At 68.4% G+C, this 56,599-nt stretch carries 49 protein-coding genes, 1 tRNA gene and 1 pseudogene (2 of these 51 cut by a window edge); 27 read left to right on the plus strand and 24 right to left on the minus strand.

Features of this window, described 5'->3' with window-relative positions; all coding sequences use genetic code 11:
- From OG542_RS25235 to OG542_RS25250, 4 genes and pseudogenes are all read left to right on the plus strand, one after another.
- Positions 1-320, plus strand: the end of a protein-coding gene (locus OG542_RS25235; RefSeq protein ID WP_328418099.1) for an ABC transporter permease. 481 nt of this gene lie to the left of the window's left edge; the window shows 320 of its 801 coding nt (coding positions 482-801); its start codon lies off the left edge, out of view; it ends in the stop codon at positions 318-320.
- Positions 313-1,134 carry an ABC transporter permease gene (locus OG542_RS25240; protein ID WP_328413755.1) on the plus strand — a complete coding sequence of 274 codons (822 nt, stop codon included), beginning with the start codon at positions 313-315 and terminating at the stop codon, positions 1,132-1,134. Before OG542_RS25235 ends, OG542_RS25240 begins: the two co-directional genes overlap by 8 nt.
- A 1-nt stretch (position 1,135) precedes the next feature.
- Entirely contained in the window at positions 1,136-2,143 is a 1,008-nt protein-coding gene (locus OG542_RS25245; RefSeq protein WP_328413756.1) for an ABC transporter ATP-binding protein, read from the plus strand.
- A 33-nt stretch (positions 2,144-2,176) separates the two neighbouring features.
- Positions 2,177-2,845, plus strand: a pseudogene (locus OG542_RS25250) (DUF1707 SHOCT-like domain-containing protein); the annotation flags it as partial.
- Positions 2,846-2,894: 49 nt separating this feature from the next.
- Here the strand turns inward: OG542_RS25250 and OG542_RS25255 are convergent.
- Entirely contained in the window at positions 2,895-4,229 is a 1,335-nt protein-coding gene (locus tag OG542_RS25255; RefSeq protein WP_193478320.1) for an SGNH/GDSL hydrolase family protein, read from the minus strand.
- 194 nt (positions 4,230-4,423) lie between these two features.
- Here OG542_RS25255 and OG542_RS25260 point away from each other — a divergent pair, with 194 nt between their 5' ends.
- A complete protein-coding gene (locus OG542_RS25260) occupies positions 4,424-5,764 on the plus strand; it encodes a DUF445 domain-containing protein (protein ID WP_385867382.1) in 1,341 nt (446 codons plus the stop codon).
- Between the two features lie 66 nt (positions 5,765-5,830).
- Complete coding sequence (locus tag OG542_RS25265; RefSeq protein WP_328413757.1) at positions 5,831-7,369, plus strand: MFS transporter; 1,539 nt, start codon at positions 5,831-5,833, stop codon at positions 7,367-7,369.
- Between the two features lie 86 nt (positions 7,370-7,455).
- On the opposite strand, the gene OG542_RS25270 is transcribed toward OG542_RS25265, so the two are convergent.
- The 3 genes from OG542_RS25270 to OG542_RS25280 form a co-directional block, all read right to left on the minus strand.
- Positions 7,456-9,081 carry an alpha/beta hydrolase gene (locus OG542_RS25270; RefSeq protein WP_328413758.1) on the minus strand — a complete coding sequence of 542 codons (1,626 nt, stop codon included), beginning with the start codon at positions 9,079-9,081 and terminating at the stop codon, positions 7,456-7,458.
- A 105-nt stretch (positions 9,082-9,186) separates the two neighbouring features.
- The gene (locus OG542_RS25275; protein WP_328413759.1) at positions 9,187-10,587 is read right to left on the minus strand and encodes an alginate lyase family protein; all 1,401 of its coding nucleotides are present in this window, start codon (positions 10,585-10,587) and stop codon (positions 9,187-9,189) included.
- A gap of 295 nt (positions 10,588-10,882) precedes the next feature.
- Positions 10,883-11,185 carry a hypothetical protein gene (locus OG542_RS25280; protein ID WP_311125926.1) on the minus strand — a complete coding sequence of 101 codons (303 nt, stop codon included), beginning with the start codon at positions 11,183-11,185 and terminating at the stop codon, positions 10,883-10,885.
- A gap of 189 nt (positions 11,186-11,374) precedes the next feature.
- Here OG542_RS25280 and OG542_RS25285 point away from each other — a divergent pair, with 189 nt between their 5' ends.
- The 5 genes from OG542_RS25285 to OG542_RS25305 all read left to right on the plus strand — a co-directional run bounded on the left by OG542_RS25285 (position 11,375) and on the right by OG542_RS25305 (position 14,368).
- Positions 11,375-11,797 carry an Hsp20/alpha crystallin family protein gene (locus tag OG542_RS25285; protein WP_311125925.1) on the plus strand — a complete coding sequence of 141 codons (423 nt, stop codon included), beginning with the start codon at positions 11,375-11,377 and terminating at the stop codon, positions 11,795-11,797.
- A 96-nt stretch (positions 11,798-11,893) separates the two neighbouring features.
- Entirely contained in the window at positions 11,894-12,322 is a 429-nt protein-coding gene (locus OG542_RS25290) for a DUF2267 domain-containing protein (RefSeq protein ID WP_328413760.1), read from the plus strand.
- Positions 12,323-12,551: 229 nt separating this feature from the next.
- A complete protein-coding gene (locus OG542_RS25295) occupies positions 12,552-13,385 on the plus strand; it encodes an alpha/beta fold hydrolase (RefSeq protein ID WP_328413761.1) in 834 nt (277 codons plus the stop codon).
- Between the two features lie 48 nt (positions 13,386-13,433).
- Entirely contained in the window at positions 13,434-13,922 is a 489-nt protein-coding gene (locus OG542_RS25300) for a MarR family transcriptional regulator (RefSeq protein WP_328413762.1), read from the plus strand.
- A gap of 74 nt (positions 13,923-13,996) precedes the next feature.
- Positions 13,997-14,368: a VOC family protein gene (locus OG542_RS25305; RefSeq protein WP_328413763.1), complete on the plus strand. Its 372-nt coding sequence runs from the start codon at positions 13,997-13,999 to the stop codon at positions 14,366-14,368.
- Positions 14,369-14,407: 39 nt separating this feature from the next.
- Here the strand turns inward: OG542_RS25305 and OG542_RS25310 are convergent, their stop codons facing one another.
- Positions 14,408-15,742, minus strand: a complete 1,335-nt coding sequence (locus OG542_RS25310) for an alpha/beta hydrolase (RefSeq protein ID WP_328413764.1) — start codon at positions 15,740-15,742, stop codon at positions 14,408-14,410.
- A gap of 80 nt (positions 15,743-15,822) precedes the next feature.
- On the opposite strand from OG542_RS25310, the gene OG542_RS25315 reads away from it, so the two are divergent.
- Complete coding sequence (locus tag OG542_RS25315) at positions 15,823-16,440, plus strand: TetR-like C-terminal domain-containing protein (RefSeq protein ID WP_328413765.1); 618 nt, start codon at positions 15,823-15,825, stop codon at positions 16,438-16,440.
- A gap of 200 nt (positions 16,441-16,640) precedes the next feature.
- Here OG542_RS25315 and OG542_RS25320 read toward each other — a convergent pair whose 3' ends face one another.
- Positions 16,641-17,387 carry a class I SAM-dependent methyltransferase gene (locus OG542_RS25320; RefSeq protein WP_328413766.1) on the minus strand — a complete coding sequence of 249 codons (747 nt, stop codon included), beginning with the start codon at positions 17,385-17,387 and terminating at the stop codon, positions 16,641-16,643.
- A gap of 334 nt (positions 17,388-17,721) precedes the next feature.
- Between OG542_RS25320 and OG542_RS25325 the strand changes: the two genes are divergently transcribed.
- The gene (locus OG542_RS25325) at positions 17,722-17,976 is read left to right on the plus strand and encodes a hypothetical protein (protein ID WP_328413767.1); all 255 of its coding nucleotides are present in this window, start codon (positions 17,722-17,724) and stop codon (positions 17,974-17,976) included.
- A 510-nt stretch (positions 17,977-18,486) separates the two neighbouring features.
- Here the strand turns inward: OG542_RS25325 and OG542_RS25330 are convergent.
- Positions 18,487-18,690, minus strand: a complete 204-nt coding sequence (locus OG542_RS25330) for a DUF397 domain-containing protein (RefSeq protein ID WP_328413768.1) — start codon at positions 18,688-18,690, stop codon at positions 18,487-18,489.
- A complete protein-coding gene (locus OG542_RS25335; RefSeq protein ID WP_328413769.1) occupies positions 18,691-19,536 on the minus strand; it encodes a helix-turn-helix domain-containing protein in 846 nt (281 codons plus the stop codon).
- Between the two features lie 217 nt (positions 19,537-19,753).
- Between OG542_RS25335 and OG542_RS25340 the strand changes: the two genes are divergently transcribed.
- Positions 19,754-20,386 carry an ATP-binding protein gene (locus tag OG542_RS25340; RefSeq protein WP_328413770.1) on the plus strand — a complete coding sequence of 211 codons (633 nt, stop codon included), beginning with the start codon at positions 19,754-19,756 and terminating at the stop codon, positions 20,384-20,386.
- Positions 20,387-20,446: 60 nt separating this feature from the next.
- Here OG542_RS25340 and OG542_RS25345 read toward each other — a convergent pair whose 3' ends face one another.
- Positions 20,447-20,911, minus strand: coding sequence for a very short patch repair endonuclease (locus OG542_RS25345; RefSeq protein WP_328413771.1), 465 nt, complete (start codon positions 20,909-20,911; stop codon positions 20,447-20,449).
- 82 nt (positions 20,912-20,993) lie between these two features.
- Between OG542_RS25345 and OG542_RS25350 the strand changes: the two genes are divergently transcribed.
- Positions 20,994-22,256, plus strand: a complete 1,263-nt coding sequence (locus tag OG542_RS25350) for a DNA cytosine methyltransferase (protein WP_328413772.1) — start codon at positions 20,994-20,996, stop codon at positions 22,254-22,256.
- Between the two features lie 30 nt (positions 22,257-22,286).
- Here OG542_RS25350 and OG542_RS25355 read toward each other — a convergent pair whose 3' ends face one another.
- The 7 genes from OG542_RS25355 to OG542_RS25385 all read right to left on the minus strand — a co-directional run bounded on the left by OG542_RS25355 (position 22,287) and on the right by OG542_RS25385 (position 32,296).
- Positions 22,287-23,150 (minus strand): NgoMIV family type II restriction endonuclease, encoded by an 864-nt coding sequence (locus OG542_RS25355; protein WP_328413773.1) that lies wholly within the window; start codon positions 23,148-23,150, stop codon positions 22,287-22,289.
- A gap of 13 nt (positions 23,151-23,163) precedes the next feature.
- Positions 23,164-23,961, minus strand: a complete 798-nt coding sequence (locus tag OG542_RS25360; RefSeq protein WP_328413774.1) for an HNH endonuclease — start codon at positions 23,959-23,961, stop codon at positions 23,164-23,166.
- A gap of 337 nt (positions 23,962-24,298) precedes the next feature.
- Entirely contained in the window at positions 24,299-27,289 is a 2,991-nt protein-coding gene (locus OG542_RS25365) for a Z1 domain-containing protein (RefSeq protein ID WP_328413775.1), read from the minus strand.
- Between the two features lie 55 nt (positions 27,290-27,344).
- Entirely contained in the window at positions 27,345-28,898 is a 1,554-nt protein-coding gene (locus tag OG542_RS25370; protein WP_328413776.1) for an ATP-binding protein, read from the minus strand.
- Positions 28,899-29,430: 532 nt separating this feature from the next.
- Entirely contained in the window at positions 29,431-29,646 is a 216-nt protein-coding gene (locus OG542_RS25375) for a helix-turn-helix transcriptional regulator (protein WP_328413777.1), read from the minus strand.
- A 16-nt stretch (positions 29,647-29,662) separates the two neighbouring features.
- On the minus strand, positions 29,663-30,679 hold the full coding sequence (locus OG542_RS25380) for an SEC-C domain-containing protein (protein WP_328413778.1): 1,017 nt from the start codon (positions 30,677-30,679) through the stop codon (positions 29,663-29,665).
- Positions 30,680-30,820: 141 nt separating this feature from the next.
- Positions 30,821-32,296 (minus strand): glycoside hydrolase, encoded by a 1,476-nt coding sequence (locus tag OG542_RS25385; RefSeq protein ID WP_328413779.1) that lies wholly within the window; start codon positions 32,294-32,296, stop codon positions 30,821-30,823.
- Positions 32,297-32,531: 235 nt separating this feature from the next.
- Between OG542_RS25385 and OG542_RS25390 the strand changes: the two genes are divergently transcribed.
- From OG542_RS25390 to OG542_RS25405, 4 genes are all read left to right on the plus strand, one after another.
- A complete protein-coding gene (locus OG542_RS25390) occupies positions 32,532-32,843 on the plus strand; it encodes a DUF6412 domain-containing protein (protein WP_328413780.1) in 312 nt (103 codons plus the stop codon).
- An 87-nt stretch (positions 32,844-32,930) separates the two neighbouring features.
- Positions 32,931-33,644 (plus strand): YidC/Oxa1 family membrane protein insertase, encoded by a 714-nt coding sequence (locus OG542_RS25395; RefSeq protein WP_328413781.1) that lies wholly within the window; start codon positions 32,931-32,933, stop codon positions 33,642-33,644.
- Between the two features lie 176 nt (positions 33,645-33,820).
- Positions 33,821-34,678, plus strand: coding sequence for a fumarylacetoacetate hydrolase family protein (locus OG542_RS25400; RefSeq protein WP_328413782.1), 858 nt, complete (start codon positions 33,821-33,823; stop codon positions 34,676-34,678).
- 127 nt (positions 34,679-34,805) lie between these two features.
- Complete coding sequence (locus tag OG542_RS25405) at positions 34,806-35,396, plus strand: hypothetical protein (protein ID WP_328413783.1); 591 nt, start codon at positions 34,806-34,808, stop codon at positions 35,394-35,396.
- 66 nt (positions 35,397-35,462) lie between these two features.
- Here the strand turns inward: OG542_RS25405 and OG542_RS25410 are convergent, their stop codons facing one another.
- The 4 genes from OG542_RS25410 to OG542_RS25425 form a co-directional block, all read right to left on the minus strand.
- Positions 35,463-38,513, minus strand: coding sequence for a DNRLRE domain-containing protein (locus tag OG542_RS25410; protein ID WP_328413784.1), 3,051 nt, complete (start codon positions 38,511-38,513; stop codon positions 35,463-35,465).
- Positions 38,514-39,519: 1,006 nt separating this feature from the next.
- Complete coding sequence (locus tag OG542_RS25415; protein ID WP_328413785.1) at positions 39,520-40,386, minus strand: LLM class F420-dependent oxidoreductase; 867 nt, start codon at positions 40,384-40,386, stop codon at positions 39,520-39,522.
- A 101-nt stretch (positions 40,387-40,487) separates the two neighbouring features.
- Entirely contained in the window at positions 40,488-41,021 is a 534-nt protein-coding gene (locus OG542_RS25420) for a heme-degrading domain-containing protein (RefSeq protein ID WP_328413786.1), read from the minus strand.
- A complete protein-coding gene (locus OG542_RS25425) occupies positions 41,018-42,109 on the minus strand; it encodes a Gfo/Idh/MocA family protein (RefSeq protein ID WP_328413787.1) in 1,092 nt (363 codons plus the stop codon). Before OG542_RS25425 ends, OG542_RS25420 begins: the two co-directional genes overlap by 4 nt.
- Positions 42,110-42,205: 96 nt before the next feature.
- Here OG542_RS25425 and OG542_RS25430 point away from each other — a divergent pair, with 96 nt between their 5' ends.
- The 7 genes from OG542_RS25430 (at position 42,206) to OG542_RS25460 (ending at position 49,833) form a co-directional block, all read left to right on the plus strand.
- Positions 42,206-43,351 carry an ROK family transcriptional regulator gene (locus OG542_RS25430; protein ID WP_328418101.1) on the plus strand — a complete coding sequence of 382 codons (1,146 nt, stop codon included), beginning with the start codon at positions 42,206-42,208 and terminating at the stop codon, positions 43,349-43,351.
- A 122-nt stretch (positions 43,352-43,473) separates the two neighbouring features.
- Positions 43,474-45,150: an eCIS core domain-containing protein gene (locus tag OG542_RS25435; RefSeq protein ID WP_328413788.1), complete on the plus strand. Its 1,677-nt coding sequence runs from the start codon at positions 43,474-43,476 to the stop codon at positions 45,148-45,150.
- A gap of 238 nt (positions 45,151-45,388) precedes the next feature.
- Positions 45,389-46,174, plus strand: coding sequence for a hypothetical protein (locus OG542_RS25440; protein ID WP_328413789.1), 786 nt, complete (start codon positions 45,389-45,391; stop codon positions 46,172-46,174).
- Between the two features lie 108 nt (positions 46,175-46,282).
- Positions 46,283-47,062 (plus strand): HAD-IIA family hydrolase, encoded by a 780-nt coding sequence (locus OG542_RS25445; protein WP_193478283.1) that lies wholly within the window; start codon positions 46,283-46,285, stop codon positions 47,060-47,062.
- A 115-nt stretch (positions 47,063-47,177) separates the two neighbouring features.
- Complete coding sequence (locus OG542_RS25450; RefSeq protein ID WP_328413790.1) at positions 47,178-47,999, plus strand: hypothetical protein; 822 nt, start codon at positions 47,178-47,180, stop codon at positions 47,997-47,999.
- A 6-nt stretch (positions 48,000-48,005) separates the two neighbouring features.
- Positions 48,006-48,689: a class F sortase gene (locus OG542_RS25455; protein WP_328413791.1), complete on the plus strand. Its 684-nt coding sequence runs from the start codon at positions 48,006-48,008 to the stop codon at positions 48,687-48,689.
- A gap of 106 nt (positions 48,690-48,795) precedes the next feature.
- Positions 48,796-49,833: a glycoside hydrolase family 6 protein gene (locus tag OG542_RS25460; protein WP_311125897.1), complete on the plus strand. Its 1,038-nt coding sequence runs from the start codon at positions 48,796-48,798 to the stop codon at positions 49,831-49,833.
- Between the two features lie 121 nt (positions 49,834-49,954).
- Here the strand turns inward: OG542_RS25460 and glxA are convergent, their stop codons facing one another.
- The 4 genes from glxA to OG542_RS25480 all read right to left on the minus strand — a co-directional run bounded on the left by glxA (position 49,955) and on the right by OG542_RS25480 (position 55,335).
- Complete coding sequence (gene glxA / locus OG542_RS25465) at positions 49,955-51,895, minus strand: radical copper oxidase GlxA (RefSeq protein ID WP_328413792.1); 1,941 nt, start codon at positions 51,893-51,895, stop codon at positions 49,955-49,957.
- On the minus strand, positions 51,892-53,895 hold the full coding sequence (locus tag OG542_RS25470) for a glycosyltransferase family 2 protein (protein ID WP_328413793.1): 2,004 nt from the start codon (positions 53,893-53,895) through the stop codon (positions 51,892-51,894). Before OG542_RS25470 ends, glxA begins: the two co-directional genes overlap by 4 nt.
- 324 nt (positions 53,896-54,219) lie before the next feature.
- Positions 54,220-54,933 carry a FadR/GntR family transcriptional regulator gene (locus tag OG542_RS25475; RefSeq protein WP_328413794.1) on the minus strand — a complete coding sequence of 238 codons (714 nt, stop codon included), beginning with the start codon at positions 54,931-54,933 and terminating at the stop codon, positions 54,220-54,222.
- Between the two features lie 328 nt (positions 54,934-55,261).
- Positions 55,262-55,335 (minus strand) — tRNA-Lys (locus tag OG542_RS25480).
- Positions 55,336-55,537: 202 nt separating this feature from the next.
- On the opposite strand from OG542_RS25480, the gene OG542_RS25485 reads away from it, so the two are divergent.
- Positions 55,538-56,599, plus strand: partial view of a peptidoglycan-binding protein gene (locus tag OG542_RS25485; RefSeq protein WP_328413795.1) — the 5' portion only. The gene runs 255 nt beyond the window's last position; the window shows 1,062 of its 1,317 coding nt (coding positions 1-1,062); its start codon is at positions 55,538-55,540; its stop codon lies off the right edge, out of view.

Consider the following 56,599-nt stretch of genomic DNA (forward strand, 5'->3'; position numbering starts at 1 on the left):
GCTTCGCGATCCGCTATCTGGCGGCCCTGAGCGTGTTCTGGCTGATGGACGGCATGGGCGTCAACCAGGTCCTGACGGTCACGGGGATCTTCTTCTCGGGCATGGTGCTGCCGCTGAACGCCTTCCCCGGAGCGCTCGGCGAGGTCGTGCGGGTGCTGCCGTGGGCGGCGCAGATCCAGATGCCGGCGGATGTGCTGATGGGGGAGACCGACCCGCTGCGGGCGTTCGCCTTCCAGGCGGCGTGGGCGGTGGCGCTGCTGGCGGCGGGACGGCTGCTGCAGTCGGCCGCGACGCGGCGGGTGGTGGTGCAGGGTGGCTGAGCGGAGTGCCCTGGCCGAGGGGCTGCGGGCCTATCGGCTGATCGCCGGGATGTGGATGCGGTCCAGCATGACCTACCGCACCTCCTTCGTCGTCACGGTGTTCGGCAACCTGACGGTGACCGGCCTGGACTTCGTGGGGATCCTGCTGATGTTCTCGCAGGTCGACTCGCTGGGCGGCTGGTCACTGCCCGAGGTCGCCTTTCTCTACGGGCTGTCGGTGACGGCGTTCGGGATCGCCGACCTGCTGCTCGGCTCGATGGACGTCCTGGGCGCCCGGATGCGCGACGGCTCGTTCGACACGCTGCTGGTGCGGCCCGCGCCGGTGCTCGCCCAGGTCGGCGCCGACCGCTTCGCGCTGCGCCGGCTGGGCCGGATCACCCAGGGCGCCGTGGTGCTGTGCTGGGCGCTGGTCTCGGTGGACGTCGACTGGAGTGCGGCGAAGGTGCTGCTGGTGCCGGTGATGGTGGTCAGCGGCGCGGCGATCTTCTCGGCGGTGTTCGTGGCGGGCGCGGCCTTCCAGATCTTCGCGCAGGACGCCGCCGAGGTGCAGAACGCCTTCACGTACGGCGGGACCACGCTGCTGCAGTATCCGCCGAGCGTGTTCGGGAAGGACCTGGTGCGGGGCGTGACCTTCATGGTGCCGCTCGCCTTCGTCAACTGGGTCCCGGCCGCCTATGTGCTGGGGCGGCCGTATCCCATCGGCCTGCCGTCCTGGGCGGCGTTCGCCTCGCCCCTGGTGGCGGTGGCCTGCTGCGCGCTGGCGGGGGCGGCGTGGCGGACGGGGCTTCGTTCCTACCGGAGTACAGGGAGTTGAGGTGACCGAGGTGGACAGCGCCTTCATCGAAGTCGACGGTGTCGAGAAGGTCTTCGACGTACGCAAGAAGACCGGCTTCATGAAGCGGGAACGGCGGCAGGTATGGGCCGTCGACTCGATCTCCTTCCGTGTGGAACGCGGCGAGATGGTCGGCTACATCGGCCCGAACGGTGCCGGCAAGTCGACCACGATCAAGATGCTGACCGGCATCCTCACCCCGAGCGCCGGCCGGCTGCGGGTCGCGGGCATCGACCCCTCGCGCGAACGCACGCGGCTCGCACACCGCATCGGTGTGGTGTTCGGGCAGCGTACGACGCTGTGGTGGGATCTGCCGCTGGTCGACTCGTACCGGCTGATGCACCGTATGTACCGGATCCCGGACGCCCGTTACCGCGAGAACCTCGGCCGCCTGGTCGAACTCCTCGACCTGGGCGACCTGCTGGACGTGCCGGTTCGGCAACTCTCCCTGGGGCAGCGGATGCGCGGGGACATCGTGGCGGCGCTGCTGCACGACCCGGAGGTGCTGTACCTCGACGAGCCGACCATCGGTCTTGACGTGGTCTCCAAGTCCAAGGTGCGGGAGTTCCTGCGGGAGATGAACGCCGAGCGCGGTACGACGGTGCTGCTGACCACTCACGACCTGCAGGACATCGAGCAGTTGTGCAAGCGGGTGATGGTCATCGACCACGGGCGCATGATGTACGACGGTCCGCTCGCCGGGCTGCACGAGGCGGGGGAGAGCGAGCGGACGCTGGTCGTGGACTTCGAGCGGGAACTGCCCCCGATCGACGCCCCGGCACCCGCCCGGGTCGTCCGGGTGGACGGGCCGCGGCAGTGGCTGGCGTTCCCGGCGGCGGAGTCGGCGGCGCCGCTGGTGGCGCGGATCGCAGCGGAGTACCCGCTGGTGGACCTGTCGGTGCGGGAGCCGGACATCGAGGCGGTGATCGCGAAGATGCTGCACACGTTGGGGGACACCCCCAAACCCCCGCCGGAGCGTGCGACCGCATAGTGCCAGGGACCGGTAACTCGTAGGCTGCTGTACATGACCGACGACGCAGCCCCGGACCTCCGTGCCTCCGACGCCGACCGTGAACGGGTCGCCGGCATCCTGCGGGACGCCGTCGCCGAGGGACGTCTCGACATGGCGGAGTTCGAGGAGCGGCTGGACGCGACGTACCAGGCGCGGACGTACGGGGAACTGGTGCCGATCACCCGGGACCTGCCGGTCGCGGGCGTCGTGGTGCCCGCCGTGTCGCTGAGCAAGGACCCCGCCACGGGGTCCGACTGGCCCGGGCGGGTCGTCGGCGGCGAGGGGACCTCGACGTGGGCCGTCGCCGTGATGTCCGGCTTCCAGCGCAAGGGGCACTGGACGATGCCCCGGCGGTTCACCTGCCTGGCCCTCTGGGGCGGCGGGGAGATCGACCTGCGCGAGGCGAACTTCGCGGAGCGCGAGGTCGAGATCAACGCGATCGCGATCATGGGCGGGGTGGATGTCATCGTGCCGCCCGGCGTCGAGGTCGTGGTGCGCGGCATCGGGATCATGGGCGGTTTCGACCACCGCGAGGAGGGTGTGCCGGGGGAGCCCGGGGCGCCGCGCGTGATCGTGACCGGGTTCGCCCTCTGGGGCGGCGTCGGGGTCCAGCGGAAGCTGACGCGGGCGGAGAAGCAGCGGCTCAAGGAGGAGCGGCGGCGGGAGAAGCTGGAGCGGCGGAACCACGGCGAGTACTGAGCGTCGTCGGTCAGTACTCGGCGTCGTCCTGCTACAGCTCGGCCGGCGCCGACCCCTTCAGGCTCTCCAGGTCGAACTCCTCGGCCATCCGCGCGTACCCCTTGTCGCTGGGGTGCAGATGGTCGCCCGAGTCGTAGTCGGCGCGCAGCCGGCGCGGGTCGTAGGGGTCACGCAGCGCCTTGTCGAAGTCGGCCACCGCGTCGAAGACCCGGCCCGCCCTGATCTCGGCGTTGATCTGCTGCCGGACCGACTCCCGCGGGTCCGTGTAGCCGCGGTGCCCGTAGAACGGCATCAGGGTCGCGCCGACGACCTTCAGGCCGCGTGCGTGGGCCTGGCCCACCATGGTGCGCAGGCCGTCGAGTATCGCGTTCGGGTCGGCGAGCCGCGGGTTGCGCAGGATGTCGTTGACGCCGAGGTCGATGACGACGACCTTGGCGTTCGTCCGCTCCAGCACGTCCCGTCCGAAGCGGTTGAGCCCGCTGGGGTTGTCTGCCGGGCGGCCCAGCCCGTCCGTGAGGACCCGGTTGCCGCTGATGCCCTGGTTGACGACGCTGTAGCGGGGCAGGTCCCGCCCGGCGGCGATCTCCGCGCGTAGCCGCTCGGACAGGACGTCGGTCCACCGGTTGTTGGCGCCCGCGGTGGAGGTGATGCCGTCGGTGAGGGAGTCGCCGAGGACGACGACCGTGCCGTCGGACTCGTTGCTCAGCACGTCCAGCGCCGTCAGATAGCGCCAGTACGTGCTTTGCTCGGTGTACGGCGTGCCCGTCGTGTCCTGGGCCTGGTTGCCCTGGGCGACGTAGGAGGTCTGCCGGGCGTGCGGGTGGTACGTCACCGGGCCGGAGCTGGTCGGTGTGTACGTGGTGATCAGGATGTCGGCGTCGTGCGGGATGACGACGCGGACCACGTCGCTCATCACCTGCCGGCCGGGCGGGATGACCACCGTGGGGCCGCCGTTGAAGGTCAGCTGGCGCAGGGTGTCCGAGAGCGCGGCGGGCGTACCGCTGCCCGCGGCGACCGCGATCGAGGCCTGCGTGATGCTGAGTGGCGACTGGCCGTAGAGATTGGACAGCGTCACGCGGGCACTCGTACCTCCGACGGTGGTGTGGACGACGTTGCGTACCGAACGGTCCGCCATGCCGGTCGTCTCGGTGCCCGGCTCGGCGCCGGCCGGTGAGGTGGACCAGGTGCCGACCCAGGTGCCGGTGGAGGCGGGGGCGGCGGAGTTGTTCGGAAGACGGCCGTCTGCCCGGGTGTTCCGGGTCTGCGTGCCGTCGTCGGTCGCCACTCCGACATATATGGCGGCGGAAAGGGCCACAACCGCTGCGACGATCGCCGCGAGCAGGGCGTAACCACGACCCCGGGTCATGCTGTGCAGTTCTCCTCAGGCGATGGGAGCCCAAGGCTCCGATCTGATGTGCCCATGATGCGTCATGGGCAGGGGGGAAGCTGACAGGACCCCCGGCATTACCCCCTTCCGACAGACGCCGGGAACTCCTGTTCCGTTCCAGTAGTCGGTCAGGAAGGGACAATGTGTGCGGGATCACCAAGCGGGTGGAGCGGATGGAACGGATGAAAGTGGAAGAAAAGGTCGGCGTCGAGGGGCAGCATGCCCGCCCAGGCGTCGCCGTGAACCGTGCGATGACGAGCTTCAGCCCAGCGGACGAGGAGAAACAGCGCGGCGTGCGCCGTATGAAACTCACCGCCACCGGGCTCCTGCTGTTCGTGGCCGTGGTCTACATCCTCGCCAAGTGGGCCCAGAACTCCGGCGCCGGCCCCTGGGCGGGCTATGTCGCCGCCGCCTCCGAGGCCGGCATGGTCGGCGCGCTCGCCGACTGGTTCGCCGTCACCGCCCTCTTCCGCCACCCCCTCGGCATCCCCATCCCGCACACCGCGATCATCCCCACCAAGAAGGACCAGCTCGGCGTCTCCCTCGGCGAGTTCGTCGGCGAGAACTTCCTCTCCGAGGACGTCGTACGGCAGCGGCTGCGCGCCGTCGGCATCGGCAGCCGCCTCGGCGCCTGGCTCGCCGTCCCCGAGCACGCCGACCGGGTCACGGCGGAGCTCTCAACCGCCCTGCGGGGCGCCCTGACGGTCCTGCGCGACTCCGACGTCCAGGCCGTCGTCGGCGAGGCCATCACCCGGCGCGCCAACGCCCAGGAGATCGGCCCCGGCATCGGCAAGATGCTGGAGAAGGTCGTCGCCGACGGCGGCCACAAACGGGTCGTCGACCTCGTCGTCAACCGTGCGCACGACTGGCTGGTGCTGCACCGCGACGAGGTGATGGACGCCGTGGAGGGCGGCGCCCCCGGCTGGACGCCGAAGTTCGTCGACCGGAAGGTCGGCGAGCGGGTCTACCGGGAGCTGCTGCGCTTCGCCACCGAGATGCGCGACATGCCCGCCCACCCCGCGCGCGGCGCCCTCGACCGCTTCCTCACCGACTTCGCCTCCGACCTCCAGTCCGACACCGAGACCCGCGCCCGGGTCGAGCGGCTCAAGGGCGAGGTGCTGGGCCGCGGCGAGGTCCAGGACCTCATCGCCAGCGCCTGGACGGCCGTACGGTCCATGATCGTCGCCGCGGCGGAGGACGAGCGCAGCGAACTGCGGCTGCGCGTACGGTCCTCGCTGCTGTCGCTGGGTTCCCGGATGGCGGCCGAGCGCAAGGTGCAGGACAAGGTCGACCAGTGGGTGGAGGACGCGGCCGTGTACGTCGTCACGACCTACCGCAAGGAGATCACCTCCCTGATCACGGACACGGTGGCGAGCTGGGACGCCGAGCACACCACGAGGAAGATCGAGGCGAACATCGGCCGCGACCTCCAGTTCATCCGGATCAACGGCACGGTGGTCGGCTCGCTCGCGGGCCTGCTGATCTACACCGTGTCGCACGCGCTGGGGGCATGACTCCTGGCGTAAGAGAAGCCGGTCAGGGCACTCGCCCCGGGTTTCCGCTCGATGGGGAGGGAGCCCATGACCACTGCGCAGGCCGGGACCGGCCGAACCGTGACCACCGACATTCCCGCCCGCCTCGACCGCCTCCCGTGGTCGCGCTGGCACTGGACGATCGTCCTCGGCCTCGGCACCGTGTGGATCCTCGACGGCCTCGAAGTCACCGTCGTCGGCAACATCGCCAGCCGTCTGTCGGAGCCCGGCAGCGGACTGCCCATCACCTCCGGCCAGGTCACCGGCATGGCGGCGGCCCTGTATGTGGCCGGAGCCTGCACAGGAGCCCTGTTCTGGGGCCGCCTGACCGACAAGTGGGGCCGCAAGAAGCTCTTCATGATCACCCTGGCGGTGTATCTGGCGGCGACGGCGCTGACCTCCATCGCCTTCGACACCTGGTGGTTCTTCACCTTCCGCTTCCTCACCGGCTTCGGCATCGGCGGCGAGTACGCGGCCATCAACTCCGCGATCGACGAGCTGATCCCCAAGGAGTACCGCGGCCGCACCGACCTGATGATCAACGGCAGCTTCTGGCTGGGCGCGGTCGGCGGCTCCCTGCTGGCGATCGTCGCGCTGGACACCGACGTCTTCGCGGCGAACGTCGGATGGCGCCTGACCTTCGCGCTCGGCGCGGTCCTGGCCCTGGTGATCCTGCTGGTCCGCCGGCACGTCCCGGAGAGCCCCCGCTGGCTGCTGATCCACGGCCGCGACGACGAGGCGGAACGCATCGTCTCCTCCATCGAACGCAAGATCGAGGAGGAGCGGGGCGAGCCGCTGCCGCGCCCGGAGGGCGAGATCACCATCCACCAGCGCCGCAGCGTCTCCTTCCTGGAGATCGGCCGCACGGTCTTCTCCGACTACCGCCGCCGCGCGATCCTCGGCTTCTCCCTCTTCATCGGCCAGGCCTTCCTCTACAACGCCATCACCTTCGGCTTCGGCGCGATCCTGACGACGTTCTTCGACGTCCCGAGCGGCAACACCGGCTACTACTTCGCGGTCATCGCACTGGGCAACTTCTTCGGCCCGCTGCTCCTGGGCAAGCTCTTCGACACGGTGGGCCGCCGGATCATGATCTCCGGCACCTATCTGCTCTCCGGCCTGCTCCTCTTCGGCACGGCCTGGCTCTTCGACCAGGGCTCGCTGAGCGCGGACACGATGACGGCGTGCTGGTGCGCGGTCCTCTTCTTCGCCTCGGCGGGCGCGTCCAGCGCCTACCTGACGGTCTCCGAGGTCTTCCCGATGGAGACCCGCGCCATGTCCATCGCCTTCTTCTACGCCATCGGCACCGCCGCCGGCGGCATCAGCGGCCCGCTCCTCTTCGCCAAGCTCACGGAATCCGGTGTCGTCGGCGACACGGTCCTCGCCTTCCAGATCGGCGCGACCCTGATGTGCCTTGCCGGACTGGCGGCGGCGATCCTCGCGGTGAAGGCGGAACGCCGCTCCCTGGAGGACATCGCCAAGCCGCTGACAGCGGCGGCGGAGAAGGCGACGCCCACGGGCAGCGGTGGGGAAGGCGGCGGCCCCCAGGGCCCGGGCCCGGACGGGTCGAAGCAGGCGACGGCATAGCGGGCCACCGGCAGGCATCGGGGGCGTGGCTCCGGCCCGACCGGAACCACGCCCCCACGCTCACGTCCGCGCGGGACCGGGCCGCGTCACCCGGCTCGCCCGTACGTCCCCGTGCCCAGCAGCTCGGGCAGCGGGTTGACGAGGCCGCCGGACGGCGACTGCCGCTGGACCGAGGGCCCGGCCGGCCAGACCGCCGGGCAGTGGGTGCCCTTGCGCGGAGTCTTCAGGGTCACGAGGTAGGTGTCGATGGCGTCACGCGCGCACGGGCTCAGCCAGTAGTCACCGTGACCGACACCGTCGTACGTGAGGAACACGGCCTCGCGCCCGATCTGCTTCGCCGCGTTGGCGCCCCAGGAGTGCGGTGTGGCCGGGTCATACCGGCTGTTGGTCATCAGGATCGGCGGAGTGCCGTCGACATCGAGCCGCCGCTGCGGGTTGCTTACCTTGGACGGCCAGTCCTGGCAGCCGGTCTGGACGGTCCAGCCGAGCGTACTGAACCGGGTCACGGGAGCGAGCCGGCCGAGTTCGCGCTGGAAGCGGGCGAGGGTGCGGTACGAGGACACGCCGAAGTCGTAGTCCTGGCACATCACCGAGTTGAACGGATACTCCATCGGCTCCCCGTACTTCCGCACGGACCGTGCCGCCGCGGGGGCGCCGGCGTCCAGGTCGGCGAGAGCCTGAGCGAACCCGAACCAGCCGGCCGGGTCGTACATGTTGCCCAAGGCGGCGGACTGGAGGTCTTCAGGCGTGACCCTCTGGGGCGGGTCGCCCGGCTCGACCAGTTCACCGGCCTCGGCACGCTTGTAGAGCGTGTCGAACACGGCGCGGGCGTCCCGGTCGTGCAGCGCGCACGAAGGAGTGCGGGCGCACCAGTCGGCGAACTGGCCGTACGACTCCTCCACCCCGATGGTCTCGGTCTTCTGGAAGCCCCACGGGCCCAGGCTGTGGTCCATGTTGGAGTCGAGCGTCATCGCGCGGACGCGGTGCGGGTAGCGCTCGGCGTACTGCTGGCCGATCGCGGTGCCGTAGGAGACGCCGTAGTAGGTGATCCGCCGTTCGCCGAGACCGGCGCGGATCGCGTCCATGTCGCGGACGACGCTCCCGGTGTCCATGTGGTCGGCGAGCGGGCCCGTGAGGTCGCGGCAGTTCTCGCCGAGCGCGCGGTTGGCCTTGCGCAGGGCGGCGAAGGAGGAGGCGCTGTCCGGGTAGAGCAGCGCGTTCTGGGCGTTGATCCGGTCCTCGTCGCAGACCACCGGGTTGCTGCGGCCGACGCCACGCGGGTCGAAGCCCACGATGTCGAACCGCTCCAGCAGCTCGGGGGAGAAGCTGTCCGGCGCCATGAACGTGAAGTTCACCCCGGACCCCCCGGGCCCACCGGGGTTGACGAGCAGCGAACCGATTCTGCGGGCCGGGTCGGTGGCCCGGTGACGGGCGAGGGCCAGATCGAAGCGGGCACCGTTCGGCCGCTTCCAGTCCACGGGCACCTCGACGGTGGCGCACTCGAAGGAGCCCTCGCCCGAGGGCGACTCACAGGGCGCCCAGGCTATTCGACCGGGTAAGCCGGCTAAGGGCGTCTCGGCCTTGACCTCGGCCGCGGGCGCGGCGACCGCGGTCCCGGTCATCAACTGGCCGAACAGCGCGGTGACCAGCGCTCCGACGGCCAGTCTCCCGCGCCTCTTCACGCGCGGGACGGGTGGGGTGTTGGACGGCAAGGGTGTTCCTCCATGGATCAGGCGTTCACAGACTGATCACAGCCTTGCCTCAACTCCCGTGCCACACAAGGGACATGACGGCCACCCTGCGCCCCCCCCGGGCCGCTACCCGGCCCGCCCCCGCCGTCGCAGCATCAGCAGTCCCCCCGCCACGGCCGTGATCCCCGCCCCCGCGGCCAAGCCGACGACGTCCCCGGACCCCGTGGCGGCAAGGTCGTCACCCGCGACCGGGGACGCCGAGGCCTGCGGACGAACACCCCCGGCCCCATCGGACGCGACCGGACCCGGACTCGGCGCCGCGGACACGTCGGCCGCCCGCTCGCGAGTGAACGCCAGTGTCCCGAAACCCAGTTGGTCGAACCCGCCACTGTTGGGCCCGTAATCCCCACCCCCACCCTCGGGCGCGGCCTTGGCAGCCGCCCGCGTGAGGTACGACGCCGGCAACCCCCGTCGCTTGGTGTAGTGGTTGGCGATCATCGCCCAGATGGGCCGGGTCATCCCCGGATCCACAGCCGCCGCGCCGGAAGCCGTCTCACTCCCCGACCACCCGCCGATCGCCCCCTTGCTCCGCGTGTTGGCCGTGTACGGCACATCGCCCCCCAGGCTCCACTTGGCCACGTACTGCGCGCCCTTGAGGAACCGGCTGTCGTCGTACCCGTACAGATCGATGCCCTGGCTCCACGCCATCTCGCACACCGTGCCCATCAGCCCGACCCCGAGCAGCGCATGCCCCTGATCGCGCCCGGCCTCGACCCACTCGGCGAGCCCGTCGTCATGCACGACGGGAATGGCGTGCCGGACCGAGCCCATCCCCTCCCCGTGCTTGAAGTACTCCACGGCCCGCTCGACCTTGCCCCGGTCCTCGCAGAAGATCCCGGTGGCGAGCACACAGGCGACGGCCGTCAGATCCCAGTTGGGCCAGTAGTTGGTGACGACGGCGTTGTTGTGATGGCTCAGGAAGCTGTCACTGAGCGGCAGGAAGACCTCCGACAGCAGCTCCTGCGCCCGCCCGAGATCGAAGTCACCATGGTCACGTACGAGTTCCGCGGCGTTGGCGAACTGATAGCCGTACAGCCCCGCGGCCAGGAACCGGTCGGCCGAGCCCTGGATCGAGGTCAGCTTCCCCGACCAGGCGTTCAGGATCGCCACGGCGGTGTCGGCGTGCGCGTCCTCACCGCTGACGTGATACCGCAGGGCGTTCTGGTAGGCGGCGTGGATGTCGTTGTAGAGGGCCGCGTAGTTCTGGGGCGACCCCGACCCCCGGTACAACGTCGCCTGCGGATTCGCCTGCCAGCCGCTCTGCGCGTGCCGGTTGGCGGTGAGCTCGGCGAACCCGGCCGTGTAGGGCTTTGCGCCCGTCTTCACCTTGGCCGCCATACGGTCCAGGTCGGTCCGGGTGTGCAGCAGCCCCGGGTGGGCGAAGGGGGCGTCGGCGGCGGAGGCCGGGGGAGCGAGCGTGGCCGTACCCATACCGGCGGCGCCCGCCGCGCCCGCTGCTTTCAACATGCTCCGGCGGCTGATCTGTCGTGTCACGTCGTCGTACCTCAGCGTCGTAAGTCGCGTGTCTGTGGGGGACGACGAGGAGACGGCCCGCGGTGACGGCGATAACAAAAACTGCGGTACAGTTGATCTGCATCCGGTCGCCGGAACTCCGGCTGAGGGATCGTGCGTTGGTGGTCCAAGGAAAGACGCCCCGCTTCCTGCGGGGAAATGCAGGTGCAAGGCCTGCCCGGCGCTCCACACAAGAACCCGGCCCTGGGATTCAGGGCCGGGTTCTTTGCTGTACCTGCTGGTGGGCGCGTCAGTCGCGCCGGTCGGCCACGACCCAGGACGCCACGGCCACGGCTCCCGCCACGCCGAACACGGCGGGCCAGGCGCCCACCTTCCTGGCCAGCGGATGAGACCCGGCGAAGGCGGCGACATACGCGGCCGACAACGCCCCCGCGGCCACCCCGCCTGCCTGCTCCCGCCACTGCCGCGCCGCCGCCGCACCCGCGACCGCGAGCACGACCCCGCCGAGCGGCCGCTGCCTGGTCCAACGGGCCACGCCGTACCCGCCGACGAGCCCGCTCGCGGCGACCACCGCGCTGGGAACCTTCGCCATGTTCCTGCCTCCTGCTCTCACGAGAACCCGAGGCTAACTCCCCGCACGAGCGGTGCACGCGCCGGGGCGCGAGAACGGCGCGAAACCGAACATGAGTCGAGGCTTGTCAAGTTTCCTCGTCCGAGCTATATAAGAAGAAGCAACACATGTGGCATCGCGACACAGCGCCTGATGAGAGGAGAGACAGTGATGCTCATGCGCACGGACCCCTTCCGTGACCTCGACCGACTCACGCAGCAGGTCCTCGGCTCCGCCGCCCGCCCGTCGGCGATGGCGATGGACGCCTACCGCTCCGGGGACGACTTCCTCGTCCACCTGGACCTCCCCGGCATCGACCCCGAGACGATCGAGCTGGACATCGAACGCAACGTCCTGAGCGTGCGAGCCGAGCGCAGGTCCCCCGCCCCCGAGGGTGCGGAGCTGCTGGTCGCCGAACGTCCCACCGGCGTTTTCACCCGCCGGCTCTTCCTCGGCGACACGCTGGACACGGAGCGCATCGACGCGTCGTACGAGGCCGGCGTCCTGACCCTGCGCATCCCCGTGGCGGAGCAGGCCAAGCCGCGCCGTATCCAGATCGCGGGTGGCGACAGCCGCAAGCAGCTCAGCGGCTGACCCCACCCGAGCACCCACACAACCGAGGCAGCGTCCCGCGGGCGTCCCACCCGCGGGACGGTCACCCATGCACACCCCCCAGAGGAAAAGCCGCACATGACCGCCATGACGGTGCCCACCGATACGCTCACCACGAACCGACTGCTGGACGCGGTACAGGAGTCGGGCCAGTACCCCACCAGGGCCGAGGCGGAGCGTGTGACCCGTGTCGTCCTGTCCGCGCTCGGAGCCCATGTCACCGGCGACGAACGGGTCGACCTCGCCCGCGCCCTGCCCGAAGAGGCCGCCAGGCTGATCGCCTCCCAGATCCCGGTCACACAGCGGCTGACGGCCGCGGAGTTCGTCGACTCGATCGCCGCCCGTGCCGAGGGAGCCACCCCCGCCACGGCCCGCTGGGACGTCAGCTCGGTCCTCGGCGTGCTGCCGCCCCTGATCGGCGACGACCTGGTGACCCGCATCCTGGCCCAGCTACCGCCGGGCTACGCCCTGCTGTTCGGCCGAGCGGACCTGGGTCCGATGGCGTAGGACGGCGGTCGGCGTACGGCCGTGAGCCGGTGGTCCGCGTACGGCCCCGTACGCCGGTGGTCCGCTTACCGCTGTAAGCCGCTTGCGGCCGTAACTCCGCGGTCCGCTCACAGCCGCACCCCCGCAGCCCGCGCACGGCGGCCACCGCCAGGCCACGCAAAACGGCTGGCGGTGGCCGTCGGGGACGGGGAGGCTTGCCGGCCCGAGCTGTCACCGGAGGGAAGGCCAGTTGAAGACTCCCCACCCGAAAACCGTCCGCACCACGTCCGCGACCCTCACCACCCCCGACGGCACCCGCATCGCCCACCACGACCACCGCCCCGAGCGGGAATCCGCCACCCCCTTCCTCCTCCTGCACGGCCTGGCCGGCCACCAGGGCGAGTGGGACGCGGTCGCCGCCCGGCTCCTCTCCGACGGTCACCGCGTGGTGACGTACGACGCCCGAGGCCACGGCGCCAGCACCCGCACACCAGCGACCACCACCCGCGCGGCCCACGTCCAGGACGCCGTGACCCTGATCGAGGAACTGGCCCTGGCCCCCGTCACCCTGCTGGGCCAGTCCCTCGGCGGCCACACGGCGATGCTGCTGGCCGCCTCCCACCCCCACCTGGTCACATCCCTGATCCTGGTCGAAGCGGGACCGGCGGGCCCGAACCCGGAACTCCCCGCACAGATCGCGACCTGGCTGGACGGCTGGCCGACGCCGTTCGAGTCGTTGGAGGCCGCGGAGACCTTCCTGGGCCACGAGGCCTGGACGAGAACCCTGGAGCGGCGAGAAGACGGCTGGCACCCCACCTTCGACCGCGCCACGCTCATCTCGTCGGTCGCCGAACTGGCCACCACCGCCTACTGGCCCCAGTGGACACAGATCACCTGCCCGACCCTCCTCATCCAGGGCGAACACGGCACCATGCGCCCCGACGAGCCCACCACCATGCTCACCCGCCGCCCGGCCACCCACCTCACCCGCATCCCGGACGCGGCCCACGACGTCCACCTGGACCAGCCGGACCGCCTCCACGAGGCGATCAGAACCTTCCTCCTTGACCTCAAGTTTGGTTGAGGTCCTACGTTGATCGCGTCCAGACGACCAACGGAGGGCGAAGCACGCATGAGCACACGGACCGAGGACCTCAAGGAGTACTCCCGGGAGGAACTGGCCGCCCAGCCGATCGGCGCATGGACCGGCATGGCCTACCGCAGGGTGGTGGGAGCCATTCGCGCCCAACTGGCGGTCGAGGACCTCACCCAGCCCCACTGGTGGACCCTCAACCACGCGGCCGGCGCCCCCGGCACGTGGACCCGCACGACCCTGACCGCACGCCTGCTCCCGTACGACGACCTCGACACCGACTTCGACGCGGTCTACGACGACCTGGTCACCCGCGGCTGGCTCACCGAGGACGCCACCACCAGAACCATGACCCTGACCGAGCCGGGCGAGGCGGCCCGCCTCCGAGCCAGGGACCGCAACCTGCGCGTCCACCACCAGACCCACGAGAACATCGACCCGGCCGACTTCGTCACCACGATCAACGTCCTGCGCCGGATCGTCGCCAACCTCGGCGGCGACGGCAACCTCCCCGACAACGGGAAATAGTTCGACAGCCCCCGCCGCCCCAGCCATCCTGCGGAGCAGGATCACAGGGCGAACACACCCACGGGGGAGAACCGTTGCACCCGACCATCCGCCACATCACCTTCGACTGCACGGGAGAGCCGTACGAACTCGCCCGCTTCTGGAGCGAGCTGCTCGGCCACCCGATCTCCGCCATCGACGAACCCGGCGACTCGGAGGTACTCATCGAGGACCCGAACGGCCCGGGCCTGCTCTTCGTCCGGGTGGAGGAGGGCAAGGCGACCAAGAACCGTGTCCACTTCGACCTCAAACCCACGGGCCGCGCCCGCGCCGCCGAGGTCGAACGCGCCCTCACCCTGGGCGCCCGCCAACTGGCGGACCACACCCGCCCCGACGGCAAGGGCTGGGTCGTCATGGCGGACCCGGAGGGCAACGAGTTCTGCATCGAACGAGGCGAACTGGGCTAGCGGGCAGCCGGGGCAGCCGGGGCGGGCCACCCCGCTCACTCACTTGTGATCGCGCAGGAAAGCGGGGATCCCGTCGCGGGTCGGGTAGTCCGGCAGGGGTGCGGGCTTGTCCTGGAGGAATGCGGTGATGACGGCGGCGGCTCGGTCGTTGTTGTCGTCAAGGCCGTTCCACATGTGGTGTCCGACGCCAGGCATGTACTGCGTGCGCTGGATGGCGGGATCATGGGCGAGAACGGCGGTCGCCCATTGACGCACCTGGGACGAGCACTCGGCGATCATCAGCATCGCGGGGGTCTTGGAGCGCCTCAGCTGCGGGGCCAGGGCGGGTGAGTCCTTGATCGTCTGCTGGACGCGCAGGCTGGCGGCGGCGCTGAAGGAGAAGTTCCGCGCGGTGTCCTCGGTCGGGATGCGGTGCGCGTCGCGCGCGCAGTAGGCGGATGCGGTGTCGCTGCCGAGGTCGGCGGCGGTGAAGGCGTTGTCCCCCTCGGCCTGTCCGATCAGCCCGGTGTCGGGGGAGAGGAGCCCGAGCCGCATGAGGCCGAACGCGACGGCATACCGCGGGACATGCGTCGACCGCGGTCCGGTCATCGCCGGCGCGAGGTGGCGTGCGGTTGACCGGCCCTTGTGCCCGGCGATCCGCGCGGTCGGGCCGTCCATCGGGCCGGGATCGGCGATGATCGCCCGGTGCAGGCGTGCGGCGACACGAGGGTCCGCCAGGGCCCGGGTGAGCACGACCCCGCCCGAGGAGAATCCGAGGATGTCGACCTTGCCCTTGTCCAGGCGGTCGACGAAAGCGGCGAGGTCGCGGACCGACCTGGAGATCGCGTACTGGTCCATGGGGAGCAGGTCGCTTCGCCCGCCGCCAGCCTGTTCGTAGGCGTAAACGTCGTAGCCCTGTCGCGCCAGGAGCTGCAGGAACCGGTGGTCCTGAACCGAGATGCCGCGAACCGGCCCGCCGTTGATGTACACGAACGGAACGGGGTGCCTGGTAGCGGTTTTCGCGGGCGGGTAGTGATACACCGCGACCCGGCTGCCTGTGGCAAGGCTCCAGTGCTGTGTGGCCACGAACGGCAGGGCGGGCGGGTACCGCCGTGCCGTGGGCGCGGTCGGGACGCAGACCGACGCCGTCAACACTGCCGCGAGAACCACCGGCAGGAACGGCGCGAGCCGCGCTGCCCGGGTGCGACGTCGGCCCCGCCACAGCGCGGCGACACTCCCGATTCCAAGAGCCGTCAGCCATGCGGCGAGCCCCGAGCCCGCCCCGTCCGTGAGGACGATGGCGGCGAGAAAGACGACGACCAGCGTCGCGACGGCGGCCAGGGCCAGCAGTAATCGTCCGGTGACGCGGGCAAGACGTATGGCGAATGTGGGCATGACGGACCTCCGAAGTTTCCGAACCTTGTTTCAGAACGCTGTTTCAAAACGACGTTATCAAAGAAGGTAGGCTCTTCGTCATGGGTAGGCCGAGGACGAACGACGCGACCGTCAAAGCGCGACTCGTGGAGTGCGCGACCGAGCTGCTCGCCACCCGTCCGCAGGAGTCGGTCACCGTCCGCGCCGTGGCCGCGGCCGCCGAGACGTCAACGGCGGCGGTGTACTCCCTGTTCGGCGACAAGAAAGGCCTGATCGGAGCGGTACGCGACGAAGCCGTCGCCAGCCTGTTCCAGGCCGTGACAGCGGTGCCGACCTCCGAGGATCCCCTCGCCGACATCTACGCACTGGCCACCGCCTACCGACGATGGGGACGCGAACACAGTCACCTGTACTCGGTGTTGTTCGGCGGAGTGCAGTCCTTCACGCCGTCAGGGACGGTCGGTACCGGTGACCCCGTCCGGCCGCTCATCGCGGCGATTGACCGGGCCCTGACAGAGTCCGTCCTCGACGGCGATGCGACGTCGATCGCCGTCTCCCTCTGGGTGACTCTCCATGGGCTGGTGACACTCGAACTCGCCGGCGCCTTCGACGCCCCCACAGCAGAGGCCGCGTTCAGCTCGACGGTCCTCGCCACACTGCGTGGCTGGACGACACCCGCGGTCTTCCGCAGCCTTCGGCACGACGAACCCGCCCCCTGACCCACCCTCAGGGATGCGTTCGCACCCGGAGACGGAGCACTGCCACGCTCCCCTCATGGACCGAACCACAGGGCGACTTCACGGTTGCCAAGGTGGGTCGGTCGGCTGCTCCGTCGGGGCATCCAGGAGACCCGGTCCGGTTTGCCGCCGCGGAAGCGTCAAACCGGACCCGGGCCAGCCCCCCCCCGTGTATTTCGGCGTCAGCGGCGAGCAACGGCCAAGCTGACGACGTAGCGCTCCTCGACCGTCCCGTTCGGGAAGACGCCAGTCAGGAGATCCCGCTCCGCAGTCAAGAACGCCTTGGTGGCCTTCTCTCCGAGGACCAGGAAGTCGGAGTAGCTGGCAAGGTTCGCAAGGTGTGTATCGAGCGGGACGCTACGGGCCCAGGACACCTGGCGGGTAGTGAAGCCGAGTTCGGGTGGCAGGCCGCGGAATCGGGCCATCGGATCGGGTTCGCTGTCGTCGGCATCGAAGAGGCGGCGAAGGCGGGCGTCCTGGTCAGCTATCCAGGCGACCGTGCTGTCTGAGTCGTTCCACCAGAGAGCGAGCGCACCACCGGGGCGAAGTACTCGCAGTGCTTCCGGGACGGATTTGCGCTGGTCGGTCCAGTGCCAGGCTTGGGCATAGGTGAGGATGTCCACGGACTCGGAGGCAAGCGGCAGGTTGTTGCCGTCCCCGAGCACGAGAGGGACCTCGGGCAGTCGGAGGCGGAACTGGGAAGCCATTCCGGGACCGGGTTCCACTGCGATGACCTGTGCACCATGGGCATGGAGGAGAGCGGTCGCCAAACCGGTGCCAGCACCGATGTCCGCGATGCGGGCGCCATCTAAGGGCCGGTTGGCGAGTTCTTCGAGTGCGCTGAGCAGAGCCGGCGGATAGGACGGGCGGTTTGCGGCGTAGCTGGCGGCGGCCTTGTCGAAGGAACGGGCCTGAGAGGTAATGGTCATGCAATCATCCTCGTTGGCCGAAGGTGCCTGACACAGTGCTTTACTGCCGTTTTCCCGGCACCGACGCCTGCGGGGCGGCGGACCGCTGGTGTGGGATGTTGGGGGGCCTTTGCAGACCGCGAAGCGACGAAACGCCGCTCCCCACTCCTGCCCATGTGCGCGGAGGGCGCATTCCTGGCCGACTCCGACAGTCTCGGCGCAAGACTCCACACCGAGTCCAGACAACGCCTGGCCGCCGGCCGCCTCCCCTCTCCACGGAGGAGCTGGACTACCACCGCTACGCACTCACCGACATGCTGGACGACCTACGAGGCTGCCCGGCCTCCCTGGACGGGTGTACCTGATCACCCGCCTCCTGCAACGCGCCGCCGAACTGGCCCTGTTGACGGACGGCCACCGGCTCGGCGGCGGCAAATGGCTCTCCCGCCGACTGGCAGCCCCGCACCCCGGCCTGCACACCCGCCTGACGGAGGCCGCGTCGGCCGCACTCTCCAACCCGACGACCGAACCGGTCGCCTTCACGGCTGCGGTCGAGGAAATCCTGGACCGGGCCGGTGGCCCCCTCTGGACCGGCTACAGCCGCCGCTGACCACGACGGCCAACGGCCTCCCCCCCTCACCGCGGACCAGCAACCCGGCCACGGCCCTGCACCACTCCCCACCGTTCCCCGCCGCCCCACCCCTGGGCCGCCCGGCCGGGAAAAACCCCGCGGTGGAGGGGCGAGAGTCAAGAGTGAAGCGAAGCGCAATCGGCGGCAGCCGACGCCCGAAGGGCGCTCTTGACACTCGCCCCGGAGGCGCCAACCTCGGGAGAACCGGGCGGCCGTGAGTACACCCTGGCCAACCAGCAGTCCGAGGCGCTACGAAGAGACAAGATCTAGTTGGTGGTGACCAACCCGCCGCCAACACCTCCAACGGTGCCGATCGCTGCGCCGATGACAGCTGCCACTCCTGCGTCCATGGCACGGCATTAGATCGCGGGGCGAAGCAGGGAGTCCAGATGATCCCGCAATCGCCCGCATCCACGAGATAGGCCCTGGTCCCGGGGAGGGATCAGCGCAGTGGGCGACGAAAGGTGATCCCCAACGCGGACTCGGCGGTCACATCACGCCAGCTACGGCACTTACAAAGCAGCGCCACGCCTCGGTCCCGACGGAGACGACAGGCCCCCTTGCGGTCTTGGAATCGCGTATGAGCGTGACGTTGGTGATGTGGGCACACTCCACACACTCGGTGGTGTTGCCGCCGCTGTAAGACGACTTGAACCACCTGAGGCCGGAGGCTATCTGGGGGCCAGCGGACATTCAGAGCTCCTTGCGGGCGCGATGGATCAGGGCGGAGGAAGCCTCCATGTCCAACGCTTGTGCGCGGAGGTACTCGAACGCAAGTCTGTATCGCTCCAGTTCCGCTTCCTTCTCCAGGAACAGCGAGCCCGTGTGGAAGTCGACGTACACGACGTCGAGGGCCGGTTCAGGACCGCCGATGATGACAAAGCTCCCTAGCGCTGCGGCGTGGGCTCCCTTGGAGAACGGCAGCACCTGGAGCGTGATGTGCGGGGACGCGTTGGCTTCGAGCAGCCGGTCGAGCTGCTCCCTCATGACCGCCGGCGACCCGACAACGCGGCGGACCACCGATTCATCAAGGATCGCCCACAGGTGCAACGGTTTCGAACGGGACAGCAACTCCTGTCGCTTCATGCGGATGTCGACCAACCGCTCGATCTCTGCTGACTCCAAGGGCACTTCATTGGCTTCCTGGAGTGCCGTGCTGTAGGCACGCGTCTGCAGAAGCCCGGGGACGTAGACGCAGCAGAAGTGGTTCTCACGAACGGCTTCGTCCTCAAGGGTGAGCAGCAGGTTCATGCTCTCCGGGATGGAGTCGGCGAAGGAGCTCCACCAGCCCTGCTCCTTGGCGTTCTTAGCGAGGTTGACGACTGCTCGCCGCTCGGAGTCAGTTGCTCCATACTCACGGCAGAGCGCGTCGACGACGATCCACTTGACCGGTCCGGCCGTGGTCTCGTACCTGCTGACGGTCGCCTTCGAGACGCCGACCAGGCTCCCTGCTTCCTCAAGCGTCATTCCCGTGCGGGAGCGCAACTTGCGCATGGTGGCGCCGAGCTGGCGGCGTCGTGTCGTGCTCCGTTCGGGCATGTGGCTCCTTCGCCATGTGCCGGGCCTCAGCCCGGAGGACGCCCATCAGGCTAGGTAGTGGTGAACCGGGCTCACTACCGGATTCACCCGATAGATTCTCATGAGAAGTTACACAGAGAGATTTCTCTGTGCCATGCTCTCCTCAGTCGCTACGCAGCGCAGTCGTACAGATACGGCAAGTTCTAAGCGCCGCGTGGCCAGGGAGGGAGAAGTGGTCATGCCCGGCTACGAAGCCACGCAGCCTCAAGCGCGCTGTGTTCTGCCCTTTGAAGCAGCGCCGGCGGAAGTGCGCCTGCTGAGAAGAGCAGCCGCCCAGCAGCTCAAGCGCTGGGGCATGGTCATCGCCGCTGATGACGCTGAACTTCTCGTTACGGAGCTGGCCACCAATGTCGTGAAGCATGTTGGTGAAGGAGTGTCGGCAGCCCTGATCCTTGAGAGGAAGGGCGAGCGACTACGCCTCGAAGTGCACGACCAGAGCCCGGTCGTGCCTGTTGACAGGACCGCAGGATGCGGTGATGAGTCTGGTCGTGGCCTGCGTCTGCTCGCGGCCATGGCTGTGGACTGGGGCACAGTGCTGACTGCGGCGGGCAAGGCGGTCTGGTGCGAGATTCCGCTTACCGACGGGCGCAGGTGCCGAAGGGTCGAGCGCGCTGTGGAGGTGCTCGAGAACTATGAGAAGGTCGCGTGCCTGCTTAGCCAACCCGGACGAGGGCGAGAGGTGAGTCTCGTCGAGTCGGCGGTGGAGCTGATCGCTGATCTGCTCCACTGGACTACTGCTCGTGGCCACGATCCGGACGACATTCTCGACCGCGCTCAGATGCACTATGAGGCTGTGTCGGAAGCTGCCTGACAGGGCGGAGGTCTTCGAGCACCGGCAGGAGCCCACTTCAGCGACCTCGGAGCCCGACCTTCAGCGAGTTCGTGAACCTCGATCATCGGAGGCTGCGGCGTCGAGAACGGCGATGATCCGGGCTGCGGCCTTGTCTGGGTCCTCGTGCTCCCACACGCGGATGACAGACCAGCCTGCCGCCGTAAGGGCTGCGTCAGCGGCCCTGTCCCGGGCCACATTGCGCTCCAGCTTCGGCCCCCAGTAGCCACCATTTACACCAGGCTGTCGGCCATGCTCGGGGCAGCAGTGCCAGAAACAGCCGTCGACGAACACAGCCACTCGCGCACGTGTAAAAGCAATGTCCGGCCGTGGGCGCGCGCCCTCCAACTGCAGACGGTAATCAACGCGGTACCGCTTCCCCGCAGCGTGGAGCAGTGACCGGATGATCCGCTCGGGCTTGGTGTCCCGCCGCTTGATCGCAGCCATGTTGCGTGAGCGGCCAGGCGTCGGCGGCGTCGGCGTTGCGGGATCAGGGCTAGAGCTCATCGCGTCCACCGTAGCCCTAGTGTCAGACCCACAGTGTTTGATGGGTCAGGATGGTAGACCTGTGCAAGACAGACATGGAGGTATGAGCGTGGCTGATCTGTCCGCCGTGGAGATCTGCGCGGGCGCTGGGGGCCAGTCGCTCGGCCTTGAGCTGGCAGGTTTCGATCACGCCGTCGCCGTCGAGCTCGACGAGAACGCCGTCAACACCCTTCGCGCGAACCGCGACTGGAAGGTGGTGCACGGTGACGTTGCCGACGAGGACCTCTGGAAACCAGGCAAATACGTCGATATTGACCTCCTTGCGGGTGGGGTGCCATGCCCTCCGTTTTCGATTGCCGGTAAGCAGCTCGGTGCAACCGATGAGCGTGACCTCTTCGCATGGGCCGTTGAACTGGCTGGCAAGATGAAGCCCCGGGCGCTCCTTCTTGAAAACGTACGCGGCCTCTCAATGCCTCGCTTCTCTGCCTACCGTCAGCATGTGAAAGATCGCCTGAGAGACCTCGGCTACTGGTCCGACTGGAAACTCTTTCATGCAAATAACTTCGGCGTCCCTCAGTTGCGGCCGCGTTTCGTCCTCGTCGCCATGCGTCATGAAGATGCCCAATGGTTCAACTGGCCTGAAGAAAAGCCCACAACGGAAACCGTTGGAACGGCGCTGCAGGACATGATGGCTGCTAAAGGCTGGTTGGGTGCCGAAGCTTGGGTGAAAAAGGCGAACGACATCGCCCCCACCATTGTTGGCGGCTCAAAAAAGCATGGTGGCGCGGACCTTGGGCCAACTCGCGCTAAAGCGGCTTGGCGTAACCTCGGCGTAGACGCAATGGGAGTTGCCGACGCACCGCCGGATAGGTCGGCCCCAGTGGATTTTCTGCCGAAGCTCACCACGGAGATGGTGGCTCGCATCCAAGGCTGGGGTAAGGAGCGTGACTATGAGTGGGAGTTCACGGGACGCAAGACGACCAGGTATCGCCAAATCGGCAACGCATTCCCGCCACCCGTGGCACGTGCGATTGGCGCTTCCATCGCCAATGCGTTGAACCGCAAGGGCGAGCCAAAGCAACTGGCCGAAGTCGAGAACGAAGTTATGCATGACGGGCTCTACTTGGCCTTGAAGAACGCGTCAACTGCGTTGACGGAGAAAGAGCTGGTGCGGCTCGCTGGTGAGAAGATGGACTCTCTTGCCTTCGAGCGTCGGATGGCCCTGCTGGCGCGGGACTTCGTGATCGACGAGGATGATCAGCTCGGAGGTCGTGCGTACCGGCTCGCGGGCTTCAAGGGATTCACAGGCCAGGAAGACCACGACAGGCACGCACGTTTCGCTGAGTTGCGATCCCGAATCAGCTAGCCGCGCCATGTCGGCAAGTGGGACCTGCTGCTAGATCGCCAGATCGAGCGGCAGGTCACTGATGTCGCGCAGGCGTTTACCGGTAACGAGGGTGTTGAGCATGCTGACTGCCTCGTCGTTATCCGTTTCGTGGACCGCTTTGATTAGCTCCGGCAGGGCGAAGTGATACACGGTGTCGATATCACCTGTGCCAAGCGCTAGCGATGCCAGCCGAGAGGGTGAGGGTTCTCCGGTGACAACGGCGATGTGGGGAGTGCGTCCCTTCCGGTTTCGGATTACGTTAAGGGCCTCCGAGCGCGCATTCTGAGCGCGGTCACTGCGAAGCGTCCACTTGCAGGAAACTATGGCGTGGACAATGGGGCGGTCCTGATTGGCCATCCTGATGACGGCGTATCGGCCAGACTCCGAGTCCAGCAGATCGGAATCGCGATTGATATTCTCGTCTGATTCAGGCTTTCGGAGTATCAGAATGTCCGGGCTGATCTCGTAGGAATTCCCCAGTACCGAGGCGAGATTCCTGTCGTTCTCAATTGCGTTCGCGAGGTCAGCTAGGTGCGTGTAGGGCTCGTACCTGGAAATCTGGTATTCGGCTCGGGAGCCGCCGACATTCTCGATGCTCCAGTCACCCGGGCGGAGAGACTGAAATAGGGGAAAAGTGTCTGATAGGAACCCCTCGACGGCCTCTTCGAACTGCTTTCCAACTCGCTGCCCGGTGAGTTTCTTGGGAATAGTCCCTGCGGAGAGATCCTTTGCGATGCTTAGCCCGATGCTCACGCTAGTCTTTTGACCGCTGTCAGCATTTGAGGCCACGCCGTCAGGGGACAGGGAAAGGGTGTACTTCTCGATAAGGTCATCGTGGAAGTTCTTCCTGGCTGCCGTAAGTGCCGCTGTCACGTGAGGAGGACTCCTAACTCAAGCTGCCGGAGCTGGTCTGCAAGTAGGCGATGAGATCCTCCTGCTCCTTGTGCGTGAGGACCCGAGCTAGATCGTAGACACGGTCAAGCTCTGAACGAGTGCGTTCCGCTCGCTGCAGCCAACTGAGTAGCGTTTGCTTATTTCCTCGGCTCAGGCGCCGGACCTGTGCTAGTACCTCGTCGTACTGCCAGGGATCGGGAACCTCGTCTCGAACTGGCTCGTTGCACCGTGCACACTCGGTACGCCAGTTGTCGATGTCGTCGGCCGCTCTGCGCGCCCTCAGACGTTCCTGCGGCACTCGATGCCCGATGGTGAGCCGGGCCTTACTGTCGGGCTCACCTGGGTAGGACTCCCCGGCCGCGGCTCCGCAGACAACACAGCGTCCGCCGTCGCGGCCTATGACATCGCGCCGTACGCGAGCTGATGGCGCGAATCGTTTGTGAGCTAGACGATCCTCGTCGAGCCAGTACCGAGCCCCCTTTGCCTGAAGCCGATACTCGTCTGTTCCCAGCGAGCCGTCATCCTTGTACGAAGGGATGACCCATCCCACTGAGCGCAGGGTGCGGAGACGGCGATTGAGGTGCTCGGACTTGCCGACGATGTCAGAGCCCAGAGCATCGCGGAGCTCGTTCATCGTGAATATTTCGCCAATTTCCTTGTTGAACCAGAGCCAGGCTGCTAGGCGCCGTTCTTGACCAAACGGACTGTTCCGGGTGCCTGGCTGGACTGTGAGCTCCCACCAAGGTGTTCCATCTGGGGCTATCGGCCCGTCGTTTGCGCTGGCGTCCATGCTGCGGAGTATGGCCGGCCTGTTGGATCATTACCCAAGGGTTCAGGCTGGCGGGTTTGGCCCGATTGCGGCGGCCACTTCAGCGAGAAGCGACTTGACCTCCGCCCCCCAGCGCGAGCTCACCACCGGCTCCCGTGCGGGGGCGCCCCATAGCAGGTGGCCGCCGCCGTTCCTCCGGGCGCAATGCCCGGTGGACGCGATTCCATGATCCGCTCGCGCAGTATCTCGGGCAGGGTCGGCGGAGCACGACCGTGAGCGCGAGGCGGTCAGTTCACTCGGACGTCGTTGTAGGCCCAGCCCGGCCCGGGCGGTCCGCCGGCTGACTCCGTTCCCTAATTCAGGACGAACTCGCTGGAATTGTTGCCTCAGAGGCGTATCTCGAGTTCTTGGCGCGGAAGCGCACCAGGCGCCGGTCGGCGCTCACGGCTGAGGCGGGCGGGATCAAGGTGAAGGCCATTACGATCTTCGATGGGTCAGCCGAACCGTTCCGCACGACCGCCTGCACGTCGCTGTGGCTGTCCCCCTCCACGACGGGGTACAGAAGTGCCACCCCTGTCCTAGACCCGATGCTCTCACTTGGGCGCGCCTCAGCCGGCGAGCGCGCAGCATCGATCAGGCGTTGTGCCGCAGTGCGGTGTTCGACACTGGCGATGCGACCGAAGGACTTCTTGCCGGCCTGTCGGCTTCGGCGGGCGAGGGACAGCGGCAGCGAACCGAGCACGCGGGCCTCAATGCGCGTGTTCGCGGCCAGACGAGGGGAGATGAGGAGCCAATCGTCCACCTTCGCAAGCGTGCCGTCGAGCTGGCTGAGGTACGTCAGGTGCGGGTCGAAGTGTCCTGGACGTTCCCATTCGAGCTGAGACAGCACGCTGACGAGGTCACTGTGAGAGACGGTTCCCGTCAGCGCATCGAAGGTTCGCGTGAGCGAGCTGGAATTGTCCGGCGGATTTGTGAACGTAGCTGGCGCTGAGTTGAGCGAGTCCAGCAAGGGACGCCAGCGCTCAGCGTTCCGCTTGAGGACCGCGTTGTTCTCTGGGTACGCCGCAGGCTCAATGGGGCGGCCAGGTGACCGGATCTCCACCAACTCCGCGTTGAACATCTTGTTGCGGGCCGAAGGCCTGATCCACGGCAGGTGCTGTGCCACAAGGGGAGGCACTTGCATGGGTGTTATCTGAGGCTGTCCATCGACCACTACGGCGTATTGGGCCAGCTGCTCCCGGAATGTCTCCTCGTCGCGGCAGATCGCTTCGTAAGCCTCGTGCAGATCGGCGTACCTATTGCGGCCGAAGGGCTCCTCCCGTCCGATGTAGAGCCGGACCAAGTCCCGGTAACCGGGCCGGAAGCCGAACCAGCGCCCCATTTGCATCAGGGTGTCCGCCTGCTGGGTGGTGCGCCGGTAGTAGGTGATGGTCAAGCCTTCCACGGTGAAACCGCGAGAGAGCTTTGTTCCGCCTACCAAGATTTTCCATACGTTTGGTGTCCGGTCGAAGTCGAGGTTCAACTGGTCGAAGTAGCGGTCGGAGTCCCCATTCACGACGATGACTGGCTGACCTCCTGAGCCGATGCGCTGGCGTGCGGCATTGACGTAAGGACGCAGTTCCGCATAGGAGGCAGGAGCGGGGAGGTCTGACGCGCGTGCCTCACTGACTGGAGCGAAGTCCGAAGCCCAGAGCGCGGAAAGGCGTTCGTGGCCTGCGGCCGAACTGTAACCCGCCTGATGCCACATGGAATTGATGCACAACGCGAGGTCCGCGTGATCGTCCTTCCGTACCGACTGATGAGCGAGCATCGTGTGGTGCCGGAACGGGCCGTCATCCACGCCGTGGTCCGCCCGGTACAGCTTCAGAGCGCCAGACAGGACGAAGGCGTCCATGGCCTCTTGGAGACGGTCACCCGTTGACTCGCAGATGTCCCGGATGTGCGCCCTCTCCTGGGAGTTGGCGTACGTGCGCTCATCCCGAGGCATCGCCGAGTCCAAGTCGTGGAAGTCCTGGGCGCCCATGTAACCGGTGGGGCGAGGAAGCGAGACTAGGAAATCGCTGGGGAAGATGTCCTCGTCGTCACCGGGGTCAACGAAGACGTTGGCGAAAGGTGTAGCCGTGTAGCCAACGTACTGCGCTCGAGGAAGCAGCTTCAGGAGCTGGGAGAGCAGCCCGTTGATGGCCGTGCGTTCCGTGCTGCCTTGCTCCCACTTCTTGGGGTCCAGGGTGTTCACGGACGCCTGGTCGGACTCGTCATCGATGATCAGGGCGGGCAGCTCACCGAGCAGCCCGTGAATCTGCTTGAGGTCCTTGACGAGCTTGGTCAGAACAGACTTGTTCTTCTTCACCACGAGCACGCGGGCCGCTGCGTGGTGGAGGTTCGCCGGATCGTGCAGTGGGCGGGTCGGTTCGCGCTTCTCAAACTCAAGAGCCCTGATGCCTTGCGCAAGGCTCTTGTAGTCATTGTCGCGAGTAGTCAGACGCTCGATGTCGAACGCACCGAGCACAGATGGGCGTGCGCCGTGCTGGACGAACTGGTCCCAGTCCGCGTCGTCGTCGCCTACATAGTCCACGCCTACGAGGGAGTCAAGGTCCGTGATATCCGCCCCTCGCAGGATGTTCTCCTGCCCGATCAGCTCCATGTCGAGGCGGCGCTGGGTCTGAGCACGCAGCATGTTGAGCGTCCCGCCCAGCACGATGACGAGGCGGTAGCCAGCGTCGATCGCCTTAGCGGTGACGCCAGTGAAGTTGGCTGTTTTGCCTGACTGCACGTATCCGACGACCAGGCCCTTCGCCTGCCGAGCCGTCGGCTGCTCTGGATCGGTGAGGCGTTCAACAACTGCCCGGCTTGCCTCATCGAGGCTTGCGATCGCCGCGTCGGACCACCCCTTGGCGCGGAGCTTCTGCTCGTACGACGTCCAATAGAAGGAACGGGCGGAACTGCGCTCAGGGGTGTACCAGGGGATGAATTCACGTGTGATCACGGTGGGGCCCGCGATCTTCGCTACGGGTACGGCGTCATCTAGCGCCTTCCGCAAGTCATTGCCAAACCGCAGCCGGTCATAGACGGCTGTACGGCGCTCATCGGTGCGGGCAGGTATTGCTAGCGCCCACTGAGGATCTTCGGCGAAGTCCCAGGCGGTGAGGTGACGGCTCCACAGAGCTCTGAGGGCCTCGTCGCCGTTGACGAGGTAGGTGCGAAACACTTCCTCGCTCAGGTCGGCGTCCGGATAGTCCTCGTCGGCGGCGACTGCGGCCCAACGCGAGAAGTGCCGGGGGACGTTCAGCATGCCGGCCAGCGCGTGGGTGTGAATGTCGAGGAGCACGTTGGCTGGGATGTCACTCATGTGGAGAAGTCCTCAGTCCGCATCAGGGTGAAACAGGAATGACTGCGCGTTGGTGTCAGGAGAGTTGTTGCGCACGCCGCGTGCGCTGGGCATCCACGGAAGCCAGAAGGATGGTGTTCCAGTAGTCCAGACGGTCTTGACGACTACGTTCCCAGCGCCCCAGGCCGAAGCAGTCCTCAAGAAGCAGGTACAGCAAGGTCTTCGTGACGGGGGCGTCGTTCGCGCCGCCGCGCCTGCCGTCGTTGAAGTCCTCCCGGTATGCCTTGTTGACGATGACCGCATTGTTTTCGCGGTCAAGGTCGAAGAACTGGTTGGGGGGAAGCGCACCCCAGGTGAAGGTGATCGGTTCCTCGCCCGGTTTCTCAGGCAGCTCTTCCTTGATGACTCGCTTGACTTTGGGATCCAGGCCCTTGCCCGGGGGAGTGACAGACTTGCGGATGATCTCGTTTCGCCTCGAACCGTCCCTGTAGGCAGTCTCGGCGTCGAGCAGGTAACTCCGGAATGTGTGCCCCTTAGAGTCCACCGCCTTATCGAGGCCGTCCGTGAAGGCAGGAGTGACTGTGACGCTCTCCTTCTTCACATCGAGGCTCAGAACGTTGTTCTCGCGGGACGGAAGGTCGACAGCGACCCGGGCGAGAACATGGTGCCCTTCAGGGTTCCGCCAGCCGTTCCATCCTCCAGCCTGTACGAGGCGGTCGTTCCGGTAGAAGTAGAAGCCTTGTCGTTCCGTGAGTGAACCGATCTGGCGGAACCCCGCCTGCTTGGACTTGGCAGGCCAGATGTGGCCGGTGAGGCGCAGGTCCCCCAGGCCTTCCACTGGGGCCATGAACTCCCGGGGGTAGCCCGGCTTGCCCGGCACCTTGTACCCGAACGGGTCCAGGGCTTCTACGGCGATGTGGTCCACCTCCTCGCCGAGGCCGCGCTCCCCGCAGTTCACGTCCCACACTGCTATGTCGAGTTTCAGACCGCGCTGCAGATACCGGTGCAGGTAGAGGCCAAGGTGGGTCTCAAGGCGGGAGATCGCCTTGGACAGGAACTGGTCGCTCTGGCCGCGCGCGACTGTCTCAAAGGCCCGCACGCCATCCCAGCGCACGATGCTTCCCTGCCACTCGATGACCCCGTCGTAACGGTCTACGAGATTCTGCGCGTACCGCGGGTCGACGGTGTCGCAGCGGAAACTGTCCTCGATGCCCTCTGCGGTAAGGCGCCGCCCGGCAGCTCGGCTGCGCCTGGTGCGGCTGACCACGGTGAGTGATGAAGCATGGGAGAGCGAAGCGGCCTTGAGGCCTGTGCCGTACATCCCGAGGGCGCCTTCGCCGTAGTCACGGCGGTGCCCCACCGTCATCGCGGCATCCAGTCCCTCTTCGTCCATGCCAATGCCGTTGTCGATGATCAACAGCGTCAGGATCCGGTCGGCATCACGCAGGAAGTGCACGACGACCTTGTCGGCGCCGGCGTCGATGGAGTTGTCGATGAGGTCAGCGACGGCGACCTCGAAGCCGTAGCCCTGGTTGGTCAGAGCCCTGCCGTAGCCCGCATCTGGTGGCAAGTGCGCGCTGCCGGTCGTGGGGACGTCGTACTGCCAATCGCTACCAGGCTCGTAGGGCATGCTTCCTCAAAATGCACAGGTCGGGACCTGCTCACGAAGTAGCAGCCCCTTACATCCAACGGAGAGTGTGACGGTACTGCAAAGGTTGGACATAGGGGGAGGTGAGAGCTGAACAGGGGCGATAAATCCCTTATCTTTCAACAGCTTTGGCCATGGATATTCCTTGAATATCCTGCTTTTTACCCAACTGCGTTCTGAGGCGGGCTGTGCGGAGTCCGGGCCGCGTGCGGGAAGTTGGCGGTGGTGCCAGGGCCAGGTGCAGGTTGGGGCCGCCCGCTTCCTGGCCAGTGTCGTGCTTCCACGGCCCGCCTCAAGGGCGCTCCAGCACGGGAGAGAAGCGAGCGGGCGGCCCAGGAGGGCCGGGGGCATCGGGTCGTCGTCCAGCGGCGAGTTGTCCAGGCACTCTCGGGGTGCAGGGCGCATCAGCGGTTCAGGGCACGCCAGGTCGGCTTAGCGGCGTTCGGCCGGTGGTCGAGGTGCCAGGGTGAGGCCAGCGCGCCGGTCGGCCGCGTCGGGAGGCCGACCGTGCGCGTCATGAGAGCTGCGCTGTGGCGAGGATGTCCGCGATGCGGGCCCTGGTCTCGTCGTGTGGTTCCGCGCGACCTGTGATCCAGGCTGAGACGGTGGCGCGGGTCGTGCCGACCTGGTCAGCCAGATGCGCCTGCGACATACCCGCTCGACGCAGTTGGTGCCCCAGCCATGGGCCGAAGGCCTCGCTGTCCTCGGTGGGAGGAAGTGAGGTGTGCATCTTCTGCGGGGCTCGGCTATGCGTCCGAGCCGTGGCACTGGCCGTAGGGCTGGCCCGAGCCGCACCAACAAGCCGCCCCCTGCTGCGGCGGCCAAGCCACAGCCCGCCCCCGGGCCGCCAGTGTCGTGGCGTACTGGGGGAGCAGCGTCGCGTCCGACGGGGAGGAGAGCTCCGATGCTGCGAACGCCTCGTACGACGGGACCGTGCCTGTGACGATGCCGAGGTTGGGGGTGCCGGAGGAAGCCAGTTCTCGGAGGGCGGACTCTATGGTCGCGAGGTGGGTCTCGTGGGTCGGGTACTCCGTGGAGAGTGACGGGTACGTCTCCAGGAGTTCCGTGAGTTCCGTGGCCGGCCAGTGCAGGATCGCTACCGGGAACGGGCGCGACAAGGCCTCTCTGTAGGCGCCGAGTTCTGCTCGGAGGCGGAGGATCTCGGCCTCGAGTTCTGCCGGGTTCTCCGAGCCCAGGGACCAGACGCGCTTGGGGTCGTGGAGTTCGTCCAGGGTGATCGGGAGGGAGTGGACCGTGTCCGCCAGGGCGTCCCATTCGTCGTGGGACTCGCCCAGCATGCGCCGTACGCGGTGGCGGCCGAAGAGGAGGGGGTGGGTGGCGTAGGGGGGCTCCGGGACGTCCGTCAGGAGGCGGTGCACGGCCTCCGTGTAGGTCTCGTGGGCCGCTTCCAGTTCGTCGTGGGACTCGAGGGCTTCCGCCACGATGACCCAGGGGGCCGGGTCCTGGGGGGACGCCGAGCGGACGCCCTCGATGATCGCCCTGGCCTCGGCCTCGTGGCCGTACTCCCAGAGGTTCGAGGCCTTGAGCGCCCGTACCAGGTGGGGGTTGTCCAGGTCGGCCGTGGAGGACAGCAGACGGTCGTAGAGCGTGGACGCGGTGGGGCGGTCGCCGGAGAGTTCCAGGTGGGCCGCGGCCCGTAGGAGCAGGGCCTCGGCGTCCTCGGGATACAGGCCGGCGGTCCGCTCCAGGCGTGCCGCTTCGGCGGTGTGGTCGACGTTTTCGGCAGGCGTGTCGGGGCGCATGGGGGACACCGTACTGCCGGGAGGTGACGAGCGTGAGAGATGTGCAGGCCAGACCGCTGGCCTGCGCGGATTCCCCATGCCTGTCATCCGGGCTTTACAGATCGCCCCGAACCGCCGCCGTGCCGTTCGCCGGCCGTCGGCCTACAGCGTCACGCCGTCCACTTGGAGCGTTTGGACCGACTTCGCCGCGAAGGGGACGCTTACGGATTTTCCGTTCAGGCGAATGTCCGAGCGGGGGGTGTAGAGGTCGCCGCCGCCTGTCGTGACCGTGTTCCAGCGGGGGACCAGGCCGCCCGAGCCGCCCGTCACCGTCGAGAAGCGGGAGAGGTCGAAGGTGAGGGTCTGGGCCGAGGTGGAGGTGTTGACCGCTACCAGGACCAGGCGGCGGGAGGTCGCGTCGTATGCCGCCACCGCGTAGCTGACGCCCGTGTCCAGGATGGTCATGCCGGGGCGGATGTGGCGGCTGAACTGGGCCAGTACGTAGTGCTTGGTCTGGACCGTGGTCGGCTGGAGGGTGTTCGCGTCGTAGGCGATCATCGCCCAGCCCGCCGACGGGTCCATGACCTGCCAGTAGCACCACGCCGTGGGGTGCAGCCAGCGGAAGTCGTAGCAGAGGTTCGAGGCCAGGGTCAGGCCCGTGCCGTCGCTGTCGCCCGTCTCGGAGTTCCACAGCTTCTTGCGGGACGTCGTCACCACGTCCGTGTAGAGGAGGTCGCGGCGGCCGCCCGAGCCCTGGTAGCCGTGCACGTTGACCTGGGAGACCAGGGCTTTGGTGGAGGAGTTGAAGGACGCCCACGTCGAGCGGGCCGTGTCGTAGTTCGTCTCGTCCGAGGCGGCGATGCGGAGGCTCGTGAGGCCGCGTTTGTCCAACTCGCTGCGCATGTACGGGAGTACGGCCGCCTGGACCGCGGGGTCCATGTGGCAGCCCTCCTGGGTGCCGGTCGCGGTCCACCAGGTGGAGGCCGGCTCGTTGAAGGGGTCGACCGTCGCGAAGTTCACGCCCCAGTTGTTCTTCGCGTAGAGGGCCGTCGCCGCCAGGTGGGAGGCGTGCTGGCGGTAGTTCCAGGTCTGGAGGTTGTTGCCGCCGCCCGCCGCTCCCGAGGGGTTGTGGTTGGCGCACATCCACCACATCGGGGAGTTGGCGAACAGCTCGGTGATCGCGCCCCGCTGTGTCGCCTTCACCAGCATCGCGCGCTGGTTGGCGTCCGCCGACCACTTCCAGGCCGAGGAGGTGGGGTCCTCGTTGTTCCAGTCCTGCCAGAAGCCCTCGATCTGCTTGAAGGCGGGGATGTTGGGGGACTTGGCCATCGTCTCGCCGCCGACGCTGTTCCAGCTGCACGCGCCGAGGTTGTAGCGGGCGATGTTGAGGCCCAGGCCGGGCAGGGAGCGGCCGTTGTACGTCACCGACTTGGTGGTGAAGAAGAGGTCCGCGAAGTCGTCCCGGGCGCCGAAGACGTTGGCCCACCAGGCGAGGGAGGTGCCCCAGCCCTCCCAGGTGCCGTAGGTGGTCGAGGGGGTGACGGCGATGGTGGCGTCCGCGTGCGCGGTGCCGGTCGCCAGGGCGCTGCCGAGGAACGTACCGCCTGCTGCGGACAGCAGGGTTCTGCGTCGTATCACGGCTCCTCCGTAGGGGAGTTCAGGGGATCGTGGGGGCAGGCGCCGGTGCCCCCGGCCCAGGCGTCGCGGGACGGCCCGTCCATGGCATCGAGAAGCATCGGGTGTGACGGATGGGTTGTCGAGAGTTGTGACGAACCTTTCTCAAACCCGTGTACGAAGTCTCGGACGCGGTCGAGGAGGTGATCCTGTATAACGAACAGCAGGACATACGCACGTACGGGAGGAGGGGCCGTCGATGATCCGCAGTTGGGCGAAATCGCGTCCCGTTCTCGTGCTGCTCTGTCTGGTCCTGGGCGTGGCGCTGCTGGACACCGGCAGCCTCACCGCCACCGTCGCCCTCGCGGCGACCGCCGCGGCCGGAGCCGCGCTCGCGGTCTGCGCCCTCGTCGCCTCGCGCTGCGCGCCCGCCGTGCCCCGCACTCGTGTGCGTACGGCCATCCGCGACCGTGACCTGCGTACGGCCTTCCTGCCGCAAAGCGACCCGGACGCCAAGGGGCGCCCCCGGCCCCGGGCACCCGGACACGCCCTCCGGACGACCTTCGCGTAGGGGCACCATCACGTAGCTGACCCCGCGTGGGTCGTCATGCCGCCATGACCGCATTCCGGCACGACGAGACCCCCGGAGGGCTCACGCATGTCCGTCTTCGCCAACCTGGTCGAGCACCTCGCCGACCTGCTCCAGCCGTTGTTCGGCGCCTCCGCGGCCGCCGCCGCGATCGTCCTGTTCACTGCGCTCGTACGACTTCTCGTCCACCCCCTGTCCCGGGCCGCCGCACGCGGCCAGAAGGCCCGGACCGCGCTCCAGCCGAAGATCGCCGAGCTGCGGAAGAAGCACGGGAAGAACCCCGAGAAGCTGCAGAAGGCCGTACTGGAACTGCACGCCGAGGAGAAGGTGTCGCCGCTGGCCGGCTGCCTGCCCGGGCTGCTCCAGGTGCCCGCGTTCTTCCTGCTCTACCACCTGTTCTCCAGCGACACGATCGGCGGGCGGGCCAACGAGCTGCTCGGCCATGAGCTGTTCGCCGCGCCGCTGGGTGAGCGGTGGACGGACGCGCTCAGCGGGGGCGGGGCGCTGAGTGGCGCGGGGCTCGTCTACGCCGGGCTGTTCGTCGTCGTCGGGTGCGTCGCCGTGTTCGGTTACCGGCTGAGCAAGCGCATGATGGCCGCCAATCCGGCCGTGCAGGTCAGTGGCGGGGAGCAGGTGCCGGGCGTGGGAGCGGTGACCAAGGTGATGCCGTTCATGTCCTTCTTCACGCTCGTCACCGTGGCGGTGGTGCCGCTGGCCGCCGCGCTGTACGTGGTGACCAGTACGACGTGGAGTGTGGTCGAGCGGGCTGTCCTCTACAGGTAGTCCCCCTATGGGTGTGGTCCCCCGATGACGGCCCCCGATGACGGTCCACTACGTGAACTGGGTATTGCGGAGTGGACTCCCAGCTTGGAGGATCGACCAGTCCTCCGATGGCTGCCCCCCGCCGCATCCGGGTCGCACGCATCGGTCGGGCGCCCGCGATCGAGGGAGACGTGATCATGAAGCTGCTGCGAGTCGGTACGGCGGGGGCGGAGCGGCCCGCGCTGCTCGACGCCGAGGGGACCCTGCGGGACCTGTCGGGCGTCGTCGCGGACGTCGACGGCGCGCTGCTCGCCGACGAGGCCGCGCTCGGCCGGGTCAGGGCCGCCGCGGACGCCGGTGAGCTGCCCGCCCTGGACGCCACCGGGCTGCGGATCGGACCGCCACTGGGCCGGATCGGCAAGATCGTCTGCATCGGGCTGAACTACCACGACCACGCGCGCGAGACGGGCGCCGAGCCGCCCGCCGAGCCGGTCGTCTTCATGAAGGCTCCGGACACCGTCGTAGGGCCGCACGACACGGTGCTCGTGCCGCGCGGGTCCGTGAAGACCGACTGGGAGGTCGAGCTGGCCGTCGTCATCGGGCGTACGGCCAGGTATCTGGGGTCCGCGGAGGAAGGGCTCGCGCATGTCGCCGGGTACGCGGTGGCGCATGACGTGTCCGAGCGGGAGTTCCAGATCGAGCGGGGCGGGACCTGGGACAAGGGGAAGAACTGCGAGACGTTCAATCCGCTCGGGCCGTGGCTGGTGACGGCGGACGAGGTGCCGGATCCGCAGAACCTGTCCCTGAAGCTGTGGGTCAACGGGGAGTTGAAGCAGGACGGGACGACCGCGGAGCAGATCTTCTCGGTGGGGGAGGTCGTGCGGTATCTCAGTCAGGTCATGACGCTGTATCCCGGGGATGTGATCAATACCGGGACGCCGGCGGGGGTGGCGCTGGGGGAGCCTGAGCCGAAGCCGTTTCTGCGGGCCGGGGATGTGGTCGAGCTGGAGATCGAGGGGCTCGGGCGGCAGCGGCAGGAGTTGAAAGACGCCTGAGGGTGCTGCGGTTGCTTCGAGGCCTGGCGGTTGTCAAGGGTTGCTCGTGTCCACGCGGCGGAACCCCTCACTGACACGGTCCTGCGCCCTCGAGGCGACCGCCCACCTACACCGACTCACCAGGCACATGGATGTCGGAATTGCCGACGCCGTCCAATCCGAGGGCATTATGCTGCACGCGACTCAACTGATGACGTGCGAGGTGCCCTTGAGCAGGCTACTGGATGTTTTCGAGACTCTGGTTTCTCCAAGTTATCGCATCTTTGGGCTGGTTGACACGAGTGTCGATACGTATGCACCACATGCGGATCGCACGAATTGGATTCTTACCGCCCCTGGCTTGATTTATCTGCAGGTGCCGCCCCAAGTAATTCGGGCGTCCGTGCGGTTGGAGAGTTGGTCAACCGCCCCTCCGGCAAGCGATGCCCAGTGGTCCGGCGCGGAGGACGTGGAAGTGGAGCTCCCCAGCGGCGACCTTGCGCTGGAAACCATCGACGGAGGGCAGAAAGAAGTCCCCCTGATCCTCCCTTCGTCCGGCTTGTACCGGATGCGATGGCAGTGGACATTCAATCGTGCAGGCGGACCTTTCACCTCCCCGTTGGCTGGACGCCGGGAACCCTTGCCCATGCCGCCGGGGCACGAAGAGAAACTGAATGGAGCAGAGCAATACTGCCTGGTCCAGATCTGGCGCACAGCCGCCAGTGAAGAGACTGAGTGAAAGAAGCGCGGGGCCGGTCTGGTGGACCGGCCCCGCATGATGACCATCTCGGACCAGATGTCCCGGTCAGCCGCCGATGACGACTATGAACGGGTCATGGCTAAGGATCCGGTCATTGTCGTACCAGGCGCCGAGACGCCGGCCGGCTTCTTGGTTCTCGTCCGAGTCGATGTAGCGGACGGAGAAGTCGTTGCGGTACGGATCACCCTCGTACTGGTAGCGCGCAGCCCCCTGGTAACTGGAGGCGAAGGGGAATTCGTCGCAGTCGCGCTGCTCGCCTGCCGTGGGTCGACCCGGGACGGCGGCGTTGTTGCACGTGGAGGAGACGACGGAGCGGTTGGCGTCGTAGCGTGCCTGCTCGCTCGGCCCGAAACCCGGGACGAGGCGGTGCATCGGGTTCAAGGCACTCCCGCCGGGCAGCTTTTTGTCGCTCTTCGTCGGGTAAGTGCTGCCCGGGTTGTCAAGAGCGTCGCCGATGTGGTCCGCGACCGCGGCTACTCCGATGTAGGGCTCCACGGGAGCTGTGGCATCGGACTTGTCGCTCCGGTCGTAGCGCAGGGCGGGGGTGACATCGGGGAAAACAGAACCCGCCTTTGCTCGTACGTTGTAGGCGGCGCTGTCGAAGCGAATTTCACCCTGCTCGCCCTCGGAGGGTATGACCTGGGAGTAGCCAGGGATCGTAAACTTGAGGACCGGAGTGAACAGACCCGTGGCGATCTGATCGCCGTTGGCGACGTCGGGCAGCTTGGGAGCCAGCGACCACAGGTCGAACTTTGTGTCGCCGTTGTACTTCCACTGGCTGGGTGGATCACTGCGGCCGGTATTGAGTCCCGGCTGGCAGGCTTCCTCTGCCGTGGGGTTGCCCGGAACTCCGATGTCCCAGTCTCCCTCGCACTCCAGCTTCGCTTCCAACTTGGCGCCGACCTTGTTGAAATCGCCGCTGGATATGAAGACATCCACATTGAAGTCGAATTCGGCAAAGCGGGTCAGCGTGCTGCCGTTCAAGCCGCCTATCTGTCCACGGCCGATCAGGGTGTTGGTCGAGATGAAGGTGCCTTGCAGATAGCAGCCGGGGGGCCACAACCCACATTTGATCGCCGGCATGACCGTCAAGGTCTCCTGGCAGTACGAGAACCGGTTCTTGATCCACCCGGCCGCGTTGTCCGAGTCATCGGCGTCGTGGCATTCGTCGACGTCAGCGATGTATTCGTACGGATCCTGGCCGTTGTTCTCGGGCTTGCGGCCGCGGTTGAATCGCTGGCTGGGAACGGTGTACGTGCGCTCCCAGGCAGCCCTTGTCCCGGCAGTCGGCGTCTTTGTCGTGCCAGGCGCCACCTTGGATGGGTCAGACGCAGTCTTGGCCGCGGCAGACTGCTCAGCGGAGCGGCCGGTGCGCGGTTTGATGCCGATCGCTTCCAGATTGCCGTCCCTGTTCAGGACTTGCTCAACCTGGGCCGGGTTGGCGATCAGTGCGGGATCGTTGATCGTGTAGGTGTCGCCGGGCTGAAGATTGGTGGGAACACCGGCGGCGGCGGTCTCCACGACGAAGGTCCGCCATGGGGACCAGCCCAGGTTGTAGTGGGTGCCGTCGTAGGCGTTGGTGCGGAACTTGTACATCTTGCCGTCGACGAGCTGCCCGTTCGGGATCTGCGCGGTCACCCACTCGCCGGGCGTGACGAAGTCGGAGACGAGCACGCCGTCTCCGGCCGGCGTGGTGATCGGCTTGTTGTTTTCCGCGTCGTAGACCTGGAAGCTACCGCTGACCTTGTCGCCGTCCGCGTCCGCGAACTTGTCCCTGAGCGTAGGCGTGAGGGTGTTGACACCCCACACATCGTTGTAGGTCTTGAAGGGCGGACCAGCCTGCTGCGCCGTGCCGTCGGATGGACGGTAGTTATAGGTCACGGTCAGCTTCGGCTGATTCGTGGTGGCGTTGCCGGAGTTGACGCGTTTCCAGGCGCGGGTGTCGTCGGTGGCCGCGCGCAGGCCCATGTAGCCCCGGGTCGCCTTCGCCGAGGCCCAGGTCTGCACGAGGGTGTCGACGTCGGCGTTGATCCACCCGTCGGGCTGTGTGCCGGCGCAGTCCGGGTTGCCGCGAGTCTGGGTCGAGGAGTGGTACTGCTGGTTCCAGGTGGGCTGGTTGGTCCACCGAGACGAGGTGGATGCCGCGGTGGTGTCCCAGACGGTCCACGACTCGGCGGTGCACTCGGTGTTGCCGGAGTGGAAGTTCCACAGCGCCAGGTTCGTGTCGATAATCAATGCGTCCTGGATGGGCGTGGTGTTCCAGTGGATGAAAGACCGGGCCACGCGGGTGGTGCCGTCCGGGTTGGTGGTGCCGGGGTTGCCAAAGTCGAGTTCGGTGTCGGCAGACCAGTCGACCGTTTCGCCGCGCTGCACGTAGGTGTCGAAGGTGGAGGCCAGAGCGGAGGTCGAAGGGTCGACCATGACCGGGTACTGGGTCTTGGGGTCGGCGAGGAAGTCCGCGCTGGGCGTGACGACCAGGTCGATGCGCCCTGTGCCCTTGTTCACGACCTTCATCGCGACGCGGGCCCGGCGGGTGTGCTCGCCGGACCTCTTGTCCACCGTGGCGTCCCACATGACCGGGGCGGGCATCGTCGCGCGCCGTTCACCGGTCTCGGTGTCGGTGAACGTCACCGACCCGTCCTTGTTCGCCTTGGCTTGCAGCCCCTTGGCCTTGACCGGCAGTGTGTAGGAGTAGTCGCCGGAGGGCTTCTTGCTGATCTCCACATATTGCTCGAAGCCGGTCCGCGTGGCCTCGACGAGGACGTCGGCGCCGGGTACGGCCTCCCGGTAGCGGGCGGTGGTGCCGTTCAGCTCCGGCGCGGGAAGACCGCCCTTCCACTGCAGCGTCACAGCCTGGTCGCCGGTGCCGAGGGTGACGAGATCGCGCGGGGCGGCGTCCTTGGCGGCGGCCAGCGAGCGCGGCGCGGTTCCGTTCCTGCCTGCCAGGCGCAGCCCGTTGGGGTGCTCCTTGGCCTTCACAGTTCCGTCGCCGGCCCTGGTCAGGGTGGCGTCGACCTTGCGCCACTTGCCCGCCCGCCAGACCCGCTCGGGCCCGGAGGTCAGCTCGGTGGTCAGGGTGCCGTCGGGGTTGGCCATGGTGTAGGTGGTGGCCGTCGTCTCGTCGTAGGCGACGACCTTCTTGCCGGTCTTGTTCGCCTCGGCGAGCGCCCACGCCTTCGAGCCTTTGGCGTGCCGGGCCGTCCCTTGCGCGCCGGCCTTGTGGATCTCCGATGTGGACGGCTGGGAGGCCTTGGCCGGCTCGCCGGCCCTCTCCGGGGCGGGAGCCGCAGCGGCCTGGCCGGCCGCGGCGATGCCGAGCTCGGCGATCAGCAGCAGCGCGGCGGCTGCCGCGAGCCTGTTACGTCTTCTGCGTCTTTGCGTGGTGGGTTGGGTGGATGGATCCACGAGGTGCCGTGTCCTTCCCGCTAGGTCAGACTCAAACGCCTGTACGAAAGCCGCACGGACGGCAGAACTCTAGACAGGGAGATCAACACTCATGAAGCTGATTTCAGGACGCGCTGAATCCTTTCAACTCGCCTGTCGGAGTGCGCACTTGGCGGCTTTGGTGTCGACAGGGGGTGCAGCCCCTGTGGCCGCTGTGGCTGAAGGTTGACCTTGACGAGAAGCTGCCGGGTTCTGATTTCCGAGACCGGGTGAGATGCGGCTTCTCAGGCCCTGGTCGGGACATGGCAGAGCGACTCGAAGGACAGTGCCATCGGCCTCACGTATCGCTTCCGGGCCGAGGGCGGCTACGCGTTCGTCAGCATCCGTGTTCGCCGCGCTCGTTGCTGCGGCTGTGATGGCCGGTGTACTTGCGGCGTCGTTCGGCCTCATGCCTGCGCAGGCCGGCCGGGGCCGGACCGCCGTCTCGTTGTCAGGGATCTGCAGGGCGAACCAGAAGCGCCCGGCCTGAGCCGGGCGGCATTCCAAAGCGATGGGACGGTGCTCAGCTCCCGCCCATTTCAGGATGTGATTCCTCCCGGGCGTGAACGCCCGGGGTTCCTGGCAAGAACAGGCTGAACTACGGGACCCGCGGTGATCACGTCGTGCGCCCCGCGATGGTCAGCGGCCCGGCCGAGGGAGGCGGCCCTCAGCGCGTTCCTCACGCCAACAGAGAAGCCAGTCGGCGCCATTCCTTCCGCGGGAGGGCGTCTCGGGGCTCGTCGTTGATGAGCTGGAGGGCGATGTGGTCCGCGCCTGCCTCGAAGTACGTGTCGATCTTGGCGCGGATCGCCGTGTCGTCGCCCCACGCGAACAGTGCGTCGACCAGGCGGTCGCTGCCGCCGTCCGTCAGGTCGTCCTCCGTGAAGCCGTGCCGGAGGAAGTTGTTGGTGTAGTTCTGCAGCGGGAGGTAGATGCCGAGGAACTCGCGGGCCAGGGCGCGGGCGCGGGCCGGGTCCGTCTCCGGGACGACGCCCAGCTCCGGGGCCAGCAGCGGGGCCTCGCCCAGGATCTCGCGGGCGTGCGCCGTGTGCTCCGGGGTGACCAGGTACGGGATCGAGCCCGCCGCCCGGTCGCGGGCCAGCCGGAGTGACTTCGGGCCCAGGGCGGCGAGGAGGCGCCGGTCCGCCGGCACACCGGCGGCGTCCAGGCCGTCGAGATGCTCGACCAGGGCCGAGTAGGGGCGGGCGTACTGCTCCACCCGCTTGGCGTGGCTCACCCCGAGGCCCAGCAGGAACCGCCCGGGGTGGGCCGACTCCAGCTCCGCGAAGGCCGTGGCGGCGGCGTCCGGCTCGTGCTGCCAGATACTCTGGATGCTGGTGCCGACGGTGAGCCGGGAGGTTGCCTCGATCAGCGGGGCGGCGTTGGCGGCGGAGCTGTTGCCGCCCAGCCAGACGGCGCCGTAGCCGAGTTCCTCCAGTTCGGCGGCGGCCTCGGTGAGTTCGGCGCGCCGGTCCGGGTCCTCCGAGCGCAGGCCTACGCTCCAGATGCCGTACCGGCCGACGGTTTCCTTCAGGGCGGTGGTCATCGGTTGCTGTCCCTCCGGGTGGGCGCCGTGTTTCGATCATGCATACGGCGGTGCCAACCAGAGGGACGTCTCGCTCATTCCGGCTCGTTCATTCCCGCTCGCTAGCGGTCCTTGCTCAGGAACTCCTCCAGCGCCTCCACCACGAACCGGTGGTCCTGGAGCTGCGGCAGCCCGGACACCGTCACCGCGCCGATCACGCCCACACCCTCGACGGTGATCGGGAAGGAGCCGCCGTGCGCCGCGTAGGTGTCGGGGTCGAGGCGCGATGACTCCTCGAACGTCGTGCCCTTGGCGCGGAAGCGGGCGCCCACCAGGTAGGAGGCGGAGCCGTAGCGCTCGACGACCCGGCGCTTGCGGGCGATCCAGGCGTCGTTGTCGGGGGTGGAGCCGGGCAGTGCCGCGTGGAAGAGCTGCTGGCCGGCGCGGTGGATGTCGATGGCGAGCGGGGCCTGCCGCTCCCGGGCCAGTTCGACGAGGAGCGAGCCGAGCGCCCAGGCGTCGTCGTGGCTGAACTGCCGGAAGACCAGGCGGCGTTCCTGCGTCTCCAGTTCCTCCAGGCTCGGGGCCAGCTCCGGCTGGAACTTGGGGCCGAGTTCCTGGTGGTGCGAGGGGTTGTGCGAGCTCTTGTGTGTCACAGGGTCACCGTCACCTTCTCGCCGGCCGAGCGGCGGGCGGCTTCCAGTACGTCCAGGGCGGCGGCCGCCTCCAGCGCGGTCACCGGGTTGGGGCCGCCCTCCAGCAGGGCCTTCGCCACGGCCGCATAGTAAGCGGGGTAGTCCCCGGGGAGGGTCGGTACGAGACGGCCGCCTCCCGTTACGGGGGACTCACCGGAGCCCACGCGGCCCCACTGCGACTCGGGCTCGACGCCCCAGCCGGGGCCGGGGCGCAGGCCGTCCCGGAGTGCCGCCTCCTGCGGGTCGAGGCCGTACTTGACGTAACCGGCGGTGGAGCCCAGGACGCGGAAGCGGGGGCCGAGTTGGGGGGTCGTCGCGGAGACGTAGAGGTGGGAGCGGACGCCGTTCGTGTGCGTGATCGCGATGAACGTGTCGTCGTCCGTCTCGGCGCCCGGGCGGCGGATGTCCGACTCCGCGTAGACGGAGGCCGCCGGGCCGAAGAAGGCCAGGGCCTGGTCGACGACGTGGCTGCCGAGGTCGTAGAGCAGACCTCCGATCTCTGCGGGGTCGCCGGACTCCCGCCAGCCGCCCTTCAGTTGCGGGCGCCAGCGCTCGAAGCGGGACTCGAAGCGCCGGACGTCGCCCAGCTCGCCCTCGCTCAGCAGCTTGCGCAGGGTGAGGAAGTCGTTGTCCCAGCGGCGGTTCTGGAAGACGGAGAGGAGCAGGCCGCGCTCCTCGGCGAGGGCGGCCAGCTCACGGGCCTCGGCCGCCGTGCCCGCGACGGGCTTGTCGACCACGACCGGCAGTCCGGCCTTGAGGGCGGCGGTCGCGAGCGGCACATGCGTCTTGTTCGGGGACGCGATGACGATCAGGTCCAGCTCGGCGGCCCGGTCGAACAGCTCGTCCGGGGTGGCGGCGAAGCGTACGTCCGGGAACTCGGCACGGGCCTGCTGCCGCCGTTCGGGGTTCGAGGTGACCACCGTGTCGAGGGTGAGGCCCTCGGTGGCGGCGATCAGCGGGGCGTGGAAGACGGAGCCGGCGAGGCCGTAGCCGACGAGGCCGACGCGGAGAGGCGAGCCGGGGGCTGTGCCGAGGGGTGTGCCAGTCATGGCCCCCACTTTCGCAACGCTGTTGCCAAAGTGCAAGCGCCGGGGACAATGGGGGACGTGAACAGGGCGGACGACCGTACGGGCGGGATGAGCGGCATGCGCGGGACGGGAGGGGCGGGAGCGGGAGGCACCCGGGGTGGCGGGGGCGGCGGGGCGAATCTGCTCGCCCTGCGCAGTCACAACGCCGCGCTGGTGCTCGACCTGCTGCGGACGGCCGGAGCCGACGGCATCAGCCGGCTCGAACTCGCCGAGGGGACCGGGCTGACCCCGCAGGCGGTCAGCAAGATCACGGCCCGGCTGCGGGAGGACGGCCTCGCGGCGGAGGCCGGACGACGGGCGTCTACGGGCGGCAAGCCGCGGACCGTGCTGCGGCTGGTGCCCGAGGCCGGGCATGCGGTGGGCGTCCATCTGGACCGGGACGAGGTGCGGGCCGTGCTGGTGGATCTGCGGGGAAACGTGGTGGGGGAGCGGCGGGCCCCGCTGGACCTCGGGGCCGGGGCGCGTGCCGTGCTGGCGGCGGTGACGGAAGCGGTGCGGGAGACGGTGGCCGGGGTGCTGCCCGCCGGGACGCTCACCCGGGCCGGTTCCCTGCTCGGGGCGGGGGTCGCGCTGCCCGGGCCGCTCGACCACGCCCGCGGGGTGCTGCACCGGGTGACCGGGTTCCCCGAGTGGGACGGCTTCCCGCTGCGGGAGGCGTTGGCGGAGCGGCTCGGGGTGCCGGTGGTGGTCGACAAGGACACCAACGCGGCGGCGCTGGGCCTGGCCGCCGGGGGTGCGGCCGGCTCCTTCGCCTATCTGCACCTCGGCACGGGGCTGGGGGCCGGCCTGGTGATCGGCGGGAGCGTGCACCGGGGTGCCAGGACCGGGGCCGGGGAGTTCGGCCACCAGGTGATCCAGCTCGACGGCCCGCCCTGCACCTGCGGCGACCGCGGCTGCGTCGAGGCGCTCTGCCTCGGTGCGGTGGCGCGCGGCGACACGGCGGAGGCGGCCCGCGTCCTGGGTGCCGGGGCGGCGAACCTGGTGAGCCTGCTCGACATCGACGTCGTCCTGCTGGGCGGCCGCACGGTGGCCACGGCTCCGGGGGTGTTCGTGCGGGGGGTCGGCACGGTGCTGGAGGCCTGGGCCCGGCGGACGGGCCAGGAGGCCGTGCCGGTGCGGGTCGCCGCCGGGGGAGGGCGAGTGGTGGCGGTGGGAGCGGCTCAGCTGGTGTTGGGGCCGGTGTTCGGGCGTGGGGGTGGGTGAGGTGTCCCCCCGGACCCGGAGCGTGCCCGCAGGTGTGCGCGTACGGGCATGTTCTTCTCGCGGCGGCTTCGGTACACGTAGTCGGTCGATCGGCTGTCCGGTTCCGGGGAGAGGAAGAAGACATGCGGGCCTTCCACCAAGGGCATGGCGGTGCGGTCGACCGGGCAGCGGGCGGATCCTCCGCCAGGCCACCGGCGTCACCGCTGAGCGCGGCCTGGATCCGGCATGTGCAGCGCGTGGCCGCGGCGGGCCACGACACCCGTGACGTGACACCCGAGGCCGAGCACGCCCAGGTGCAGCGGGCCGCCCTCGACCGGGCCCTCGGTTCCCCGGCCAGGCCCATGGAGCCGGGCCTGCGCTCCGAGATGGAGCAGCGCTTCGGCGGGACGGACTTCAGCGGTGTCCTCGTGCACGACGGGCCCGAGGCACGCGAGTCGGCGGCGGTCCTGGAGGCCAAGGCGTTCACCAGCGGTCGTCATGTCGTCAACGGCGGCCAGATGACCAAGAAGGACTGGGCGCACGAACTGGCCCACTTCGAGGACCAGCAGACGGGACCCGTACCCGGCACGGACAACGGCGCGGGCGTCAGCATGTCCACCCCGGGCGACGCGGGCGAACGCCACGCGGAGACGAAGGCGGACCGGGTCATGAGCGGGCCGGCGCCCGTGCAGCGCACCGCCACCGCCCAGAAGTCCGGAGCCGCCGGCTGCGCGGGCGGGGACGGCTGCGGCGACGACGCCACGGCGGTCCAGCGCCTCCACGTCATCAGGGCCGGCTCCACGGAGTACCCCAAGAAGCAGCCCGACTCCGACGACTTCTTCGTGGGCCAGGACACGAACGACCAGGGCAGCTGGTACGACGAGCGCTCCCGCTACGCGCCGCCCAAGCCGCACCTGGTCTACGCGGGCGAGGTGGACCTCGCCGTGTCGGACGCGTTCGACCTGGCCGTGGAGCACGCCGGCGACGGGAAGGAACCGAAGAACTTCTTCGCCACCGACAAACAGCTCGGCGCGTCCATCAAGAACCTCCCCGGCGCGGGCAAGAAACGCGGGCTCTCGCTGTCCAAGACCGGCAGGACCCTGACCATCGAGGGATCGGGCCGCAAGGTCGTCCTCTACGAGGTCGAGCCCAAGTACCGCAAGGAGAAGGGCGGCGAGAAGACCAAGGGCCTGGACGTTCTCACGCCGCAGCGCTGCAACGACATGATCGGATTCGTGACCGGGAAGCCGTCCATGTACCGCGAGGCCGACAACCGCTACTGGGAGACGATCGAGAAGTTCCTCGTGCGCATGGAGCCCGAGGGCGGCTGGCGAGGGAAGTTCCAGGAAGCCATCGACGGGGGCGACCCGGCCGGATACGACCGGATCACCTTCGGCATGAGCGGTCGATTCCAGCACCTGGTCCGGCAGTCCCCCGAGAACGCCGAACGGGTGCTTCAGGACCTGGAGGCCAACCAGCACGCCGCCATCCCCCGGGTCGGCGACGGCATGGTGACCATGGCACGGCCCGACGCCCAGCAGCACGAGACGCGTGCGCAGGCCCGGCGCGAAGGCGCCGACAACCACATGGACTACCACTACGGCGGCGTGGTCGCCGTGAGCGGCAGCGACTACATCACCATGGAGAACTACGCGCGCGAACAGCACGCCGACAGCATGAGCACCCTCGACCGCAACGATCCCCTCTGGTACTTCCGGATGTACGGCAAGGAGACCGGCCGGACCTGGCACGAGGGCTGGACCGGCTCCGCCGACAACGGGTTCCTGGGCGCGACGCTCACGCTGACCCTGCGGCGCTGAGCGGGAACGCGGGTGCCGCCGGCGCAGAGACCTCCCGACCCCAAGGTCGTGGAGCATCTCCGGCACGCCCAGCGGTGCGCCGGCAACGCGGCCGTCGTGCGCATGCTCCGTGCCGGAGGGAGGAGCACAACGGCCTGAGGGCGACTGTCCGCCGACCGGGCGGATTCGCGCCGCCGTCCGGGGGCCTTTGCGGGCCGCGTCGCTCGCGACCGCCCACATCCGGCAATGTCACATCTCCATGCGACTCTGCACGCCCGCTCACCTCTGCCTGGCGGCGGCAGCCGCCGTCCTGCTCCCTGGTGCTCACCCGGCGTACGCGGACGATCCGGCGCCCGCCTGCACCGCGCCCGACGACCACACCTTCCCGCTCACCACCCGCATCCACGGCGGGCCGGACTCCTACGCGGCCGGGGGCGGGTACGGGACCTGGTACCTCGACCTGACCAACACGACTGACCGCACCTGCACCGGGATCCATCCCGTCGTCGTCCTCGTGGACGACAAGCGGGCCCTGGAGCCGTCCCAGCCCCGGCTGGAGTTCTTCGAGGGGGCGCGGTCCCACCCCGTGCGGTTCGAGAAGACCGGTGAGGACGAGCTCGTCGGGGCGCTGGCCGACGACGAGGACCGGTTCGCCGGGTTCACCGTCGGGCCGGGAAAGACCGTCACCGTGAAGGTGCGGCTCGCGGTCACCGCGGACGCCGTGCCCAACGACGTCACCGCCAACGCCGCCGTCGTACAGCGGCACGACGACGACGGAGACTGGGTCGGGCAGTCCAACGACTACCGGTTCGGCATCGCGGGTGATGCCCCGGTCGACGGTGGTGACGGGGAGGTCGACGGCGGCACCGACTCCCATCCGGAGACCGAGCCGGAGCCCGAGGCCTCTCTCCCGCCCCGCGAGGACCGCTTCCCGTTCGCCGAGGAACTCGCCCGCACCGGAATCGGCGTCCGGGTCGCCGCGGCCGCCGCGGCGCTGCTGCTCACCGGGGGCGGGCTGCTGCTCCTGGCGCGTCGGCGCCGCTGAGGCGGCCGTCCCGCCTGTCGGGACGCCGTGACCGGCCCATTCCACATGATCCGGCCACTGTTTAGGCTGGGTCGCAGGCTGGACCGCGTACGGCAGGAGATCCCGCACATGGCAGACCGCAAGCCCATCGAGTCGTGGCTCACCGACATGGACGGTGTGCTCATCCACGAGGGCGTGCCGATCCCCGGCGCCGACGCCTTCCTGAAGAAGCTGCGTGAGTCCGGGAAGCCCTTCCTGGTCCTCACCAACAACTCGATGTACACCCCGCGTGACCTGCACGCCCGGCTGCGCCGCATGGGCCTGGACGTGCCGATCGAGAGCATCTGGACCTCGGCCCTGGCCACCGCCCAGTTCCTGGACGACCAGCGGCCGGGCGGGTCGGCGTACGTCATCGGCGAGGCGGGGCTGACCACCGCGCTGCACGACATCGGCTACATCCTGACCGACCACGAGCCGGACTACGTCGTCCTCGGCGAGACCCGCACGTACTCCTTCGAGGCCATGACGAAGGCGGTGCGGCTCATCCTGGGCGGCGCCCGCTTCATCTGCACCAACCCCGACGAGACCGGCCCCTCCACCGAGGGCCCGCTGCCCGCGACCGGCGCGGTGGCGGCGCTGATCACCCAGGCGACCGGCAAGAAGCCGTACTTCGCGGGCAAGCCGAACCCCCTGATGATGCGGACCGGCCTCAACGCCATCGGGGCGCACTCCGAGTCCAGCGCCATGATCGGCGACCGTATGGACACCGACGTGCTGGCCGGCATGGAGGCCGGGATGCAGACGTTCCTGGTGCTCACCGGCCTGACCCGGCCCGACCAGGTCGAGGACTTCCCGTACCGGCCCTCACAGGTCCTGGACTCGATCGCGGACCTCGTCGACCGGGTCTGACGAGGCGGCGCACCCGCGCCCAAACCCGTCGCCACCCGTTCGGAGCAGTCTCCGCATCCCTGAGGATGCGGTGACCCACCGTGCGGGGGAGGCTCCAGGCATCTGGAGGTTCACGATGGGTTCCCTGAGAGTCACTCTCTGCACGAGCGTCCTGGTCGCGGCCGCCCTCACCCCGGCGGCGTTCGCGGCGGACGTGGGGGGCGTCTCGGTGACCCCGGCGACCCCCGCACCCGGCAGTGACGTCGCGCTCCGCGTGACCGGCTGCGCGGCGAGGACGGCCGTCGCCGCCTCGGCGGCGTTCGTCGCGGACGCCCCGCTCACCGTCACCGACGGTGAACTCATCGGCGAGAGCCGCGTCCCCTCCACGCTCAAGGCGGGGACGTACACCGTGAAGATCACCTGCGGGGACGCCGAACGGACCGGCACGTTCACCGTCCGGGAGAGCCGGGAGAGCCGGGAGAGCCGGGAGAGCCGGGAGAGCCGGGAGAGCCGGGAGAGCCGGGAGAGCCGGGATAGCGGGGAGAGTGACGGCCCGCCCGCGCCCAGGGGCGCGACCGGGGCCGCCGGGCAGCCACCAGCGCCCGTGACGGGCGGACGGCAGCCCCTGCCCGAGGGCGGTGGGCCATCGCCCCAGCCCGAGCCTGAGTCCGAGCCTGAGTCCGAGCCCGAGTCCAAGCCCGAGCCCGAGTCCAAGCCCGAGTCCGAGCCCGGGCTCGAAGACGAAGGGCAGTCGTCCGCCTCCCGGCGACCGGGCGCGCACGCCTCGCCCGTCGCTCCCGTCGAGGCGGGCGGTGGCGGTGCCGCCCACCTCGTCGCCGTCGAAGACCGCGGTGCCGGGCCCGGCACCGCGCAGGGCGTGACCGGCCTGGTCCTCGCAGGAGTGGCCGCGGTGGCCGTCGCACTGGGCAGTGTCCGCCGGAAGCGCGGAACGGACTGACTGACCATGTCCGATCTCGACCTGGACCGAGGGCGCACACGGCCTTCGGGTACCGGCCGTCTACTGGCCGGCGTGGCCTGGGTGGTGCTGCTGCTCGGGCTCTGGCTCTGGGGCCGCGAGGTGACCGACGTACGGCACGGCATCTCCGCGCCCACCACGGGCGACATGGCCGCGGCCGGACGCCCCCCGGACGTGAAACTGCCCCCCGCGCACCGCCCGCTGGGCGACGCGCTGCCGCAGCGCGTCGACATCCCCGGGATCGACGTCCAGGCACCGGTGGTGGCGCGCGGCCTGGACCGGCGCGGGGCGCTCGATCCGCCGCCGTACGACCAGCCGGGCGTGGTCGGCTGGTACGCGGGCGGGGTGGCACCCGGGGCGCCGGGGACCGCGCTGCTGGTCGGTCATGTCGACAGCGACACCCGGCCCGCCGTCTTCTACAAGGTCAGTGCCCTGCGGCCGGGTCAGACGATCCGGGTGATCCGGGCTGACGCCAAGGTCGCCGAGTTCACCGTGGAGTCAGTCCAAGTCCTCACCCGCGACCGCTTCGACGCCCACCAGGCCTACGGTCCCCGCCGGTCGGGCCGGGCCGAACTGCGGCTGGTCACCTGCGGCGGCAGCTTCGACCGTACGACCGGCAGCTATACGGCGAACGTGGTGGTGTCGGCGTACCTCACGGGTACTGGACTGTGATGAGAACGCCCGCCTGCCCCGGCCGACGACCCGCTCCCTCCGAAGTCGTGTCGCGGGACGTATGTCAGGATTGAGACTTGGAACGGTGCACCCAAGGGGGAGTTGGATGTACGGCAGCAGGGGGGCCGGGACGACCGCCGGGAGGCGGATGTCCGCAGTGGTGCTGGGGGCGGCACTGCTGATCACGGGGTGTTCATCCTCCGATGGAGGAGACGGATCGGACGGCGGTGGCGACGCGGGCGCCGGGATCACCCAACAGCCCAAGGAAAAGGCCCCCTTCTGGGTCAACCCGGACGGTACCGCGGCACAGCAGGTCGCCGCGCTGGAGAAGTCCGGCAAGAAGCAGGACGCCGAGCAGATCCGCAAGATCGCCGAGCAGCCGGTCGCCGAGTGGATCGGCCCGGACAATCCGCGTGAGCAGACCCAGGGCTTCACCGAGGCCGCCGACAAGGCCGGCCGTACGGCCCTGCTCGTGCTCTACAACGTCCCGCACCGCGACTGCGGCCAGTACTCACAGGGCGGCGCCGCCGACGGCAACGCCTACCGCGACTGGCTCGACGGCGTGGCGGCGGGCATCGGCGACCGGTCGGCAGCGGTCATCCTGGAACCGGACGCGCTGCTGCACCTCGTCGACGGCTGCACACCGGAGCAGTTCCACGAGGAGCGCTACGACCTCCTCAAGGGTGCCGTCGCCAAGCTGAAGTCGCTGAAGAACACGAAGGTGTACCTGGACGCGGGCAACGCCGGCTGGCAGAACCCCGACCAGATCTTCGAGCCCCTCAAACGGGCCGGCATCGATCAGGCCGACGGCTTCTCCGTCAACGTCTCCAACTTCTACGCCACCGACGAGTCCATCGCCTACGGCAAGACGCTCTCCGCCAAGGTCGGGGGCAAGCACTTCGTCATCGACACCAGCCGCAACGGCAAGGGCCCCTACACCCAGGGCAACCCGGACGAGCGCTGGTGCAACCCGCCGGGCCGCGCGCTGGGCGAGACGCCCACGACGAAGACGGCCGACCCGCTGGTCGACGCCTACCTGTGGGTCAAGCGCCCCGGCGAGTCGGACGGCGAGTGCAAGGGCGGCCCGAAGGCGGGCCAGTGGTGGTCGGACTACGCACTGAAACTGACCAAGGCCAGCTCCTAGAAGTCCGGGCAGACGTCGTCGACCTGGGCGGGGTCAACGCCCTGGCGGCAGACATGCGAAAGGGGCGCCCTCCACACAGGAGGGCGCCCCGATCAGCCGGGAACTCCCGATCAGCCGGGAACTACGGCACCTTGACCCACTGGGCCTTGCTCGGCGTCCCCTTGTCGTCCGTCACGAACAGCATGTACCAGCCCGCCTGGACCAGGTTCCGGTTCTCCGGCACGGTCACCGTCAGTTTGTCGCCGGAGGCCTTGAAGTCCAGGGCGATCGACCGCTGGTCGACGTCGGTGACGTGGGTGGCGGCGCTCGGCCTGATCAGCCGGACCTTCTTGACCTTGGCCGCGCTCGACGAGGTGAACGTCCCCGTCCCGCCGCGCTCGATGGTCTGCGGCCCGCCGGACAGCGAGGGCCGTTCCCCGTCGCCGTAGAGGTAGGGCGGCGTGTAGATCTCGATGCGCTGCTCGAACTTGCCCGGCTTGGTGTTGGCCTTGTCGCCGTACAGCGAGTCCGAGCCGAAGAACATCAGGCGGCCGTCGGGCAGCAGGATCGACCCGGAGTGGTAGTTGCGGCCCACCAGCGGGTCGGCGACCCGCTTGAGCTCGTTCTTCGCCGTGTCGTAGAGGTGCGCCTGGAAGATGTTGGAGTCGCCGCGACCCCGGTAGTCCTCCGAGCCGCCGGAGATCAGCACGTTGTCGTCGGGCAGGATCGAGGCGTTCGGGTAGCGGGTGCCCTTCTCCAGGGACGGGCCGTCCTCGAAGCTCGGGTCGGCGTCCTTCAGGTCGACGATCCGGGTCTTCTCGCTGGACTCCTTGGACTCGCCGACGCCACCGCCGCCGACCACCATGTACTTCTCGTCCTGCGCGGGCGGCAGCAGCACCGTGCCGGACGTCTCCATGAGCTTGGGGTCGCTGAGCCCCGGGATCTTCGCGAACCTGTTGGTGTCCACGTCCCAGACGCCCGGCTCACGGCCCACGTCGTCCGGTCCGTAGCCCGCGTTCGAACCCGAGTAGAAGATCTTGCCGTTCTGCATGAGGAACAGCGCCGGGTAGGTCGGGAACTGCCGGACCTTGCCGGTGTAGGTCCACTTCTTGGTCTTCGGGTCGAAGACCTCGTTCTTGCCCGGCACGAGCTGCCCGATGTCGTCGAGGCCGGAGACGCTGAGGATCTTCCCGTCGCTCAGGGTGGTGAGCGTCGGGTACCAGCGGGCCTCCTTCATCGGGTCGACCTTGATGTACTTCTCGGCTACGGGGTCGAACTCGAAGGCGTCCCGGATGCCCTGGAAGTCCTTCTTGTCGAGGGCGAGCTTCTGGGCGATGCCGTAGGTGTTCTTGGCGTCGGCGCCGTTCAGGCCGTGCACCTTGTAGTTGTCCTGCGTGCCCGTCTCGTACTTCTGCCCGCGCTTCTGCGCCTCGACGTAGATCCGGCCGAGGCCGGGGTCGTTGCGCAGGAACTTGCCGGTCGCCTTGTCGAAGACCTTCTTCGCGCGCGGCACGAGCACCGGGTCCTTCGAGACGAAGGTCTTGCCGTTCTCCTTGCCCGTGAACTTCGTGCCCGCGGGCAGGGTGATCGGCTCGTCCGGGTTCTCGTTGTGGACGATCATCAGGCCGCCGGCCTTGGTGACGTCACCCTCGAGCTTCTCGTACCGCTTCGTGCCGCCCGCGATCAGCAGATTGCCGTTGGCGAGCTGGGTGTGGCCGGTGCAGAACAGGTCGGCGGGCGTGGGGACCTTCTTGATGGTGCCCTTGACCGGGTCCCAGATCCGGGTGTCGAACTTCTTCGCGTCGAAGTTGTCCTGGTTGTTGCCCGACCCCGCGACGAGCAGCACCTTGCCGGTGCGCAGCAGCGCCGCGTGGATCGTGTTCTGCCGGTATTTTTCGGGGAAATCGATGATCTCCCACTTGCCGTTCGCGGCCTTGTACTCCGGCTTGTTGATTGTGTACTGGTGGTATTTCTCGGTTCCGAAGCGGTAGAGCCACGGCCCGTTCATCCCGGCCAGCGCGAGTACCACCGCCGTGCCGATCGCGAGTCGACGGGCCCGGCGGCGGCCTGCACGGTCGTTCATTCCTTACGTCCCCCAAGTCCACCAAGGGCGATCTGCATGGTCTGGTCGGATCCCCCGACCTCCCCGTTTCCGCCAGGGGTGGCGGCCCAACTGGGCTTGTGCTGCGGGGCGTGCGCCGCCGACGGCTGCTGCGGGATGGGCAGCGGCTGCGTCCGGTGCGGCCCTGCAGGGTCCTGCGGCTGCTCCCCGGCGGGGGCGGCGGGCTTCTTCGCGTCCTGCCGCAGCTGCCAGCGCCAGGCGAAGACCGGCGAGGCGGTGATCAGCAGCGCGAACGTCGCCCAGATGATCATCGCGGGGTGGGAGTGGCCGAAGACGAAGCCGGCGGTGATCGAGGCGGCGAAGATCAGGATGAAGTACCAGTGGTAGCGGAACGTGCCGAACCAGCGGTCCGGGCTCGCCGAGTCGCCCTTGGGCGTGACCACGAACTTGCTCTTGCGCCGCAGCACGGAGTCGATCAGCGCCTTCGCGTACAGCGGCGCCGACAGCGCGGACATCACCATGCCGGCCACACCGCCGGAGCCCTCCGGCTCGTGCGGCGAGACGTTGTGCCGGCGGTTCCAGACGTACAGACCGATCTGCAGGGCGGAGGCGTTGCCGTAGAGCATCAGCCAGACCGCCGGGTCGATGTTCACACCCGAGGCGCCCAGGCCCAGGAACAGGCAGCAGCTCAGCGCCGCCAGGATCCAGTTGAGGGCCGACATCGGGTAGAAGATGATCATCATCGTGTAGTTGAAGAGCTTGCTCGGCGGCAGCGAGTACCAGCCCTTCCAGTACTGCCCGATGATCGTCTCGTACGTCCCTCGCGACCAGCGCATCTGCTGGGTGAAGAAGTCCGTCCAGGCGCTGGGGCCCTCACCGACGGCGAGCACGTCCGGGGTGTACACCGAGCGCCACTTCTTCCCCGTCGCCGGGTTCTTGTGGCGGTGCATCTCGAAGCCGGTCGCCATGTCCTCGGTGATCGAGTCGTACAGCCCGCCGATCTGCTTGAGCGCCTTGATGCGCACGGCGTTGGAGGTGCCGACGAACATCGGGGAGCCGTAGCGGTTGCCCGCGCGCTGGATCAGCGCGTGGAAGAGGAACTGCTGCGACTCGGCGGCCTTGGTGATGGGGTTGTCGTAGTTGCCGTAGACCTGCGGGCCGATGACGAAGCCGACGTCCGGGTCGCGGAAGAAGCCGAGCATCCGCTCCAGGTAGTTGGGCAGCGGCACGTGGTCGGTGTCGACCGAGGCGAAGAAGTCGTAGTTGTCGCCGTGCGCTTCCAGCCAGGCGTTGTAGTTGCCGTGCTTGGTCTTGGCGCGGTGCGGGCCCTTGGCCTGGTTCCACTTCGCGACGCCCTTGCGGGAGAAGTGGTGCACGCCGAGGCGCTCGCAGACCGCCTTCACCTCGGGGTCGTCGCCCTCGTCGAGCAGCCACACGTGCATCAGGCCCCGGTGGCGGATCCTGACGGCCGCCTCCAGGGTCTTCGTCACCATCTCCAGCGGCTCCTTGCCGGGCACGAAGGAGGTGAGGAAGGCCACTCTGGTGCCGGTCTCGGGCACCACCGGGATCGGGTCGCGGGCCACCAGCGTGGCGTGCGCGTTCGACAGCACGTTCATGCAGCGGAAGAACTCGATCAGGCCGATCGAGACGAGCATGACCATGTCGAGCGCGGGCAGCCAGTCGAAGGCCGGGTAGTCGCGCTCGGTCCAGTGCTCGGGCTGGAGCAGCCAGAACAGCAGCACCAGGGACAGCACCGGGGCCGCGGCCAGCATCAGGGCGACCCGGATGCGGTGCGGCTCCTGTGAGATGAGCGAGCGGTACTGCACCTTGTACGGCTTGTTCGGATCGGGCTGGGTGAGGGGACCCGCGAGCCGGCTGTAATGCTCGTAGTCGTATCTCGGCAGATTCTTCTTGATCCGCCGGAATGTCCCCGTCGTGCTCATCCGGTGCCCCGGCACCCTGAGCTGAGTGGTCTGGGACGGGTCGTGGTCCTGCCGGGCACCCGTGGGCCTCGACGTCATGAGTCATCCCCCCACACGCGGAAAGCCGCGTGTTTCGTCGCTTCTTACCGTCTGCGCCAGGTCCCCCTCGACCTTCACAGACGTATCAGTGGTGGATCGCGGTCACCACGTCATCCACACCCTATAGACACGGCAACGCGACCTTCCGGTTGCATGATGCCCCCCTCGGCATCGCTCCATGAACGGGGCCCCTACTCCCGCCCTGTCGGCAACCGGTTCTTCTGCCCCCCAACTGCCGCGAATCCGCAGCATCTTGAAAAACCAGATAACCAGGGTTCTACGGCGTTCATCATGATCGCAAGATGCGAAACGCGGTGTTACCGGTCATACGCGTTCATTGTGGCGGGTGTGGGGACTTCGTGGATCCGTTGTGGACAGACGGGCGCGGATGTTGCCGAAGTGCTCTCTTATGGCCTCCTCCGCCCGCATCGAGTCTCCGGACCGGACCGCGTCGAGGATCTCCCGGTGCTGCCGGCAGGTGACCTTCGGGTCCTGCGGCTCGCCCCCGAGGTCCGTGCGGACCCGGTGGAAGGCGTCCCAGAACGCCTCCAGGACCTCGCTGAGCAGCACGTTGTCCAGCCCCCGATAGAGGGTGGCGTGGAAGGCGCGGTCGGTCTCGGCGAGGCCGGCTCCGCGCGCGGCCTCCTCATCCATACGGTCGACGAGCGCGTCCAGTTCAACGAGGTCCGCATCCGGTATCCGCCCCGCGAGCCGGGAGACGAGCCCCGTCTCCACGGCCTCCCGCAGTTCGAGCAGCTGGAGCAGGGAGTCCTCGCCCCGGTAGTGCCCGGCGACCGTGCGGAAGGCGAGGCCCTCGATCATCGGGGCCAGGGACATCGGGCCGACGTAGGTGCCGAAGCCGTGCCGGATCTCCACGATGCCCATCGCCTGGAGCGCCTTCAGCGCCTCACGCACCGAGTTCCGGCTCGCGCCGAGGTACTCCATCAGCTCGGGCTCGGTCGGCAGCGGGGCCCCGGAGGCCAGCCGGCGGTCGATGATGAGCTTCTTGATCCGCTCTTGTAGGTCACGCGCTGCCATGGCGAGAGGGTATCCGGCCAATCGCGCGGTGCACCGGGTTCCGGCCATGGCGGGAGGGGCCTCAAGGAGAGCGGGCTCCAGGAGATACAGCCAGGAGAAACGAGAAGGAGATGCAAGAACGAGATGCAAGAAGGCCCCCCGCTTCCGCGAGGGGCTTTCCGGTCGGTGCGACTGTGCCCCGCCCGGCTTCTTTTCCCCGGCTCGCTGCGATGCCGAGGGAAGGGGGTGTGGGTGGCGGAGCCCCCACGGCGCGCGGCGAAGCCGCGCAGAAAAGACGGTGGCGGCTTGTGTTCGCGCTTTCTGCGAACACAAGCCGCCACCGGCATCGTGCGCCGCCAGGGACTCGAACCCCGGACCCGCTGATTAAGAGTCAGCTGCTCTAACCAACTGAGCTAGCGGCGCGCGCTGACGTCGTAACTCTACAGGACGCATGGAGGTGCTCCGGACCACCGAGCCGGGGCCCGGGACGGCCCCCGCAAGGACGCCGGGTACATCATTCGGACCGTCAGCATGCGAGTCCGGAAGACAGTTGCGAAACTGACGGCGCGCGCCCGGGCCTGCACAGGCGCCGCCATTTTTCCGACGGAACTGTGAGGGGAATCGCATGAAGTCGCCGGTATTCGAGGAATTCGACCCCGGGGGCGACTGCGACTGCCCCGGCTGCGTCCACTGGCGCCGCGTCCTGCCGCGTTCCCCGGTCGGCCGCACCACCACCCATCCGGCCGCGCACCGGGCTCTCGCCCTGGCCGCCGTGGCCGCCGCCACCCTCGGAGCGGGCCACGCCGTACCGGCCGCCGCCGCCCCGCACGCACCCCACCGATCGGGTGTTTTCGCAGATGACGACCCCGGAACCCCCCAGGGGGACACGGCCCCGCTGCACGGCGCCGACGGCCGTGAGGGCAAGCCCTCCGACGCCCTCGAGCCCGCCGCCATCACCCGTACGCAGATCATGGACCGGGCCAAGACCTGGGTCGCCGCGAAAGTCCCGTACAACATGAACGCGTACTGGTCCGACGGTTACCGGCAGGACTGCTCGGGCTATGTATCGATGGCCTGGCAGCTGCCCGGAAACGAATGGACGGGCAGCCTCGCCCAATTCGGTGAACGGATTTCCAAGGAGGAACTCCAGCCGGGCGACATTCTGCTGTTCCACAATCCGGCCAACCCGGAGAGCGGCTCGCACGTCGTCATTTTCGGCGGCTGGACGAACACCAAGCACACCTCCTACATGGCCTACGAGCAGGCCCGCCCGCACACCCGACGGCAGTCCACCCCGTACGCCTACTCGAGCGACTCCGACCGGTACGTCCCCTACCGCTACAAGGGCGTCGCCGCGCAGGAGGAGCCGGTCCCGGGAAAGGGCAGGGGGATGCCGGGCGCACCGGCCGCCACGCCGTACCCGGGAGCGACGTATTTCGGCCCCGGCGCGAACAACAAGTACGTCACACAGCTCGGCCGGATGCTCGTCGCGCGCGGGGCCGGCGCCTCGTACCCCTCGGAGCCGGGACCGCGCTGGACGGACGCCCACCGGCGGGCGACCCGGGCCTTCCAGCGGGCCCAGGGCTGGAAGGGCCCGGACGCCGACGGGCTGCCCGGCCCGCGCACCTGGGAGCTGCTGGTCACCGGGAAGGGCAAGGACGTCACAGCGGAGGAGGCCGGGCCGCCG

The organism is Streptomyces violaceus, assembly GCF_036014075.1.
In the GTDB taxonomy this organism is placed as follows: domain Bacteria; phylum Actinomycetota; class Actinomycetes; order Streptomycetales; family Streptomycetaceae; genus Streptomyces; species Streptomyces violaceus.

Coding starts and splice junctions, on each gene's coding strand:
- OG542_RS25255 (WP_193478320.1), bottom strand. CDS start 4,229: ATGACCCGGGGTCGTGGTTACGCCCTGCTCGCGGCGATCGTCGCAGCG.
- OG542_RS25260 (WP_385867382.1), top strand. CDS start 4,424: ATGGAACGGATGAAAGTGGAAGAAAAGGTCGGCGTCGAGGGGCAGCAT.
- OG542_RS25265 (WP_328413757.1), top strand. CDS start 5,831: ATGACCACTGCGCAGGCCGGGACCGGCCGAACCGTGACCACCGACATT.
- OG542_RS25275 (WP_328413759.1), bottom strand. CDS start 10,587: ATGTTGAAAGCAGCGGGCGCGGCGGGCGCCGCCGGTATGGGTACGGCC.
- OG542_RS25280 (WP_311125926.1), bottom strand. CDS start 11,185: ATGGCGAAGGTTCCCAGCGCGGTGGTCGCCGCGAGCGGGCTCGTCGGC.
- OG542_RS25285 (WP_311125925.1), top strand. CDS start 11,375: ATGCTCATGCGCACGGACCCCTTCCGTGACCTCGACCGACTCACGCAG.
- OG542_RS25290 (WP_328413760.1), top strand. CDS start 11,894: ATGACCGCCATGACGGTGCCCACCGATACGCTCACCACGAACCGACTG.
- OG542_RS25300 (WP_328413762.1), top strand. CDS start 13,434: ATGAGCACACGGACCGAGGACCTCAAGGAGTACTCCCGGGAGGAACTG.
- OG542_RS25310 (WP_328413764.1), bottom strand. CDS start 15,742: ATGCCCACATTCGCCATACGTCTTGCCCGCGTCACCGGACGATTACTG.
- OG542_RS25315 (WP_328413765.1), top strand. CDS start 15,823: ATGGGTAGGCCGAGGACGAACGACGCGACCGTCAAAGCGCGACTCGTG.
- OG542_RS25320 (WP_328413766.1), bottom strand. CDS start 17,387: ATGACCATTACCTCTCAGGCCCGTTCCTTCGACAAGGCCGCCGCCAGC.
- OG542_RS25330 (WP_328413768.1), bottom strand. CDS start 18,690: ATGTCCGCTGGCCCCCAGATAGCCTCCGGCCTCAGGTGGTTCAAGTCG.
- OG542_RS25335 (WP_328413769.1), bottom strand. CDS start 19,536: ATGCCCGAACGGAGCACGACACGACGCCGCCAGCTCGGCGCCACCATG.
- OG542_RS25340 (WP_328413770.1), top strand. CDS start 19,754: ATGCCCGGCTACGAAGCCACGCAGCCTCAAGCGCGCTGTGTTCTGCCC.
- OG542_RS25345 (WP_328413771.1), bottom strand. CDS start 20,911: ATGAGCTCTAGCCCTGATCCCGCAACGCCGACGCCGCCGACGCCTGGC.
- OG542_RS25350 (WP_328413772.1), top strand. CDS start 20,994: ATGAGCGTGGCTGATCTGTCCGCCGTGGAGATCTGCGCGGGCGCTGGG.
- OG542_RS25360 (WP_328413774.1), bottom strand. CDS start 23,961: ATGGACGCCAGCGCAAACGACGGGCCGATAGCCCCAGATGGAACACCT.
- OG542_RS25365 (WP_328413775.1), bottom strand. CDS start 27,289: ATGAGTGACATCCCAGCCAACGTGCTCCTCGACATTCACACCCACGCG.
- OG542_RS25370 (WP_328413776.1), bottom strand. CDS start 28,898: ATGCCCTACGAGCCTGGTAGCGATTGGCAGTACGACGTCCCCACGACC.
- OG542_RS25375 (WP_328413777.1), bottom strand. CDS start 29,646: ATGCACACCTCACTTCCTCCCACCGAGGACAGCGAGGCCTTCGGCCCA.
- OG542_RS25380 (WP_328413778.1), bottom strand. CDS start 30,679: ATGCGCCCCGACACGCCTGCCGAAAACGTCGACCACACCGCCGAAGCG.
- OG542_RS25390 (WP_328413780.1), top strand. CDS start 32,532: ATGATCCGCAGTTGGGCGAAATCGCGTCCCGTTCTCGTGCTGCTCTGT.
- OG542_RS25395 (WP_328413781.1), top strand. CDS start 32,931: ATGTCCGTCTTCGCCAACCTGGTCGAGCACCTCGCCGACCTGCTCCAG.
- OG542_RS25400 (WP_328413782.1), top strand. CDS start 33,821: ATGAAGCTGCTGCGAGTCGGTACGGCGGGGGCGGAGCGGCCCGCGCTG.
- OG542_RS25405 (WP_328413783.1), top strand. CDS start 34,806: ATGGATGTCGGAATTGCCGACGCCGTCCAATCCGAGGGCATTATGCTG.
- OG542_RS25410 (WP_328413784.1), bottom strand. CDS start 38,513: ATGGCCAACCCCGACGGCACCCTGACCACCGAGCTGACCTCCGGGCCC.
- OG542_RS25415 (WP_328413785.1), bottom strand. CDS start 40,386: ATGACCACCGCCCTGAAGGAAACCGTCGGCCGGTACGGCATCTGGAGC.
- OG542_RS25425 (WP_328413787.1), bottom strand. CDS start 42,109: ATGACTGGCACACCCCTCGGCACAGCCCCCGGCTCGCCTCTCCGCGTC.
- OG542_RS25430 (WP_328418101.1), top strand. CDS start 42,206: ATGCGCGGGACGGGAGGGGCGGGAGCGGGAGGCACCCGGGGTGGCGGG.
- OG542_RS25435 (WP_328413788.1), top strand. CDS start 43,474: ATGCGGGCCTTCCACCAAGGGCATGGCGGTGCGGTCGACCGGGCAGCG.
- OG542_RS25440 (WP_328413789.1), top strand. CDS start 45,389: ATGCGACTCTGCACGCCCGCTCACCTCTGCCTGGCGGCGGCAGCCGCC.
- OG542_RS25445 (WP_193478283.1), top strand. CDS start 46,283: ATGGCAGACCGCAAGCCCATCGAGTCGTGGCTCACCGACATGGACGGT.
- OG542_RS25450 (WP_328413790.1), top strand. CDS start 47,178: ATGGGTTCCCTGAGAGTCACTCTCTGCACGAGCGTCCTGGTCGCGGCC.
- OG542_RS25455 (WP_328413791.1), top strand. CDS start 48,006: ATGTCCGATCTCGACCTGGACCGAGGGCGCACACGGCCTTCGGGTACC.
- OG542_RS25460 (WP_311125897.1), top strand. CDS start 48,796: ATGTACGGCAGCAGGGGGGCCGGGACGACCGCCGGGAGGCGGATGTCC.
- glxA (WP_328413792.1), bottom strand. CDS start 51,895: ATGAACGACCGTGCAGGCCGCCGCCGGGCCCGTCGACTCGCGATCGGC.
- OG542_RS25470 (WP_328413793.1), bottom strand. CDS start 53,895: ATGACGTCGAGGCCCACGGGTGCCCGGCAGGACCACGACCCGTCCCAG.
- OG542_RS25475 (WP_328413794.1), bottom strand. CDS start 54,933: ATGGCAGCGCGTGACCTACAAGAGCGGATCAAGAAGCTCATCATCGAC.